General features: G+C 65.8%; 53 protein-coding genes (2 of these 53 cut by a window edge). 29 read left to right on the top strand and 24 right to left on the bottom strand.

The window, feature by feature from the left end:
• On the top strand, positions 1-756 hold the 3' portion of the coding sequence (locus tag SPO_RS10395; protein WP_044028267.1) for a radical SAM protein. The gene continues 198 nt to the left of window position 1, outside the view; the window shows 756 of its 954 coding nt (coding positions 199-954); its start codon lies off the left edge, out of view; its stop codon occupies positions 754-756.
• Positions 757-828: 72 nt separating this feature from the next.
• On the opposite strand, the gene SPO_RS10400 is transcribed toward SPO_RS10395, so the two are convergent.
• Positions 829-1,098: an usg protein gene (locus SPO_RS10400; RefSeq protein WP_011047776.1), complete on the bottom strand. Its 270-nt coding sequence runs from the start codon at positions 1,096-1,098 to the stop codon at positions 829-831.
• 204 nt (positions 1,099-1,302) lie between these two features.
• Here SPO_RS10400 and gyrA point away from each other — a divergent pair, with 204 nt between their 5' ends.
• Positions 1,303-4,041: a DNA gyrase subunit A gene (gene gyrA, locus SPO_RS10405; protein WP_030003216.1), complete on the top strand. Its 2,739-nt coding sequence runs from the start codon at positions 1,303-1,305 to the stop codon at positions 4,039-4,041.
• A 103-nt stretch (positions 4,042-4,144) separates the two neighbouring features.
• Positions 4,145-4,495, top strand: coding sequence for a DUF6614 family protein (locus tag SPO_RS10410; RefSeq protein WP_011047778.1), 351 nt, complete (start codon positions 4,145-4,147; stop codon positions 4,493-4,495).
• Between the two features lie 93 nt (positions 4,496-4,588).
• Here the strand turns inward: SPO_RS10410 and SPO_RS10415 are convergent, their stop codons facing one another.
• The 3 genes from SPO_RS10415 to SPO_RS10425 form a co-directional block, all read right to left on the bottom strand.
• Positions 4,589-6,058: a carboxypeptidase M32 gene (locus SPO_RS10415; RefSeq protein WP_011047779.1), complete on the bottom strand. Its 1,470-nt coding sequence runs from the start codon at positions 6,056-6,058 to the stop codon at positions 4,589-4,591.
• A 6-nt stretch (positions 6,059-6,064) separates the two neighbouring features.
• Complete coding sequence (ctaA, locus tag SPO_RS10420; protein ID WP_030003217.1) at positions 6,065-7,207, bottom strand: heme A synthase; 1,143 nt, start codon at positions 7,205-7,207, stop codon at positions 6,065-6,067.
• 67 nt (positions 7,208-7,274) lie between these two features.
• Positions 7,275-8,021 carry an RNA methyltransferase gene (locus SPO_RS10425; RefSeq protein WP_011047781.1) on the bottom strand — a complete coding sequence of 249 codons (747 nt, stop codon included), beginning with the start codon at positions 8,019-8,021 and terminating at the stop codon, positions 7,275-7,277.
• Between the two features lie 286 nt (positions 8,022-8,307).
• Between SPO_RS10425 and SPO_RS10430 the strand changes: the two genes are divergently transcribed.
• On the top strand, positions 8,308-8,928 hold the full coding sequence (locus tag SPO_RS10430; RefSeq protein ID WP_011047782.1) for a thiamine phosphate synthase: 621 nt from the start codon (positions 8,308-8,310) through the stop codon (positions 8,926-8,928).
• An 8-nt stretch (positions 8,929-8,936) separates the two neighbouring features.
• Here SPO_RS10430 and SPO_RS10435 read toward each other — a convergent pair whose 3' ends face one another.
• Positions 8,937-10,085: a HupE/UreJ family protein gene (locus SPO_RS10435; protein ID WP_193385763.1), complete on the bottom strand. Its 1,149-nt coding sequence runs from the start codon at positions 10,083-10,085 to the stop codon at positions 8,937-8,939.
• Here SPO_RS10435 and SPO_RS10440 point away from each other — a divergent pair.
• From SPO_RS10440 to SPO_RS10465, 6 genes are all read left to right on the top strand, one after another.
• Positions 10,075-10,875 carry a DUF4198 domain-containing protein gene (locus SPO_RS10440; protein ID WP_044028268.1) on the top strand — a complete coding sequence of 267 codons (801 nt, stop codon included), beginning with the start codon at positions 10,075-10,077 and terminating at the stop codon, positions 10,873-10,875. The genes SPO_RS10435 and SPO_RS10440 overlap by 11 nt on opposite strands.
• A gap of 98 nt (positions 10,876-10,973) precedes the next feature.
• Positions 10,974-11,777 carry a glutathione S-transferase family protein gene (locus SPO_RS10445; RefSeq protein WP_044028269.1) on the top strand — a complete coding sequence of 268 codons (804 nt, stop codon included), beginning with the start codon at positions 10,974-10,976 and terminating at the stop codon, positions 11,775-11,777.
• Between the two features lie 54 nt (positions 11,778-11,831).
• Positions 11,832-12,725: a PfkB family carbohydrate kinase gene (locus tag SPO_RS10450; RefSeq protein WP_011047786.1), complete on the top strand. Its 894-nt coding sequence runs from the start codon at positions 11,832-11,834 to the stop codon at positions 12,723-12,725.
• Positions 12,722-13,636: a pseudouridine-5'-phosphate glycosidase gene (locus tag SPO_RS10455; protein WP_011047787.1), complete on the top strand. Its 915-nt coding sequence runs from the start codon at positions 12,722-12,724 to the stop codon at positions 13,634-13,636. Before SPO_RS10450 ends, SPO_RS10455 begins: the two co-directional genes overlap by 4 nt.
• A gap of 77 nt (positions 13,637-13,713) precedes the next feature.
• Positions 13,714-14,388, top strand: a complete 675-nt coding sequence (locus tag SPO_RS10460) for a DUF502 domain-containing protein (RefSeq protein ID WP_011047788.1) — start codon at positions 13,714-13,716, stop codon at positions 14,386-14,388.
• The gene (locus SPO_RS10465; RefSeq protein ID WP_011047789.1) at positions 14,385-14,891 is read left to right on the top strand and encodes a GNAT family N-acetyltransferase; all 507 of its coding nucleotides are present in this window, start codon (positions 14,385-14,387) and stop codon (positions 14,889-14,891) included. The genes SPO_RS10460 and SPO_RS10465 overlap by 4 nt, the downstream gene beginning before the upstream one ends.
• Here the strand turns inward: SPO_RS10465 and SPO_RS10470 are convergent.
• Together SPO_RS10470 and SPO_RS10475 are read right to left on the bottom strand one after the other, a co-directional pair.
• A complete protein-coding gene (locus SPO_RS10470) occupies positions 14,888-15,916 on the bottom strand; it encodes a patatin-like phospholipase family protein (protein ID WP_044029222.1) in 1,029 nt (342 codons plus the stop codon). The genes SPO_RS10465 and SPO_RS10470 overlap by 4 nt on opposite strands.
• Before the next feature lie 95 nt (positions 15,917-16,011).
• A complete protein-coding gene (locus tag SPO_RS10475) occupies positions 16,012-16,785 on the bottom strand; it encodes a 3-hydroxybutyrate dehydrogenase (protein ID WP_011047791.1) in 774 nt (257 codons plus the stop codon).
• A gap of 409 nt (positions 16,786-17,194) precedes the next feature.
• Here SPO_RS10475 and SPO_RS10480 point away from each other — a divergent pair, with 409 nt between their 5' ends.
• Together SPO_RS10480 and SPO_RS10485 are read left to right on the top strand one after the other, a co-directional pair.
• Positions 17,195-19,009 (top strand): extracellular solute-binding protein, encoded by a 1,815-nt coding sequence (locus SPO_RS10480; RefSeq protein WP_011047792.1) that lies wholly within the window; start codon positions 17,195-17,197, stop codon positions 19,007-19,009.
• Positions 19,010-19,157: 148 nt separating this feature from the next.
• Entirely contained in the window at positions 19,158-19,382 is a 225-nt protein-coding gene (locus tag SPO_RS10485) for a hypothetical protein (RefSeq protein ID WP_011047793.1), read from the top strand.
• A gap of 3 nt (positions 19,383-19,385) precedes the next feature.
• Here SPO_RS10485 and SPO_RS10490 read toward each other — a convergent pair whose 3' ends face one another.
• On the bottom strand, positions 19,386-20,009 hold the full coding sequence (locus SPO_RS10490) for a helix-turn-helix domain-containing protein (RefSeq protein ID WP_011047794.1): 624 nt from the start codon (positions 20,007-20,009) through the stop codon (positions 19,386-19,388).
• Positions 20,010-20,073: 64 nt separating this feature from the next.
• Here SPO_RS10490 and SPO_RS10495 point away from each other — a divergent pair, with 64 nt between their 5' ends.
• From SPO_RS10495 to SPO_RS10515, 5 genes are all read left to right on the top strand, one after another.
• Complete coding sequence (locus SPO_RS10495) at positions 20,074-21,591, top strand: class I adenylate-forming enzyme family protein (protein WP_011047795.1); 1,518 nt, start codon at positions 20,074-20,076, stop codon at positions 21,589-21,591.
• A complete protein-coding gene (locus tag SPO_RS10500; protein ID WP_011047796.1) occupies positions 21,588-22,244 on the top strand; it encodes a DsbA family oxidoreductase in 657 nt (218 codons plus the stop codon). Before SPO_RS10495 ends, SPO_RS10500 begins: the two co-directional genes overlap by 4 nt.
• 78 nt (positions 22,245-22,322) lie before the next feature.
• A complete protein-coding gene (locus SPO_RS10505) occupies positions 22,323-23,531 on the top strand; it encodes a multidrug effflux MFS transporter (RefSeq protein ID WP_011047797.1) in 1,209 nt (402 codons plus the stop codon).
• 57 nt (positions 23,532-23,588) lie between these two features.
• Positions 23,589-25,256, top strand: coding sequence for a tetratricopeptide repeat protein (locus SPO_RS10510; protein WP_044028272.1), 1,668 nt, complete (start codon positions 23,589-23,591; stop codon positions 25,254-25,256).
• 2 nt (positions 25,257-25,258) lie between these two features.
• Positions 25,259-25,912 carry an SH3 domain-containing protein gene (locus SPO_RS10515; RefSeq protein WP_044028273.1) on the top strand — a complete coding sequence of 218 codons (654 nt, stop codon included), beginning with the start codon at positions 25,259-25,261 and terminating at the stop codon, positions 25,910-25,912.
• Between the two features lie 69 nt (positions 25,913-25,981).
• Here SPO_RS10515 and mfd read toward each other — a convergent pair whose 3' ends face one another.
• Both mfd and SPO_RS10525 read right to left on the bottom strand, forming a co-directional pair.
• Positions 25,982-29,434 (bottom strand): transcription-repair coupling factor, encoded by a 3,453-nt coding sequence (mfd, locus tag SPO_RS10520; RefSeq protein ID WP_044028276.1) that lies wholly within the window; start codon positions 29,432-29,434, stop codon positions 25,982-25,984.
• A gap of 30 nt (positions 29,435-29,464) precedes the next feature.
• Entirely contained in the window at positions 29,465-29,989 is a 525-nt protein-coding gene (locus tag SPO_RS10525) for a hypothetical protein (protein ID WP_011047801.1), read from the bottom strand.
• A 123-nt stretch (positions 29,990-30,112) separates the two neighbouring features.
• On the opposite strand from SPO_RS10525, the gene hemB reads away from it, so the two are divergent.
• From hemB to SPO_RS10545, 4 genes are all read left to right on the top strand, one after another.
• Positions 30,113-31,111 carry a porphobilinogen synthase gene (gene hemB / locus SPO_RS10530; protein ID WP_011047802.1) on the top strand — a complete coding sequence of 333 codons (999 nt, stop codon included), beginning with the start codon at positions 30,113-30,115 and terminating at the stop codon, positions 31,109-31,111.
• Between the two features lie 141 nt (positions 31,112-31,252).
• Complete coding sequence (locus SPO_RS10535) at positions 31,253-31,825, top strand: YSC84-related protein (protein ID WP_011047803.1); 573 nt, start codon at positions 31,253-31,255, stop codon at positions 31,823-31,825.
• A gap of 144 nt (positions 31,826-31,969) precedes the next feature.
• A complete protein-coding gene (locus SPO_RS10540) occupies positions 31,970-34,438 on the top strand; it encodes a penicillin acylase family protein (protein WP_011047804.1) in 2,469 nt (822 codons plus the stop codon).
• 3 nt (positions 34,439-34,441) lie between these two features.
• Positions 34,442-35,626, top strand: a complete 1,185-nt coding sequence (locus tag SPO_RS10545; RefSeq protein WP_011047805.1) for a cation:proton antiporter — start codon at positions 34,442-34,444, stop codon at positions 35,624-35,626.
• Here the strand turns inward: SPO_RS10545 and hflX are convergent.
• The 4 genes from hflX to trkA form a co-directional block, all read right to left on the bottom strand.
• Complete coding sequence (gene hflX, locus SPO_RS10550) at positions 35,611-36,882, bottom strand: GTPase HflX (RefSeq protein ID WP_044028278.1); 1,272 nt, start codon at positions 36,880-36,882, stop codon at positions 35,611-35,613. The genes SPO_RS10545 and hflX overlap by 16 nt on opposite strands.
• Positions 36,882-37,121 carry an RNA chaperone Hfq gene (gene hfq, locus SPO_RS10555; protein ID WP_011047807.1) on the bottom strand — a complete coding sequence of 80 codons (240 nt, stop codon included), beginning with the start codon at positions 37,119-37,121 and terminating at the stop codon, positions 36,882-36,884. Before hfq ends, hflX begins: the two co-directional genes overlap by 1 nt.
• A gap of 137 nt (positions 37,122-37,258) precedes the next feature.
• Positions 37,259-38,794 (bottom strand): TrkH family potassium uptake protein, encoded by a 1,536-nt coding sequence (locus SPO_RS10560; RefSeq protein WP_011047808.1) that lies wholly within the window; start codon positions 38,792-38,794, stop codon positions 37,259-37,261.
• Positions 38,794-40,170 carry a Trk system potassium transporter TrkA gene (trkA, locus tag SPO_RS10565; RefSeq protein WP_011047809.1) on the bottom strand — a complete coding sequence of 459 codons (1,377 nt, stop codon included), beginning with the start codon at positions 40,168-40,170 and terminating at the stop codon, positions 38,794-38,796. The genes SPO_RS10560 and trkA overlap by 1 nt, the downstream gene beginning before the upstream one ends.
• Positions 40,171-40,268: 98 nt before the next feature.
• Here trkA and SPO_RS10570 point away from each other — a divergent pair, with 98 nt between their 5' ends.
• Positions 40,269-40,748 (top strand): hypothetical protein, encoded by a 480-nt coding sequence (locus tag SPO_RS10570; protein WP_044028281.1) that lies wholly within the window; start codon positions 40,269-40,271, stop codon positions 40,746-40,748.
• 15 nt (positions 40,749-40,763) lie between these two features.
• Here SPO_RS10570 and SPO_RS10575 read toward each other — a convergent pair whose 3' ends face one another.
• From SPO_RS10575 to dusB, 5 genes are all read right to left on the bottom strand, one after another.
• Positions 40,764-42,176 (bottom strand): sigma-54-dependent transcriptional regulator, encoded by a 1,413-nt coding sequence (locus SPO_RS10575; RefSeq protein ID WP_011047811.1) that lies wholly within the window; start codon positions 42,174-42,176, stop codon positions 40,764-40,766.
• Positions 42,173-44,458, bottom strand: a complete 2,286-nt coding sequence (locus SPO_RS10580) for a sensor histidine kinase NtrY-like (protein WP_011047812.1) — start codon at positions 44,456-44,458, stop codon at positions 42,173-42,175. The genes SPO_RS10575 and SPO_RS10580 overlap by 4 nt, the downstream gene beginning before the upstream one ends.
• Positions 44,459-44,557: 99 nt before the next feature.
• A complete protein-coding gene (locus tag SPO_RS10585) occupies positions 44,558-45,931 on the bottom strand; it encodes a sigma-54-dependent transcriptional regulator (RefSeq protein WP_011047813.1) in 1,374 nt (457 codons plus the stop codon).
• Positions 45,931-47,010: a two-component system sensor histidine kinase NtrB gene (locus SPO_RS10590; RefSeq protein WP_011047814.1), complete on the bottom strand. Its 1,080-nt coding sequence runs from the start codon at positions 47,008-47,010 to the stop codon at positions 45,931-45,933. Before SPO_RS10590 ends, SPO_RS10585 begins: the two co-directional genes overlap by 1 nt.
• Positions 47,007-47,990, bottom strand: coding sequence for a tRNA dihydrouridine synthase DusB (gene dusB / locus SPO_RS10595; RefSeq protein WP_011047815.1), 984 nt, complete (start codon positions 47,988-47,990; stop codon positions 47,007-47,009). The genes SPO_RS10590 and dusB overlap by 4 nt, the downstream gene beginning before the upstream one ends.
• A gap of 194 nt (positions 47,991-48,184) precedes the next feature.
• On the opposite strand from dusB, the gene SPO_RS10600 reads away from it, so the two are divergent.
• The 4 genes from SPO_RS10600 (at position 48,185) to SPO_RS10615 (ending at position 51,624) form a co-directional block, all read left to right on the top strand.
• Complete coding sequence (locus SPO_RS10600) at positions 48,185-49,318, top strand: bifunctional 2-C-methyl-D-erythritol 4-phosphate cytidylyltransferase/2-C-methyl-D-erythritol 2,4-cyclodiphosphate synthase (RefSeq protein ID WP_044028284.1); 1,134 nt, start codon at positions 48,185-48,187, stop codon at positions 49,316-49,318.
• Entirely contained in the window at positions 49,315-49,812 is a 498-nt protein-coding gene (locus tag SPO_RS10605) for a phosphatidylglycerophosphatase A family protein (RefSeq protein ID WP_011047817.1), read from the top strand. Before SPO_RS10600 ends, SPO_RS10605 begins: the two co-directional genes overlap by 4 nt.
• A complete protein-coding gene (locus SPO_RS10610; protein WP_011047818.1) occupies positions 49,809-50,288 on the top strand; it encodes a CinA family protein in 480 nt (159 codons plus the stop codon). The genes SPO_RS10605 and SPO_RS10610 overlap by 4 nt, the downstream gene beginning before the upstream one ends.
• A 154-nt stretch (positions 50,289-50,442) precedes the next feature.
• Positions 50,443-51,624: an ammonium transporter gene (locus SPO_RS10615; RefSeq protein ID WP_044028286.1), complete on the top strand. Its 1,182-nt coding sequence runs from the start codon at positions 50,443-50,445 to the stop codon at positions 51,622-51,624.
• A gap of 67 nt (positions 51,625-51,691) precedes the next feature.
• Here the strand turns inward: SPO_RS10615 and SPO_RS10620 are convergent, their stop codons facing one another.
• From SPO_RS10620 to SPO_RS10630, 3 genes are all read right to left on the bottom strand, one after another.
• On the bottom strand, positions 51,692-52,204 hold the full coding sequence (locus tag SPO_RS10620) for a GNAT family N-acetyltransferase (protein ID WP_011047820.1): 513 nt from the start codon (positions 52,202-52,204) through the stop codon (positions 51,692-51,694).
• Positions 52,205-52,299: 95 nt separating this feature from the next.
• Positions 52,300-53,595 (bottom strand): MmgE/PrpD family protein, encoded by a 1,296-nt coding sequence (locus SPO_RS10625; protein ID WP_011047821.1) that lies wholly within the window; start codon positions 53,593-53,595, stop codon positions 52,300-52,302.
• Positions 53,596-53,641: 46 nt separating this feature from the next.
• Positions 53,642-54,088, bottom strand: a complete 447-nt coding sequence (locus tag SPO_RS10630) for a type II toxin-antitoxin system RatA family toxin (protein ID WP_011047822.1) — start codon at positions 54,086-54,088, stop codon at positions 53,642-53,644.
• A gap of 74 nt (positions 54,089-54,162) precedes the next feature.
• Between SPO_RS10630 and hpt the strand changes: the two genes are divergently transcribed.
• Entirely contained in the window at positions 54,163-54,705 is a 543-nt protein-coding gene (hpt, locus tag SPO_RS10635; RefSeq protein WP_011047823.1) for a hypoxanthine phosphoribosyltransferase, read from the top strand.
• Between the two features lie 61 nt (positions 54,706-54,766).
• On the opposite strand, the gene SPO_RS10640 is transcribed toward hpt, so the two are convergent.
• Positions 54,767-55,627, bottom strand: a complete 861-nt coding sequence (locus SPO_RS10640) for a LysR family transcriptional regulator (RefSeq protein WP_084790968.1) — start codon at positions 55,625-55,627, stop codon at positions 54,767-54,769.
• A gap of 100 nt (positions 55,628-55,727) precedes the next feature.
• On the opposite strand from SPO_RS10640, the gene SPO_RS10645 reads away from it, so the two are divergent.
• Positions 55,728-56,204 (top strand): c-type cytochrome, encoded by a 477-nt coding sequence (locus tag SPO_RS10645; RefSeq protein WP_011047825.1) that lies wholly within the window; start codon positions 55,728-55,730, stop codon positions 56,202-56,204.
• 58 nt (positions 56,205-56,262) lie between these two features.
• The gene (locus SPO_RS10650) at positions 56,263-57,147 is read left to right on the top strand and encodes a c-type cytochrome (protein ID WP_011047826.1); all 885 of its coding nucleotides are present in this window, start codon (positions 56,263-56,265) and stop codon (positions 57,145-57,147) included.
• Here SPO_RS10650 and SPO_RS10655 read toward each other — a convergent pair.
• Positions 57,125-57,391: the 3' portion of an amidohydrolase gene (locus tag SPO_RS10655; RefSeq protein WP_011047827.1), read on the bottom strand. 906 nt of this gene lie beyond the right edge of the window; only the last 267 of its 1,173 coding nucleotides appear in the window; its start codon lies off the right edge, out of view — the gene reads right to left on this strand; it ends in the stop codon at positions 57,125-57,127. The genes SPO_RS10650 and SPO_RS10655 overlap by 23 nt on opposite strands.

The following is a 57,391-nucleotide window of genomic DNA, read 5'->3' on the forward strand; positions in this document are numbered from 1 at the left end:
AGCGCCGATGAGGTGAGCGCCTATCTGGACCAGATCGCGGCGCGCGGCTGGCCGGTGCACGAGATCGGGTTCACCGGCGGTGAACCCTTCATGAACCCGCAGATTATCGCCATGTCGCGGACGGCGCTGGAGCGCGGGTTCGAGGTGCTGATCCTGACCAATGCCATGCGCCCGATGATGCGCAAGACGATGCGGCTGGGGGTGGCGGCGCTGGTGCGCGACTTCGGCGACAGGCTCACCCTGCGCGTCTCGGTCGATCACCACAGCGCCGCCTGTCATGACGCCGAGCGCGGCGCCGGCAGCTTTGCGCGCACGCTGGCTGGGATGGTGTGGCTGCGCGATTGCGGCGCGCGGATGACCGTGGCCGGGCGCACCGTCTGGGGCGAAAGCGAGGCTGAGGCGCGCGCGGGCTATGCGGCGCTATATGCCGAATACGGGTTTGCGATCGACGCCTTTGATCCCGGCCAGACCGTGCTGTTCCCCGAGATGGACGAACGGGTCGAAGTGCCCGAGATCACCACCGCCTGCTGGGACATCCTGGGCAAATCCCCCGAAACGGTCATGTGCGCCAGTTCGCGCATGGTGGTGAAGCGCAAGGGCGCGGCGCATCCCGTGGTGCTGGCCTGCACCCTGTTGCCCTATGCGCCCGAATTCGAACTGGGCCAAACGCTGGCCGAGGCGGAACGCCCCGTGCAGCTGAACCACCCCCATTGCGCCAAGTTCTGTGTGCTGGGCGGGGCCAGCTGCTCGGCCTGAGGCCGGGCTCCTCGGTCCCTGCGGGCCCTCCTCGCCGCGAAGACGCCCGCCAGGGCGGAGGAGCGGCCCGGCTCAATGCAGCCGGAACTCTCCCACCACATTGCGCCATTCCCCCGGCGAGATCATCTTGCGGTGGGTGAAACGCACCGAATGCAGCGGCCCGTCGATTTCGCGCTGCCAGAATTCGATGAAGCCGAATAGCCTGGGATGGTCCGGCGCCAGGTCGTACTCCTGCCACACGAAACTGTTCAGAACATGGATATGATCGGGCATGTGATAGAAAAGCTCGGCCGTGGTCAGGCCATAGCCCTTGAGCATCAGTTCGGTTTCACTCCGCTCCATCTTGACCTCCGGTTACAGGATCGGTCTCTTCATCCTAACATGAAAAAGGTTAATCACTCACAAAAACAGAGTGTTACCGAAAGATGACCGTGTTCGGGGCGACACAGCCCGCACAAAGGGACCTGCTTGCTTGCACCTTATGTACGGGGTCTGTTAAGATGCGCCCACAATATATAGAACCTGCACACAGAACGGGCAGCCTAAGTGAGCGATACGCCAGAAACCCCTGAAAACGAAGACGAAATCCCCATCGCGCGCAGCGCCTATGTGGGGCCGACCGTTTCCATCGAATCCGAGATGCGGACCTCCTATCTCGATTATGCGATGTCGGTCATCGTCAGCCGTGCCATCCCCGATCTGCGCGACGGGCTGAAACCGGTGCATCGGCGCATCCTCTATGCCATGCACGAAACCGGCAACGGCCATGACAAGCCCTATCGCAAATCGGCGCGCCCGGTGGGTGATGTCATGGGTAAGTACCACCCCCATGGCGACAGCGCGATCTATGACGCGCTGGTGCGGATGGCGCAGGATTTCTCGATGTCGCTGCCGCTCCTGGACGGTCAGGGCAATTTCGGCTCGATGGACGGCGATAACCCCGCCGCCATGCGCTATACCGAAGTGCGGATGGACAAGCCCGCCGCCTTTCTGCTGAGCGATATCGACAAGGAAACCGTCGACTTCCAGGACAACTACGACGGCAAGGACCGCGAACCCACGGTGCTGCCGGCGCGCTTCCCCAACATGCTGGTCAATGGTGCCGGCGGTATCGCCGTCGGCATGGCCACCAACATCCCGCCCCACAACCTGGGCGAGGTGGTGGATGCCACCCTGGCGCTGATCGACGATCCGGACCTGACCAGCGAACAGCTGATCGACTATGTGCCCGGCCCCGATTTCCCCACCGGCGGTGTGATGCTGGGCCGCTCGGGCGCGCGCAAGGCCTATCTGGAAGGGCGCGGCAGCGTCATCATCCGCGCCAAGACCCGGGTCGAGGAACTGCGCAAGGACCGTTACGCCATCATCGTCGACGAGATCCCCTATCAGGTGAACAAGGCGACGATGATCGAGAAGATCGCCGAGGCGGTGCGCGAGAAACGCATCGAGGGCGTGGCCCATGTGCAGGACGAAAGCGACCGCAACGGCGTGCGCGTGGTGGTCGAGCTGAAACGCGACGCCACCCCCGAGGTGGTGCTGAACCAGCTGTATCGCTTTTCGCCGATGCAGACCTCGTTCGGCTGCAACATGCTGGCGCTCAACGGCGGCCGCCCCGAGCAGCTGACCCTGCGCCGTTTCCTCACCTGTTTCATCGACTTCCGCGAAGAGGTGGTCGCCCGCCGGACCGCGCATGACCTGCGCAAGGCCCGCGAACGCAGCCATGTCCTGTGCGGCCTGGCGGTGGCGGTGTCCAATGTCGACGAGGTGGTCGCCACCATCCGTTCGTCCGCCGATGCGGCGGATGCGCGCGAAAAGCTGATGACGCGGCGCTGGCCCGCCGCCGATATCGCCGCTTACCTGCGGCTGATCGACGATCCGCTGTCCAAGATGAACGAGGACGGCACCTATAACCTGACCGAGGTACAGGCCCGGGCCATCCTGGACCTGCGCCTGCAGCGCCTGACCCAGCTGGGCGTCAAGGAGGTCACCGACGAGCTTGAGGTTCTGGCCGGCAAGATCAAGGAATACCTCGAAATTCTCGGCTCGCGCGAGCGGATCATGGGCATCATCGCGGACGAGCTGCGCGAAGTGCGCGAGCAATTCGCCGTGCCCCGCCGCACCGAGATCGTCGACTGGTCCGGCGACATGGAGGACGAGGACCTGATCGAGCGCGAGGACATGGTGGTGACCGTGACCTCGGGCGGCTATATCAAGCGGACCCCGCTGGCCGATTTCCGCGCCCAGAAGCGCGGCGGCAAGGGTCTGAGCGGCATGCAGACCAAGGAAGAGGATGTGGTCACCACCCTCTTCGTGGCCAATACGCATACGCAGCTTCTGTTCTTCACCACCGATGGCATGGTCTACAAGCTCAAGACCTGGCGCCTGCCGCAATCGGGGCGCACCGGCAAGGGCAAGGCCATCGTCAACATCCTGCCCATCCCCACCGGGGTTTCCATCGCCGCAATCATGCCGGTCGATGTGCCGGACGAGGAATGGGACGCCCTTCAGATCGTCTTTGCCACCAGCGCCGGCGATGTGCGTCGCAACGCGCTGAGCGATTTCACCAATGTGAAGCGCAACGGCAAGATCGCGATGAAACTGCCCGAGGATGTGGAACTGGTGAATGCGCGCATCTGCTCGGAAGAGGATGACGTGATGCTGATCACCAATTCCGGCCGCGCGATCCGCTTCCCCACCACCGATGTGCGCGTCTTCAAGGGGCGCGATTCCACCGGGGTGCGCGGCATTCGCCTGCAAAACGGCGACCGGGTCGTGTCGATGTCGGTGATCCGCCATTTCGAGGCCGAGCCATGGGAACGTGCCGAGTTCATCAAGCGGTTCCGGACCATTCTGGGCGCCGAAATGGAAGACGACGCCGCGGAGACTGACGAGGATGCGGTCGAGGGCGAGGGCGTTCTCACCGACGAGCGTTATCAGGAGATGCAGGATGCGCAGGATCTGATCCTGACCATCACGGTCACCGGTCTGGGCAAGCTGTCGTCGTCGCATGACTATCCGGTGCGCGGGCGCGGTGGCCAGGGGGTCAAGGCGATCTCGGCGGGTCCGCGTGGCGGCACGCTTGCAGCCTCGTTCCCGGTGCTGATGGATGACCAGATCATGCTGGCCACTTCGGGCGGGCAGTCGATTCGGGTGCCGGTCGAGGGTATCTCGTTCCGCTCGCGCAGCGCCGGTGGCGTGCGAGTGTTCAACACCTCGAAAGGCGAAGAGGTCGTCAGCGTTGCCCGCATCGCCGAACAGGGCGATGAAGAAGGCGAAGAGGAATAATTGCGCGACGGGGCGCGGAGATATCCGCGCCCTACGGCGGTCTTAACCGCCCGGCAAGCTTTGCCGCGCATTCTGGGCGCATCCATCAGCGGGATGTTGACCCATGAACCTTTACCACTGCGCAATCGACCTGAAACACGAGGCCAAGGCGCTGGCCTTTGCCGCGGCACTTGACCACTGGATGCAGTATCTCAAGGCGCGCGGCGTGGTGCGCGACTGGCGGCTGTTGCGGCGAAAGCTGAACCTGGCCGCCGACAGCTGCCGCGATTTCCTGCTTGAGATCGAATTCGACGACATGACCCAGCTGGACCGCGCCTTTCGGGTGCTGGGCGAGCATGACGAAGAGGTCGAGCGCCTGTATGGCGCGGTCAGCGCGCTGATTGCCCACTCGGATTTCGGCCTTTACCGCCCCTTCCCCGACCCAGAACGGGCCGAGCGCATGGCCCTGCTTTGAACGCAGACCGGAAATCGTAGATTTCCGGCTCGGAAAACACCCGTTTTCCGGGCCGTTTTCCGCAACGGAAAACGGCGCCGCCCGAACACGGGCTCAGAGATCGTACAACGCCCCGAACTTGGCCTCGAGATAATCAAGCAGCGGTTCGGGCCCCGGCTCGATACCGCTGGCCCGTGCGATCACTTCGCGCGGGGCATAAAGCCCGCCATGGCGCTGCACCTGATCTGCGAGCCATCCGGTCGCCGCCGCCGTGTCACCCTGGGCCAGATCCGCTTCCAGCCCCGGCACCGCCTGACGCAGCGCCTGATAGAGGCAGCCGGCATAGACATTGCCCAACGCATAGGTCGGGAAATAGCCGAACAGCCCCACCGACCAATGCACATCCTGCAGGCACCCGTTCGAAGGCTTGTCCACCTGATAGCCGAAATCGGCGGCAAAGCGGTCATTCCAGGCGGCTTCCAGATCGTCCACCGCCAGATCACCCGCCATCAGTGCCCGCTCCAGATCGAAGCGCAGCATGATATGCAGGTTATACTGCACCTCGTCCGCTTCGGTGCGGATATAGCCGCGGTGCACTGTGTTGACGGTGGCATAGAACGCATCCTCATCCGCGATCCCGAAATCGCCGAATGCAGCGCGCATCTGGCCGAACAGCCAGCCGGTAAAGGCACGGCTGCGGCCCAGCTGGTTCTCGTAAATCCGGCTCTGGCTTTCATGGACCCCCATCGACACGCCGCGCCCCAGCGGGGTCAGCAGATAGGCCCGGTCGATATTCTGCTCATAGGCCGCGTGGCCGACCTCGTGGATGGTCGAGTAGAAACAGTTGAACGGATCGTCGGGATTGGTCCGCGTGGTGATCCGCACATCAAGACCGGAACCGGAACTGAACGGATGCACCGCCTTGTCGACCCGGCCATGCGCCATGTCATAGCCAAAGCTGCGCGCCAGATGCCGGCTAAGCTTCATCTGCGCTGACTCGTCGAACTGCCCCTCCAGCCGTTGCGGAACAGGGCGATCCAGCACCGCCGAGCGCAGCGCCACTAGGCGCGGGCGCATGGTGTCAAAGGTTTCGGCGATCTGGGCCGCACTGGTGGCGGGTTCGTATTCCTCCAGCAGCGCGTCATAGAGATCGCCGCCCTGGGCCAGCGCCTGCCCCTCTTCGCGGCGCAGCGCCACCACCTCTTTCAGGTCGGGCAGAAACGCCGCCACATCCTCGTCGGCGCGCGCCTCGGCCCAGACGCCCTGCGCCCGCGCCGTGGTACGCGCCAGTGCCCGGGCCAGATCGGCGGGCACGCGCGCTGTCCGCTCAAAGCTGCGCCGGATCTCTCGCAGCTGCGCGGCACCCGCCTCGTCCGGCGCCTCGGCCGCCGCCAGCCAGTCGCCCACCTGCGGATCGGTGCGACGAGCATGCAGCACACCGGCGATGGCGGCGCTTTCCTCGGCCCGTTGCGGCGCCGCCCCGCGCGGCATCATTGTTTCCTGATCCCAGCCCAGCCGCCCGGCGATCTGGTCCAGCGCCGCCGTCTCGCGGGCATGCGCCATCAACTGTTCGAATGCGCTCATGATGTCTTATCCCCGGATGGAGGTTGCAATTGGATAGGCGCACAGGAACCGCGCCCGCAGGATCAGCACGAACACCCCGACCGCCAGCAGCTGGTGCAGAATGGCGATCTGCCAGGGCGCGGCATAAAGCACGGTGACGATGCCCAGCACCACCTGCAGGCTCAACGCCGCAAAACCGGCGTTGAAGGCAAACCGGGTTTGCGCATGGGCGCTGCGCCGCCCCCGCAGCCAGACCATCACCCCATAGGCCAGCAGGAGATAGCCGACGATACGGTGGATGAACTGCACCAGACCGGGATTTTCAAAGAAGTTGCGCCAGAGCGGGCTCAACTCCAGCGGGTCGGGCGGGATCACCTGCCCCGCCATGAGCGGCCAGTCGACATAGTTGCGCCCGGCATCGAGGCCCGCCACCAGCGCCCCTATCAGGATTTGCAGAAATGCAAGATGCAGCCAGCCCGTGGCCAGCCCGAACAACCGCGCCTCCTTGGTGCGGCGGGCCTGCATCAGGTCGCGCTCGCTGCGCCCCAGTTGCAGGATGGACCAGGCCAGCAGCCCAAGGATGACAAAGGCCAGGCCCAGATGGGTGGCCAGCCGGTAGGAGGCGACCGAGGTCATGCCCTCGCCCTGGGTGATGCCCGAGGCGACCATCCAAGCGCCAACCGCGCCCTGCACCCCGCCCAGCACGCCGGGCAGGATCAGCCGCCCGGTCCAGCCAGCGGGGATCTTGCGCGCCAGCAGGAAGCCGAAGAACCCCAGCGCCCAGACCAGACCGATCACCCGGCCCAGCTGGCGGTGGCCCCATTCCCACCAGTAGATCGACTTGAAATCCGCCAGTTCCATCCACTGGTTCTGCAAGCGCCACTGGTCGATCTGCTTGTATTTGTCGAATTCGGCCTGCCAGTCGGCCTCGCTCAGCGGCGGAATCGCGCCCGTGACCGGGCGCCATTCGGTGATCGAGAGACCGCTGTCGGTCAGCCGGGTCAGCCCGCCCACCACGATCATCGCCACCACCAGTGCAAAGAGCACCGCCAGCCAGGCCCGGATCGCGCCGCGCGCGCCGCCCCGTCCCCGGTCGATCATACCGGGCTGCGCCGCCGCCGCCCGAGCCCCGTCCGAGACCTCCTCAAAGATGCTGCGCTTGCTGCTCATGCCATCCTCATTCCTGTCGCTTTGACTGCAAGCTAGGCCTCGGGCACGCCAAGGTCCAGCGTCCGGCTCAGCCGCGCTCTTTCCAGCGGACCATCTGCCGCATGATCCCGTGCAGCATCTGCACATCCGCCCGGGTCAGCCGCATCCGGCTCCACAGGTTGCGCAGGTTCTGCTGCATGCCCTCGGCCTTTTCGGGCGGAAAGAAGAACCCTGCCTCGTCCAGCCGCTGCTCGTAATGCTCGGCCAGTTTCTCGATCTCCAGCCCGGTGGCCCATTCGCCCTTGGGGCCGGGCGCGTCGGACAGATGCACCACGTCCCCGGTCTGGCGCATCCACTCATAGGCCACCAGCAACACGCATTGGCCAAGGTTCAACGAGGCGTAATCGGGGTTCACCGGCACGGTGATGATTGCATTGGCGCGCGCGATATCGTCGTTTTCCAGCCCGGCCCGTTCCGGCCCGAACAGCACCGCCACCTTCTCGCCCGCCGCCAGTTTCTCGGCGGCCAGCTGCATGGCGCGTTCCGGGCTGTAGACCGGCTTGGTCATCTCGCGCGGGCGCGCGGTGGTGGCAAAGACATAGGTGCAATCGCCCAGGGCGCCCGGCAGATCGTCATAAAGCTGCGCCTCGTCCAGCAGCCGCCCCGCGCCCGAGGACATCGCCACCGCCCGGCTGTTGGGCCAGCCATCGCGCGGCGCCACGATGCGCATCCGGTCCAGGCCGAAATTCCACATCGCCCGCGCCGCCGCGCCGATATTCTCTCCCATCTGCGGCCGCACAAGCACGATTGCGGGCTGCGCCTTGTCGCTGGGCATGTCTCACCTCCGAATGCTGTGCCCGCTCTAGCGTTCGCAGGCCAGATGGACAAGCCCGCCACGCGTCTTCATTCCGCTACAAGTACTCCGGGGGACAGAACAAAATTCGACGAATTTTGTTCGCCCCGGGGGCGGAGCCCCCGAACCAAAATCTTGGGCGGAGCCCCCGAACCAAAATCTTGGGCAGCGCCCCGGAAAGCAACCCTCGGCCAGAAGCGCCTTCACCATATTCCCATTCGCCGCCCGATCGGCTAAACCGCAGCAAATCCAGACCAGAGGTCCCGCCATGGAAACCCCCGAGCAGCCGCAGCTTTACCTGATCACCCCGCCCAGCATCGACCTCGACCTGTTTCCCGATCAGCTCGCCCGCGTGCTCGACGGGGCCGAGATCGCCTGCATCCGCCTGGCCCTGGCCAGCCGGGACGAGGATCTGCTGTCGCGCGCCGCGGACGCCTGCCGCGAGGTGGCCCATGCCCGTGACGTGGCGCTGGTGATCGCCGATCACGTGCTGCTGGCCCAGCGGCTGGGCCTTGACGGGGTGCATCTGTCGGATGCGGCCCGCTCGGTGCGCGCAGCCCGCAAGGAGCTGGGCGCCGATGCCATCGTCGGCAGTTTCTGTGGCACCTCGCGCCACGACGGGATGAGCGCGGGCGAGGCCGGCGCCGATTACGTGGCTTTCGGCCCGATCGGCGCGCATGGGCTGGACGATGGCAGCGTGGCCGAACGCGACCTGTTCGAATGGTGGTCGGCGGTGATCGAGGTGCCGGTGGTGGCCGAGGGCGCCCTGACCGCCGATCTGGTTCGCAGCTTTGCCCCGATCACCGATTTCTTCGGCGTCGGCGACGAGATCTGGTCGGCCGAGGATCCGCTGGCCGCACTCAAAGGGCTGATTTCGGCGATGACCTGACCGGGCGGTCAGGTCAGCAACGTGCGTTCGACCACCCAATAGGCGCCGATCATCGCGATCAGCATCGAGGCCGGGATCGCGATACGGCCCCGGTACCAGCGCCGGTTGCGAAACCACAGACCGACACTCAGGAACGCGGCGGCGATCACCGCCAGCTGGCCCAGCTCGACCCCGATGTTGAAGCCCAGGAGCGCCGGCAGGAACTGCCCGGCGGGCAGGCCGAATTCCTCGAGCACCCCGGCAAAGCCCAGCCCGTGCAGCAGGCCGAACCCAAAGACCAGCACCGGGCGCCAGGCATGCAGGCGGCGCACCAGGATGTTTTCCAGCGCGACAAAGGTGATCGAGGCCGCGATAAGCGGCTCGACAATCGCCGGATCGACCCGGACGGTCCCCGTCGCACCCAGTGCCAGCGTCAGCGTATGGGCCAGGGTAAAGGCGCTGATCTGCCAGAACAGCGGCCGCAGCCGGGGCGACAGGAAGAACAGGCCCAGCACGAACAGGATATGATCCAGACCCTTGGGCAGGATATGGGTGAAGCCCACTGGAATATAGGCCTGAAAGGTCTCAAGCGGCCCCAACGCCGCACCGCCCGCAAGCGGGATCGGCGGGCTGCTCTCGCCGCCCTGAAGGTAGCCCGTATAGGGATCGTCGACCCCCTGCTGACGCAATACCAGCGCACCGGCGCCGCGCGGGCAGCCGAGTGTCAGGCTGGCCGCGCCGGGGGGCAGATACGCGGTGAGCAAAAGGTGCGAGGCGCGCGGCAGGTCGGGATTGCCGACAACCGGGATGCGCACGCCCTCGTAGGACAGTTCCAGCGCCACGCCCCCGGCGCTGAGGTTCAGCTGTTCCTTCCAGGCGACGGCGAAATCGCGCACCTTCGGCTCCAGCTCGGCCGCGCCCAGGGCGCGCAGCCGGTCATAACTGTCCGACCCGTCGGACTCGTCAGTATCGCCCAGCCCGTCCAGGTCGATCCCGGCCAGGAAAGCTTCGACATTCAGACGCAGATCAAGGATGACGGTTTCGTTCTCGACCCTCAGGTCGGCGACGGTGGGCGTGACCTCATGGGCGCCGGCCACCCCTGTCAGCGGGCTTGACAGCAGCGCCACAAGCGCCAGCCTGAACAGCACCGCCAGAAAGGCCAGACCCATGTTCCGCATCCTTGTCCCGCTCCTCTGCCTCATGTTCTCTGCCGCGCCCGGGCTTTCCCATGAGTTTTGGATCGAACCCAATGAATATCAAGTGGAAACCGGTGCCGAGCTGGTGGCCGATCTGCGCGTGGGCGAGCGGTTCGAAGGCGCCTCGCAGGTGTTCTTTCCCGACCGCGCGCCCCGATCCGAGATCCGGGTCGGCGACGAGATCAGACCCTACACTGGGCGAATGGGCGATATTCCGGCGATCCGGCTGGTGGCCGACACGCCCGGCCTCTGGGTGCTGGTGCACGAGACCAGCCCCAGCACCGTGAAATACAAGGAATGGCAGAAATTCGCGGATTTCGCCGCCCACAAGGACATCCCCGATATCGAGGCCTGGCACATCGCGCGCGGGCTGCCCCGGCAGGATTTCTTCGAAACCTATACCCGCCACGTCAAGGCGCTGGTGGGCGTCGGCGCGGCGGCGGGCGGCGATGGCGAAACCGGGATGGAGACCGAATTCATCGCGCTCACCAACCCCTATACCGACGATCTGTCGGGCGGCATGCGGGTCCGGCTGCTTTATCAGGGCAAGCCACGACCGGATGCACAGGTAGAGATCTTCGACCGTGCCCCGGATGGCACCGTCAGTGTCCACCTTGCCCGAACCGATACCGTGGGCATCGCCTCTGTCCCCGTCGCCCCCGGTCACGACTATCTCTTGGACGCGGTCGTCCTGCGCCCCGCGCCCGAAGCAGAGCGTGCGGTCTGGCAATCTCTCTGGGCCGGGCTCAGCTTTGCGGTCCCCATACGCTGAACTGCCTCCAAGCTTGCACCTCACTGAGCGCTGTGCATGCTTGATATCAGAAGATTTGATTGATCCGATTTCGACAACACGACCCAGGAGCAAAAACCTTGTCTGGCAAGTTCATCATCCACCACATTCCGGTTTGTCCCTTTTCCCAACGGATCGAGATCCTTCTGGCGCTGCGCTCTCTGAGCGATGCGGTCGAATTCCGCGTTGTCGACATCACCCGGCCCCGCGACCCCGAGCTGCTGGCCAAGACCCGCGGTACCACGGCCCTGCCCGTTCTGGAAACGCCGGACGGCAGGATCATCAAGGAAAGCCTCGTCATTCTGCGCTATCTCGACGAGGTTCTGCCGGGCGCGCCCTTGCGGCGCATCGACCCGGCGGAACATGCGATCGAATCCATGCTGATCGCCAAGGAGGGCGCGTTTGTCACCGCGGGATATCTCTACGTGATGAATCAGGACCGATCACAGCGCGAGGCGCATCTGGACAGGTTGCTGGGCCTTTATCGCGGCCTCGATGATTTCCTTGTCGAACACAACCCCAAAGGCACATGGCTGTTTGATGGGTTCGGACTGGCCGAGGCGGTTTACACCCCGCTCTTCAAACGGTTCTGGTTCCTCGACTATTACGAGGATTTCGCGCTGCCCGACGATCCCGCCTATGACCGGGTGCGCGTCTGGCGCGCGGCCTGCATCGCCCATCCCGCCACCGATCAGGTGAGCGAGGAAGAGATCGTGAAGCTTTATTACGATTACGCGCTCGGCGCCGGAAACGGCGCGCTGGTCGACGGGCGCACGGTGTCGAGTTTCGCCTTCGAACCGGACTGGCGGTCGCGGCCATGGCCCCCACGCGACAAATATGACGGCACCGCCTCGGACGCAGCACTTGGCCTTTTATCCGTCTGAACCGGATACGCATGCCCGCTTGCACCCGCCCGCGCCCTGCGGCATGAGGGCAGAATGACCCAAACCTCGGATATCCTCTGTATCGGCTCGGTCCTGTGGGACGTGATCGGGCGTTCGGCCAGCCATATGCGGCAGGGCTCGGACGTGCCGGGCCGGATCACCCGCCTGCCCGGCGGCGTCGCGATGAACATCGCCATGACGCTGGCGCGCTTTGGCATGCGCCCCACGCTGCTCACCGCCATCGGCCGCGATGCCGAGGGGGACGAGCTGATCCGTGCCTGTACCCAGATGGGCATGTGCACCGATCACATCTATCGCTCGGAGGACCTGCCCACCGACCGTTACATGGCGGTCGAGGGCGCCAACGGGCTGATCGCCGCCATCGCCGATGCCCATTCGCTCGAGGCGGCGGGTGCCAAGATCCTGCGCCCGATGCTGGACGGGCCCCTGGGCAGTGCCGCCGCACCCCATGCCGGGCCGGTGGCGCTGGACGGCAACCTGACCCTGTCGCTGCTCGAAGAGATCGCCCACAGCCCCGCCTTTGCCCTGGCCGACCTGCGCGTGGCCCCGGCCTCGCCCGGCAAGGCCGAGCGGCTGTTGCCCTTTGTGCGTCAGGGCCGCGCCACGCTCTATGTCAACCTCGAGGAAGCGGGCCTGCTGTGTCAGACCGAGTTCACCGATTCCGCCAGCGCCGCCCAAGCCCTGCTCAAGCGCGGTGCCCAGCGGGTGCTGGTCACCGATGGCGGACGCTCGGCCAGCGAGGGCGACGCCGACCGCCTGATCACCCAGACCCCGCCCGCCGTTCTGGTCACCCGCGTGACCGGCGCGGGCGACACGTTCATGGCGGCCCATATCGCCGCCGAGGCGCAGGGCGCCGACCGCGACCAAGCCCTGTCGCGCGCGCTGCATGCCGCCGCAACCTATGTATCCGGAGAGACCCCCCTGTGATCGACCTGCACCTGTCCGCCGAGGTTCACGCCGCCCGTGTCGCGGGCACCCCCATCGTGGCGCTGGAAAGCACCATCATCACCCATGGCATGCCCTATCCGCAGAATGTCGAGACCGCCCGCGCGGTGGAACAGGACATCCGCGACGCCGGCGCCGTGCCCGCCACCATCGCGGTGATCGAGGGGCGGCTGCATGTGGGGCTGGACCCCGATCAGCTGGACGCGCTGGGCCAGGCGCAGGGGGTGGCGAAGCTCTCGCGCGCCGACATGGCCGCCTGCATCGCCACCGGCGGCACCGGTGCTACCACCGTGGCCGCCACCATGATCGCCGCCCGGTTTGCCGGGATCGAGGTGTTTGCCACCGGTGGCATCGGCGGCGTGCACAAGGGGGCCGAGCAGAGCTTTGACATCTCGGCCGATCTGCACGAACTGGCCGAGACCCCGGTCACCGTGGTTGCCGCCGGGGCCAAGGCCATTCTCGATCTGCCCAAGACGCTTGAGGTGCTGGAAACCCTCGGCGTGCCGGTCATCGCCTATGGGCAGGACAGCTTTCCCGCCTTCTGGTCGGCGACCTCGGATCTGCCCGCACCGCTCCGGATGGATGACAGCGCCAGCATCGCCCGCGCCCATGCCGCCCGACGCGCGCTGGGCCTGCCGGGCGGCCAGCTGGTCGCCAACCCGATCCCGGCAGACGCGCAGATCGCCGCCGAGGATCTGGCCCCGGTCATCGCCCAGGCGCAGGCCCAGGCCGATGCGCAGGGTATCGCGGGCAAGGCAGTCACGCCCTTCCTGCTACAGGCGATTTTCGAGGCGACCGGGGGCCGCTCGCTGACCGCCAATATCGCGCTGGTGCGGAACAATGCGCGCCTGGCCGCGAAAATCGCCCGGGATCTGATCGCCTTGGGGGGCTGAGGGCGGTTTCCCAAGCCCCCCATTGCGGGCGCGCGGCGGAATGACTACGTTCCCCTTCAAACGCGCGGACGGACCCGATGAACACACCCTTTGACGAAGAGCCCCCCCACGTGAAGCCCCGCCGGTTCGCCGGACTGCGCGCCTCGTTCCTGACCGGCATCGTGGTGATCGCCCCTGTCGGGCTGACCATCTGGTTGTTCTGGTCCGTGGTCGGCTGGGTCGACAGTTTCGTGCTGCCACTGGTGCCGCATCAGTTCCGCCCGGAACAGTATATCGGCATCAACCTGCGTGGTGTCGGCGTCATCTTTCTGCTGGTCTTCACCATCGTGGTGGGCTGGATTGCCAAGGGCATCATCGGCCGCTCGCTGATCCAGTATGCCGAGGGTGTGGTCGACCGGATGCCGGTGGTGCGTTCGGTCTATTCCGGGATCAAGCAGATCTCGGAAACCGTATTTGCCCAGACCGAACGCAGTTTCGAACAGGCCTGCCTGATCCAGTATCCGCGCCGGGGCATCTGGGCCATCGGGTTTGTCTCGACCACCGCCAAGGGCGAAGTTGCCGACAAGGCCGAGACCGGCGGCCGGTTGATGAGCGTGTTTGTCCCAACCACGCCCAACCCGACCTCGGGCTTTCTGCTCTATTTCCCCGAAGAAGACGTGATCATCCTCGACATGACGGTCGAAGACGCCGCCAAGCTGGTGATCTCGGCGGGCCTTGTCTATCCCAACGACAAGCAGAAGGGCGACGAGTGAGCACCATCCGCCGCGCCTGCCCCGCCGACGCGGCGCCGCTGGCGGCGCTGTCGATCGAGATCTGGCTGGCCACCTATGTCAAACACGGTGTGCGGGCGGATTACGCCGACTATGTCCTGACCACCTTTACCCCCACCGCCATGGAGGCCCTGATCGCCGCGCCCGCCAGCACGGTGCTGGTGGCCGATTGTGCCGAGGGGATCGGCGGGTACCTGCATCTCAGGCATGACAGCCCGGCCCCGGCGGGCAATGCCCAGGTCGAGATCGACAAGCTTTATGTGCAGCCGCGCCATCAGGCCGCCGGACTGGGCCGTGCGCTGTTGCAGGCGGGGCTGGCGGGGCTGCCGCCCGGCACGCCCGCATGGCTGATGGTCAGTTCCGAAAACGACCGCGCGTTGCGGTTCTACCGGGGGCGCGGCTTTGCCCATGTAGGCGACACTCATTTCCGGCTGAACGAGAACGCCTATCTGAACCACGTGTTCCAGATCAAGGCCGGGGCCTAGCCGAACATCGCCTCCATATCGACGGTCGAGCGTTGGCCAAGGTCAGTCTTGTGCGCGTCCAGAAACGAGTCCGCCGCCGCCCGGCCCGCCTGTTTCAGCCGGTCCAGGATCTGGGGCAGCGGCACCACCTTGGTTGCCACCGACAGGCTGTTCATCAGCGCGTCATCGGCGATCATGTGAACCAGAACCCGGCTCATCCGGCCCCGCTCCAGCGTGCCATCTTCCAGCAGGCGCTGCACGAAGCGGATCGCCCGCAACTCGCGCAGCAGGGATGAGTTGAAGCTGATCTCGTTGATCCGGTTCTGGATCTGCTGCGGCGTCACCGGCAGCGCGTCACGCTCCAGCGGGTTGATGTTGACGATCACCACATCGTCCGGCAGGTCGCGGTTGAACAGCGGAAACAGCGCCGGATTGCCGGTATAGCCGCCATCCCAATAGGCCTCGCGCCGGCCGGTCTCGGGATCGTCGATCTCGATCGCCTGGAACATGGTCGGCAGACAGGCCGAGGCAAGAATGGCATCGGTGGTGATCTCCTCTTCGGCAAAGACGCGGATCTTGCCGGTGCGCACCCGGGTGGCGCAGATGAACAGCTTTGGCCCCTGATGGGCGCAGACATTGGCGAAATCCAACGCCTCGACCACCGGTCGCAGCGGGTTGCCGTAGAACGGCCCATAGGCATAGGGCGAGACCAGCCGTGACCAGGTTTCGGCCAGGGCAAAGGGGGCGGAATATTCCAGCATCCGGGCCAGATGCGCAGGATCCCCGGCCCCCAGCCAGCCACTGATGCGGTCGTCGGTGACCGCGCCCATGCGCCGCCAGACCCGGTCAAGCGCGGCGCGCGCACCGGCGCGCCCACCGGCCACCATGCCGGCCTTGAAGGCGGCGCCGTTCAGCGCCCCGGCCGAGGTGCCGGTGATTGCGGCCACCTCGACATCCGGCTCGTCCAGCAAGCGGTCGAGCACACCCCAGGTAAAGGCGCCATGCGCGCCGCCTCCCTGCAAGGCCAGATTGATCCGCCGCACCACCATCACCTCTTCATTTCGCTACAAATACTCCGAGGGGAGGCGACAAAATTCTGCGAATTTTGTGCCGGGGGGCAGAGCCCCCCTTTCCCTTCGGATCAAAGGGCCGTCCAGCCGCCATCGACGCTGATCGTGGTGCCGGTGATCTGGGCCGCCGCATCGGAACACAGAAACACGGCGGTGCCGCCCAGCTGTTCGACAGTGGCGAATTCCTTGGAAGGCTGACGTTCGAGCATGACCTTCTTGATCACGTCCTCGCGGCTCATCCCGTATTTCTCCATCGTATCGGGGATCTGCGCCTCGACCAACGGGGTCAGCACATAGCCCGGGCAGATGGCGTTGCAGGTGATCGGGTCCTGCGCGGTTTCCAGCGCCACGGTCTTGGTCATCCCGACCACCCCATGTTTGGCCGCCACATAGGCCGCCTTGAAGGGCGAGGCGGTCAGGCCATGGGCCGAGGCGATATTGACGATCCGGCCCCAACCCGCCGCGCGCATCATCGGCAGGGCCGCTGCCATGGTGTGAAAGGCCGAGTTCATGTTGATGGCGATGATCGCATCCCACTTCTCCTGCGGGAACGTGTCGATCGGCGCCACATGCTGGATACCGGCGTTGTTGATCAGGATATCGCAGCGCCCGGCCTGCGCGATCAGCGCCCGGCACTCCGCGCCCTGGGACATGTCGGCCTTGATATAGCGGGCGCTCACCCCGAACTCGGCGGCCAGCGCGGCGGCCAGCGCATGATCCTCGTCCCGGTCGGTGAAAGAGTTCAGCACCACATCGGCCCCCGCCCGCGCCAGTTCGCGCGCGATGCCCAGGCCAATGCCCGAATTCGATCCGGTGACGATTGCGGTCTTGCCGTTCAGCGACATGTCTTTCCCTCTCTGCAGCAGGCTCTGTCGCGGGTCACCCTGCCATGCTGCACCTGCAAAGAAAACGGGGAATCTCGGAACCGGCGGTCCCGGAACGGGGGGCGCAGCCCCCCCGGGACAAAATTCGCAGAATTTTGTCGTCTCCCCAAGACTGTGGGCCGCGAATTGAAAGGGCCGCCCGGCGGCGCCTTCCCGCGTATCCGCAAATGGAAGCGCACAGAAAAAAACGCCCGCGCAAGGCGGGCGTTAAGTTATTGAGGCAGGTTTCATACAGGCAAGAAACCTATCGAGCAGTGACCCCTTTATAAGCAATTCTGTGCCCGCATCCAAGCTAAAAGTTTGAAAAGACGTGAAACCATCGTTAGGGTGAGGGCCAAGAAAATAAGGCCCGAGCAGGATTGTTGCGCAAGTGCGACCAGATTATTTCCGACCCTTCCGCCCGCTGACGGCGGGAATCGCCCTTCTATTGGGCGCCAGTTTCGCCGATGCAGAATCACGCCATGCCATAGCTATGTATGGCGCACCTGCCTTGCCACCGGATTTTGTGTCCCTGCCCTATGCCAACCCGGACGCGCCCAAAGGCGGGCGCGTGGTGTTCGGCAACACCGGCGGCTTTGACAGCCTCAATCCCTTTGCCCAGAAAGGCACCTTTCCCTGGCAGATGCCCTTCTGGTCTTACGAAAGCCTGATGGGCCGATCCTGGGACGAACCCTTCACGCTTTACGGTCTTTTGGCCGAATCGGTCGAGGTGCCGCCGGACCGCGCATGGGTCGAATTCACCCTGCGCGAGGAGGCCCGATTCTCGGATGGCAGCCCGGTCACGGTCGAGGATGTGATCTGGTCCTACCAGACCCTGGGCACCGAGGGGCATCTGCGCTATCGCGGATTCTGGTCGCGCATTGCGTCGATCGAGGCAACCGGGCCGCGCAGCCTGCGCATCACATTCGCCGACGAGGATCGCGAACTGGCGATGCTGGCGGGCCTGCGCCCGATCCTGCAAAAGGCCCAGTGGGAGGGGCGCAGCCTGTCCGAGGGCAATATTCACGACATTCCTATCGGCACCGGCCCCTATGTGGTCTCGGCTTATGAGCCGGGGCGCTACGTGACCTTTGCCCGCAACCCCGACTATTGGGGCGCCGATCTGGGCTTTCGCCGCGGCACGATGAATTTCGACGAGATGCGGATCGACTTTTTCGGCGACGGCACGGTGTTGATGGAAGCGTTCAAGGCCGGTGAGCTGAGTGCCATTCGCGAGTTCAACGCCCAGAAATGGGACAGCGCCTATGACTTCCCCGCCGCCCAGCGTGGCGATGTGATCAAGACCGAAATCGCCCATGGCAAGCCCTCGGGCATGACCGGTTTCGTGATCAATACCCGGCGCGCGCCTTTCGATGACTGGCGCCTGCGCGAGGCGCTGCTGTTGGCCTTCAACTTCGAATTCATCAACGACACGGTGACCGGCGGGGTGATGCCGCGCATCACCTCGTATTTCTCGGGCACCGATCTGGCCTATCGGCCCGGCACCGCCAGCGGGCGCGAGGCCGAATTGCTGGCCCCCTTTGCCGCCGATCTGCCGCCCGGCACACTCGAAGGCTATGCCTTGCCCCAGGGCGATGGCACCGCACGCAACCGCACCAATCTGCGCCGTGCCGCGCAATTTCTGGAACAGGCCGGGTTCCGCATCGAGCAGGGTCAGTTGCTGGGGCCGGACGGTGCGCCGCTGGCGCTGCGGTTTCTGCTGCGGCAGGGCGACAGCGACATGCAGACGGTGCTCGAGATCTATACCCGCGCGCTGGAGCGGCTGGGTATCGCGGCCCAGATCGAAAAGGTGGACAACGCGCAATATACCGCCCGCGTCGCCGAGCTCGATTTCGACCTGACTCCGTTCCGGCGTGACCTTTCGTTGTCGCCGGGCAATGAACAGCGGCTTTACTGGGGTTCGCACAGCGCGGGCCAGCCGGGCACCCGCAACCTGATGGGCGCGGCCTCGCCCGCCATTGACGCGATGATCGACAGGATGCTGGCGGCCACCACCGAGGACGAGCTGACCGCCGCCACCCGTGCACTGGACCGGGTGCTGACCGCCGGGCGCTATGTGATCCCGATCTGGCGCTTCGATGTGGGGCGCATCGCCCATATCCGGCAACTGCGCTTCCCGCCAAACCCGCCGATCTATGGCGACGGGCCGCAATACATGCCGGATGTCTGGTGGTACCAGGACTGATCTGAAAACACGCTATCGGCGAGTTGAGAGCGGATATTCCCGCCTCAATCGTGCGGCACTTTGCCCGGTGCTTGCAAAGCCGTTACATTTCTACGCTGGTGGCCGGGAGGAGCGTTTCCGTTAACCACTCACCAAGGAATGCTCAGCGATGTTGACCTGGACCGACCTGACACAGGATTGGGCAAGCGCCTTTGCCCGGGCAAAGCGCCGGTTTCCCAATCTGGATGACGGCGACATGCCGTTCCTGAAGCTCGACCGCGACCGGTTCGAGGCCTATCTGGCCGCACGGCACAACCTGACCCTGGATGAGGCACGCGAGGAGTTGCGCGACTATCTCTATGTCGAGGCGCTCAACCGAGAGCTTGAGAGCTGACGCTCAGACCAGCGAGGTCACCCAGAGGATGGTGGCATCCTCGTCACTGACCGACACTACGTTATGGCCCATCGAGGCATCGTAATAGGCGCTGTCGCCCCGGCGCATCTCGATCGGCTCATAGAATTCGGTATAAAGCCGGATCACCCCGGTCAGCACATACAGGAATTCTTCGCCGTCATGGCGAACCCAGCCGTCGAACTCCTCCATCGCGCGGGCGCGAACGCGAGCGCGATAGGGCAGCATCTGTTTCTTGGTCAGGCTGTCGGCGAGCAGTTCGTGTTCATAGGTGGCGGTCGCATGGCCCGAGCCAGAGCCCGATTTGGTCACCGTCATGCGCCCGTTCACCTGCCCCTTTTGCGGCGGGGTGAACAGCTGGGGCACCGAGATTTGCAGCCCCACCGCTAGCTTCTTGAGCGCGTCATAGGTGGGCGACATCTGGCCGTTCTCGATCTTGCTCAGCGTCGAGCGGGCCAGACCAGCCTGGCTGGCCGCCTGTTCCAGGGTCCAGTCGCGCGCCTTGCGCAGCTCGCGCACGCGCGCGCCCAGATCCAGCGGTTCGGCCTCGGCCTCGGCGCCATTTTCACGGGCGATACGGATCAGGGTTGACGGGTCGCGCTTGGTCATGACCGGTCTATAGGCGCAGCCGCGCCCGCTTGCAACGGGCGCGGTGTCGGGCTAGCCAAGGGCCATGCTGTCGATCTTTGACCAAGGGCCGCCGCCGCCCTGTCCCGCCCCGTTCAACCTGGCCGCCCATGTGATGCGCCACGCCCGCCGCCAGCCCGACAAGGTGGCGCTGTCGGTGCTGCGTCCCGATGGCGCCGAGGAGTGGAGCTATGCCCGTCTGGAGCAGGCCATTCTGGGCACCGCAACGGGGCTGTTGCAGGCCGGGCTCGTGCCCGGTGACATTGTGCTGATGCGGCTGGGCAATACGGTCGAGTTTCCGATCGCCTATCTGGGCGCCATCGCGGCGGGGATCGTGCCGGTGCCGACCTCGTCGCAACTGACCGAGCCCGAGACCGCGCGCATGATCGCCGATCTTTCGCCCGCCGCCATCCTGCGCGCGCCCGATGTGGCCTGCGCCCCGCATCCCAGACAGATCGGCATCGAGGCGCTGAACGCCATGCATGCCCTGCCGCCCGCCGACTATGCCCTGGGCGACCCCGAGCGGCTGGCCTATGCGGTCTATACCTCTGGCACCTCGGGCAAGCCGCGCGCCGTGGCCCATGCCCATCGCGCCATCTGGGCGCGGCAAATGATGGTCGAGGGCTGGTACGGGCTGACACCCGAGGACCGGCTGTGCCATGCGGGCGCGTTCAACTGGACCTATACGCTGGGCACCGGGCTGATGGACCCCTGGGCCATCGGCGCGACCGCGCTGATCCCCGAACCCGGCACCGATATCGCCGCCCTGCCCGGCCTGCTGGCCGCCCATGACGCCACGCTGTTTGCCGCCGCGCCCGGTGTGTTTCGCAAAATGCTGCAGGGGGCGGGCAAGCTCGACCTGCCCGCTTTGCGCCATGCCCTGTGCGCGGGCGAAAAACTGCCCCGCGCCTTGCACGAAAGCTGGACCCGCGCCACCGGGACCGAGCTGTACGAGGCGTTCGGCATGTCCGAATGCTCCACCTTCATCTCCTCCAGCCCCGCCCATCCGGCGCGCGGCGAGGCGCTGGGACAGCCGCAGGTGGGCCGCCGCATCGCCATCCTCGGCCTCGACGGACCGGTGCCGCAGGGCCAGCCCGGCACCATCGCTGTGCATCGCGGCGACCCCGGCCTGATGCTGGGCTATCTGAACGCGCCTGACGAGGCCGCCGCCCGGATGCAGGGCGACTGGTTCCTAACCGGCGATCAGGGCGCCATGGCCATCGACGGGCAGATCACCTATCTGGGCCGCGATGACGACATGATGAACGCGGGCGGCTATCGCGTCTCGCCGGTCGAGGTCGAGGCCGCGCTGATCCGCTTTCCCGGCATCGAGCAGGTCGGCGCCGCCGCCGTCGAGGTGAAACCCGACACCTATATCATCGCCGCCTTCTATACCGGCCCCGCCGAACTGGACGCGGCCGCGCTGAGCACCTATGTCGAGGCCAATCTGGCCCGCTACAAGCAGCCGCGCGCCTTTGTGCATCTTCCGGCGCTGCCCACGGGCGGCAATGGCAAACTCCTGCGCCGGGCGCTCCCGGCCTATTTCAAGGCCCCGCAACCATGACCCAGACCGTCAAGCTCGATATCCTGTCCGATCCGATATGTCCCTGGTGCTATATCGGCAAGACCCAGCTGGACAAGGCGCTGGCGGCGATCCCGGACCATCCTTTCGTGATCGAATGGCACCCGTTCCAGCTGAACCCCGACATGGCCCCCGAGGGCATGGACCGGCGCGAGTATCTGGAGCGCAAGTTCGGCGGCAAGGAGGGCGCGGTACGCGCCTATGCGCCGGTGGTGGAACATGCCGAAAAGGCCGGGCTGGCAATTGATTTCGAGGCGATGCAGCGCACCCCGAACACGCTGGACGCCCATCGCCTGATCCACTGGGCCGGGGTCGAGGGCAAACAGACCGAGGCCGTCGATGCCCTGTTTGCCGCCTATTTCACCGAGGGCCGCGATATCGGCGATGCCGAGGTGCTGGCCGATATCGCCGACAGTATCGGCATGGATGCCGCCGTGGTCCTGAAACTGCTGAAATCGGATGCCGACCGCGACGACATCGCCAAGCGCGACAGCCATTCGCGCGAGATGGGGGTCAGCTCGGTCCCGACCTTCATCGTTGCCAACCAGCATGCGGTTCCGGGCGCGCAGCCGCCGGAACTGTGGGAACAGGTGATCCGCGAAATCATGTCTCAGATCGAGACCACCTCCGCATGAACGCACAGATATCTGTGCGGTTCTGAACTGGCCCCCTCTGGCCGGCCATGTTAGCGCCAGACCAGAGGAGACCCCCAGATGGCAGACCGGATGTCCAAGGCCGAATTCATCGCGCTGATCGCGATGATGTTCGCAACTATCGCCTTTTCCATCGACTCGATGCTGCCCGCCCTGCCCGAGATCGGGCAGGAGCTGAGCCCCGAGGCGGTGAACCGGGCGCAGCTGATCCTGACCTCTTTTGTGCTGGGCATGGGCGTGGGCACGTTCTTTACCGGCCCGCTGTCGGATGCCTTCGGCCGCAAGCCGGTGATCTATGGCGGTGCGGCGCTCTATATCCTGGCCAGCGCGGTGGCCCTGTTCAGCTCGTCCCTGGAACTGGTCCTGGCCGCCCGTGTCGCCCAGGGCCTGGGCGCCGCCGGGCCGCGCGTGGTGGCAATGGCCGTGGTGCGCGACCTTTATGCCGGGCGGCAGATGGCGCGGATCGTGTCGATTGCGATGCTGATCTTTACCCTGGTGCCCGCGGTGGCACCGCTCTTGGGCGCGGGTGTGATCGCGCTGGTCGGCTGGCGCGGCATCTTCGTTTCCTTCATCCTGTTCGCGGGCATCGTGGTTCTGTGGCTGGGTCTGCGCCTGCCGGAATCGCTGCCGGTCGAGAACCGCCGGCCGTTTCGCGGCCCGCTGTTGGCCGATGCGGTGTGCCAGATGTTTGCCCATCCCACGGTGCGCCTGTCGATCCTGGTTCAGACCTTCTGCATGGGTACGCTCTTTACCATGCTGACCATGGTGCAACCGGTCTATGACGTGATCCATGGCCGCGCCGAGAGCTTTCCGTTCTGGTTCGCGCTGGTGGCGCTGATCTCGGGCTCGGCCAGTCTGCTCAACGCGGCGCTGGTGGTGCGGCTGGGCATGCGCCGGATGGTGACCTGGTCGCTGGGCGCGCAGATCGTGATCACCACCGGCATGATCGCCAGTGGCTGGGTCGAGCTTTCGCCCGACGTCCAATTCGGCCTGTTCGTGGCCTGGCAAACGTCGGTGTTCTTCATGGCCGGCACCACACTGGGCAATCTGAACGCCATCGCGATGGAGCCGATGGGCCATATCGCGGGCATGGCGGCCTCGGTCATCGGAGCGGTTTCGACGGTGCTGGCCGCCGCCATCGCCGCCCCTATCGGCCTGCTGTTTGATGGCTCGATGGCGCCGCTGACCACCGGCATCCTGATCATGTGCACGCTGGGCTTTGCCCTGATGCTGCATATGGGTCGGATCGAGGAGCGGGTGATCGCCTGACCTTTTCCTGTCGTGTCACCTGCTCTAGTCTCGGGCTGAAAGCACAGGGAGGTGACGATGACCGACTACGGCTATGACCTGGGTCAATACAGCTGCCCGGTGACCACCGCCGCGCCCGAGGCGCAGCTGTGGTTCGACCGGGGCCTGATCTGGACCTATGGCTATAACCATGCCGAGGCCGCTGCCTGTTTCCGCCGCGCGCTGGAGCATGACCCGGACTGCGCCATGGCCCATTGGGGCCTCGCCTATGCCAGCGGCCCAAATTACAACATGCCCTGGGAACGCTGGGACAGCGCCACCCGGGCCGAGGCGCTGGCCACGTCCTATGATGCGAGCCAGGCCGCGCTGGCGCGGGTCGCGGGCGGCACCCCGGTCGAACAGGCGCTGATCCGCGCCCTGCCCGCGCGCTATCCGCAGCGAGAGCTGGACGCGGACATGCACCGCTGGGATCATGATTTCGCAGATGCCATGCGCGCCGCCTTTGCCGCGCATCCGGGTCACCTCGACCTGCGCGCGATCTATGCCGAAAGCCTGCTGAACCTGACCCCGTGGCAGATGTGGGATCTGGCCACCGGCCAGCCCGCCGCCGGAGCCGCCACCCGCGAGGCGCAAGAGGTACTGGAAACCGCCCTGAGCGAGGCCCCGGGCGCGATGCACCATCCGGGGCTGCTGCATCTTTATGTCCACCTGATGGAAATGTCGCCCACCCCCGAAAAGGCGCTGAAGGCGGCGGATGTGCTGCGCACGCTGGTGCCCGATGCCGGCCACCTGGTGCATATGCCCACCCATATCGACGTGCTTTGCGGCCAGTATCACGATGTGGTGCACTGGAACCGCCGCGCCACGCTGGCCGACCGCAAGTATCTCGACCGCGAGGGCGCGTTCAACATCTATACCGGTTATCGCATCCACAATTGCCATTTCGCCATCTATGGCGCCCTGTTCCTGGGCCAGATGCAACCCGCGCTGGAGGCCAATCGCGACCTCTGGGACTCGGTCCCCGAAGAGATGCTGCGCATGGAAAGCCCGCCGATGGCGGATTACTTCGAAAGCTACATGGCGATGGGGCCGCATATCCTGATCCGGTTCGGCCGCTGGGACGAGGCCATCGCGCTGGAACCGCCCGCTGATCCCGACTTGTACCGCACACTGACCGCAACGGTGCATTATGCGCGCGCGGTCGCCTTTGCCGCTACCGGCCGCGTGGCCGAGGCAGAGGCCGAGGAACAGGTGTTTCTGGCCGCCGCCGCCCGGGTGCCCGAAAGCCGGCTCCTGCATAACAACCGCGTCGTCGATCTTCTTGAGATCGCAAAGGAAATGCTGCGCGGAGAGATCGAGTACCGCAAGGGGAGTTACGATCTGGCCTATGCCCATCTGCGCCGCTCGATCGAGCTGGACGACACTCTGCCCTATGACGAGCCCTGGGGCTGGATGCAGCCCACCCGCCATGCGCTGGGCGCGCTGCTGTTCGAACAGGGCCATGTGGACGAGGCCGAGACAGTCTATCGCGCCGATCTGGGGCTGGGCGGACAGCTCAGCCGCGCCGCGGTTCATCCCGACAATGTGTGGAGTCTCAAAGGCTTGCATGACTGTCTGAAAGCGCGTGCAGAGACGGTTGAGATCATCCAGATCCGCCAGCGTCTGGATCTGGCGCTGGCACGGGCCGACCGGGCGGTCGGCGCCTCGTGCTTCTGTGCCCAAGCAGCGATGCGGGCGGCAGGGTGAACATGCGCGCGATCCTCCTACCCCTTCTGCTGTGCCTTGCCCAGCCGGTGCTGGCCGAACGTCAGAGCTTCCCCCCTCGGGACGAGGCTGCGGACAACCCGGCGGTCCTTGCCGCGCGCGACGCGCTGCGCGCGGCGGTGGCCGCACGCGATCTGGGTCGCCTCAGTGCCGCCGCCTGCGCCGATCTGAGCCTCAGCGATGACGGCCCGGGCGGGCCGGAAGAGCTGCGTCAGATGCTGACCGTTTCGGACACGAACTCCGAAACCACGGTCGAAACCCGCTGGCAGATGCTGGCCAAGGCGCTGGCGGCACCGGGGTATTTCGATGCCGAGGGCGAGTTCTGGATGCCCCATCACTGGCGCATCCAGCTGCCCGCGCGAATCGACCCGGCGCAGGCCCATTTCGTCACCGGCGCAAACGTGAACCTGCGCAAGACACCGGAGCGGACCGGGGAGATCCTGACCCAGGTCAGCTTCGAAGTGGTTCTGACCGCCGGGTTCGATCCCGGGGCCGAATACCGGGCGATAATCCTGTCGGATGGCACCCGCGGGTATCTGCATCGCGACTATCTGACCCCGATGTCGGGCCCGCGCGCGGCACTGGCACAATCGCCCGAGGGCATCTGGCAACTCTGCACCTTTACCTCAGGGCGCTGAGCGCGCGACCGGGCGACAAAATCTTCATCGAAGATTTTGCAAGCAGATTTTCACTTGAAAATCTGCCCTCTACGCCTTGCTCTTCTTTTCCGCCGCAACCTTGTCGGCCAGATCCCGGGCCACCGCAAAGGCGCCCTTGATCTTGTCCGCCTCCGACCTCCAGTCGCGACGCACCACGATCTTGTTGTCCTTGATCTTGGCCAGGCCCTTTTGCGCCTGAATGAACTCCACCAACCCCGCCGGCGAGGCGAACTTGTCGTTGTGGAACTGGATCGTGGCCCCCTTTGGCCCGCCGTCCAGCTTGGCAATGCCTGCGCGCTTGCACATGGCCTTGATCCGCACCACCAGAAGCAGCGTGTTCACCTCCTTCGGCAGCTTGCCAAACCGGTCGATCAGTTCGGCGGCAAAGCCCTCCAGCTCGACCTTGGTCGTAAGCGACGAAAGCCGCCGGTAGAGACCGAGGCGCACGTCCAGATCGGGTACATACTCCTCGGGGATCAGCACCGGCACGCCCAGATTGATCTGGGGCGCCCATTGGTCGTCGGCCTCGCTCAGCCCCTCCATCTGGCCGCTGCGGATCTTGGCGATCGCCTCCTCCAGCATCGACTGGTAAAGCTCATAGCCCACATCCGGCATCTGGCCGGACTGTTCCTCGCCCAACAGGTTGCCTGCGCCGCGAATGTCCAGATCCTGGCTGGCCAGCGAGAACCCCGCCCCCAAGGTGTCGAGCGAGGCCAGCACCCGCAGCCGCTTTTCGGCGGCGGGTGTAAGCCGCGCCCTGGGTTTGGTGGTCAGATAGGCATAGGCGCGCGCCTTGGACCGGCCCACCCGGCCCCGGATCTGATAGAGCTGCGCTAGTCCGAACATATCGGCCCGATGCACCACCATCGTGTTGGCGGTGGGGATGTCCAGCCCGCTTTCGACGATGGTCGTGGCCAGCAGCACATCGTATTTGCCGTCGTAGAAAGCGTTCATTCGGTCGTCGAGCTCACCCGCCGCCATCTGGCCATGCGCCACCACATAGGTCAGTTCCGGCAGCTGTTCCTTCAGGAACGCCTCGATATCCGGCAGATCGGTGATGCGGGGCACCACATAGAAACTCTGCCCGCCCCGGTAATGCTCGCGCAACAGCGCCTCGCGGACAGTGACCGCGTCGAACTCGCTGACATAGGTGCGGATCGCCAACCGGTCGATCGGCGGCGTGCCGATGATCGAGAGATCCCGCACGCCGGTCAGGCTCAGCTGCAGGGTGCGCGGGATCGGGGTGGCCGTCAGCGTCAGTACATGCACGTCCGAGCGCAGCTGTTTCAGCCGCTCCTTGTGACCGACGCCGAAATGCTGTTCCTCGTCGATGATGAGCAGGCCGAGGTTCTGGAACCGGATGCCCTTGGCCAAGAGCGCATGGGTGCCGATCACGATATCCACCGTGCCGCGCGCCAGCCCCTCGCGGGTCTGCTGCGCCTCCTTGGCCGAGATGAAACGGCTGAGCTGACGCACCTCCAGCGGAAAGCCCCGGAAGCGGTCGCGGAAACTGGCGGCATGCTGGCGCGCAAGCAGCGTGGTGGGCGCGATCACTGCCACCTGCAGCCCCGACATGGCCGCGACAAAGGCCGCGCGCATCGCCACCTCGGTCTTGCCAAAGCCCACATCGCCGCAGATCAGCCGGTCCATCGGCATGCCCGAATGCAGATCGTCCATCACGTCACCAATGGCGCGCAACTGATCGTCGGTCTCCTGATAGGGAAAGCGGGCGCTGAAATCCTCCCAGGCATGCGGCGGCGGGTCCATCACCGGCGCCTTGCGCAAGGCGCGCTCGGCGGCCACCCGGATCAGCCGGTCGGCCATCTCGCGAATACGTTCCTTCAGCTTGGCCTTCTTGGCCTGCCAGGCGCCACCGCCAAGCCGGTCGAGCAGCCCCTCTTCATGGCCGTATTTCGACAAGAGCTCGATATTCTCGACCGGCAGGTACAGCCGCGCCTCCTCGGCATAGTCGAGCGCGATACACTCATGGGCCGCACCGGCGGCGGTGATCACCTCGAGCCCGCGATAGCGCCCGATGCCGTGATCCACATGCACCACCAGATCGCCGGGGGTCAGCGACTGGGTCTCGGTCAGGAAATTCTCGGCCTTGCGACGCTTCTTGGGCTGGCGGATCAGCCTGTCGCCCAGCACGTCCTGTTCCGAGATCACCGTCAAGCCGGGCGCCTCGAACCCGTGTTCCAGCGCCCAGACGGCCAGATGCAGGCCGCGCTTGCCGATGCGCGTGCCGTTGGTCACCGGGATCGCCTCGGCCAGGCCCTCGTCCTCGATCAGCCCGGTCAGACGTTCGCGCGCGCCTTCGGAATACGAGGCGATCAACACCGGACCATCCGCCATTCTGACCTTAAGATGATCGACCAAGGCCCCGAACAGGCTGACGTTTTCCAGAGCGCGCTCGGGCGAGAAATTGCGCCCGATCCGCCCGCCCGCGTCGATCACGCCTGGGCCGCTGGCCTGCGGCAGCGGGTTGAACTGCATCACCCGCCGATCGGCCAGTTGCGCCGACCAATCGCCATCATCAAGATACAGCAGCCCCGGCGGCAGCGGTTTATAGACGCTGTCCGTCCGAGAGCGGTCGGTCATGGCCAGACGGCGGGTCTCGTACTGGTCCTGAATACTGTCCCAGCGCGCCAGCCGGGTCGGTGTCACCTGATCGTCCAGCGTCACCGTTGCGGCGGGCAAATAGTCGAACAGGGTTTCAAGCCGTTCATGAAAGAAGGGCAGCCAATGTTCGACGCCCTGATGCTTGCGCCCGGCACTCACCGCCTCGTAAAGCGGATCGTCGCTGCCGGCGGCGCCGAACTCGATGCGATAGTTCTGGCGGAACCGGGTGATGGCCGCCTCGTCCAGAATGACCTCGCTGACCGGGGCCAGTTCGATCAGGTCCAGTTTCTCGGTGGTGCGCTGGGTGGCGGGATCGAACCGGCGCGCGCCGTCCAGCACGTCGCCGAAGAAATCGAGCCGCACCGGCCCGCTGTCTCCGGGCGGATAGATGTCGATGATGCCGCCCCGGATCGCGTAATCGCCGGGTTCCATCACCGTGGGACTCTGGCTGAAGCCCATGCGGACAAGAAATTGTCTGAGCGCCTGTTCATCCACGCGCCGCCCCACCTGGGCGCTAAAGGCCGCCTCGCGCAGCAGGTCGCGCGCGGGCACCCGCTGGGTCGCAGCGTTGAGCGTGGTCAGCAGCACGAAACGGTCGGGCATCTGGTGCACCAGCGCCGCCAGCGTCGCCATCCGCGCCGCCGAGACATCGGCGTTGGGCGAGACCCGGTCGTAAGGCAGGCAATCCCAGCTGGGAAACACGAAAACCGGCAGGTCGGGCGCGAAGAAGGCCAACGCCGCCCGCATCGCCTCCAGCCGCTTGTCATCGCGGGCCACATGCAGCACCGGTGCGCCCGCGCGGGCGACCTCGTTCAGGATCAGCCGCGCGTCAAAGCCTTCGGGCGCGCCGCCCACCAGCACATGGTTCGGTGCCTTCATCGTGACTTGTCCCTGTCCGTTTCCGTCCGTCTAGCCCAGAACCCCGATCGACAGGTTCTGATACATGCCCCAGAGCGAGGTGAAGAAGATCGACACCATGCCGATGATCTGGGTATAAATCCGGCAGCGCCCGATGGCCCGTGCCAGATCCTCGCCCATCAATTCCTGCGCCCGCACCCGCCGCGCGGTCGCGAGATTTAGCAGCGCCACCAGCGACATCGGAAAGGCCAGCATGAACACCGCCTGGGCAAACTCCATTCCATAATAGAACCCCAGCATCGCCAGCACCGACAGCATGAAGCAGCTGAAGGAAAACAGCAGCAATCCGGCAGTGTCCACGATATAAAGCATGCGGTTCACATTGATCCGGACGATATCGTTCAGATCCTGCGCGGCCTGACCGCCGACCCGGCGGGCACGGGTCACCATGTCATAAGGTACGCCCAGAACCCAATGGCTGGCCGAGGACCAGACCACCGCCAACGCGATCCAGAACCACAGGTTCGAAAAGCTGCGCATGTCGATAAGTTCGAAGATCGAGGAATACCAATCCAAACCTGCTGCCCTTCCCGCTGGCCGTCATCGCGGCCTTCTATCCCGCCTGCGCGGCCATTGGTACCCTTGTGACCGGATCAATTCCATGCCACCCAATACACAAATGTGCAAGGAGAGCCATGCATGACCCCGACCGTCGCCGCCTTTCCCGCCGCCCGTTTCCGGCGCGCGCGCAAATCGCCCGCGCTGCGTGCGCTGGTGCGCGAGAATTCCCTGGGCGTCGATGATCTGATCTGGCCGGTCTTCGTGCGCGATGGCGAGGGGATAGAAGAACCGGTGCCCTCGATGCCCGGGGTGATGCGCCGTTCTGTCGACAGGATCGCCCAGGCCGCGGTCGAGGCGCAGGCGCTGGGCATTCCTGCGATCTGCCTGTTTCCCTATACCGATGCCGCGCTGAAAACCGAGGATTGCGCCGAGGCCTGGAGCCCCGACAACCTGTCCAACCGCGCCATCCGTGCGATCAAGGCCGCCGCCCCCGACATCGCGGTGATGACCGATGTGGCGCTCGATCCCTATAACATCAACGGCCATGACGGCTATGTGGTGGACGGCGAGATCGTCAATGACGAAACCGTCGAGGCGCTGGTCAAGATGACGCTGGCGCAGGCCGAAGCGGGCGCCGATATCATCGGCCCCTCCGACATGATGGACGGGCGCATCGGCGCCATGCGCCAGGCGCTCGAGGCGGCCGGGCATCGCAACGTGCTGATCCTCAGCTATGCGGCCAAATATGCCAGCGCCTTTTACGGGCCGTTCCGCGACGCGGTCGGTGCCTCGGGCGCGCTGACCGGCGACAAGAAGACCTATCAGATGGACCCGGGCAACAGCGACGAGGCGCTGCGCCTGATCCAACGCGACCTGTCCGAGGGCGCCGACATGGTGATGATCAAACCGGGGCTGGCCTATCTGGACATCTGCCACCGGGTCAAACAGAGCTTTGGCGCGCCCACCTATGCCTATCAGGTCTCGGGCGAATACGCGATGATCAAGGCGGCGGCGCAGAATGGCTGGATCGACGGCGACAAGGTGATGCTGGAAAGCCTGCTGGCCTTCAAGCGCGCCGGTTGCGACGGCATCCTGACCTATTTCGCCCCCGACGTGGCCCGCATCCTGCAAGGGTAGGTTCACGCAAACCGGCGCGGCGGGCGATATCCCGCCCAATTGCGGCAGTTGCATGATGACAGGGCGGCCGGTTCGGCGTATTGTCGCCATCAAGACCGGGAGAACCCGGCTTGTCAGGCAACATTACAGAGATCGAGAGATATGAGCAGTATCCACACTCCCCGACTGAGCCGTCGCGGCTTTGCCCTTGGCATGGCAGGTTTGACGCTCACCGCCGCCTGCGGCAATGGCGTCGGCAATTCCAACGCTTCGCAGATCGACGCCCGCGTCAACGCCACCCTGACCGAGATGTACGCCCAGTTCCCCAACACGGTCGAAATCTCGCACAAGGCGGCCGGCATGCTGGTGATGCCGCTGCTGACCGAGGCCGGTTTCGTCTTTGGCGGCGGTTATGGGCGCGGCGCCCTGCGTGTCGACGGGGTGACGGTGGATTACTACTCGGCCGTCAAGGGCAGCGCCGGGTTGCAGATCGGCGCCCAGCAATATGCCCATGTGCTGTTCTTCATGACCCAGGGCGCGCTCAGCGAATTCCGCCGCTCCAGCGGCTGGTCCGCCGGGGCCGATCTGGAATATGTGGTCAGCGATCAGGGCGACTCTCTGGCCGCCGATACCAACACGCTGCGCTCGCCGATCCTGGCCGCCGTGTTCGGGCGCGCCGGTCTGCGCGTCGGTGCGACGCTGGAAGGCACCAAATACACCCGCATCATCCCCTGATGCACGGGGCCGCGTGGGCCGCGCAACCGGCGCGGGCCTGTCACTTGGTTTGTAAGGGCGGCGGTGGCGCCGCCCTTTCGTTTTCTCCGCCAATCCCCTAATGTCACTCGGGAAATTCGAATTCAGCTCAATCACGGGTCGCTCATGGGTCTGCTCTTTCGCTGGCTACTTCGCCTTGCCGCCGGTCTGATCGCACTTGCCGTCGCGGCGGTGGCGCTGGTCTACTATCTCGCCAGCCAGTCGCTGCCCGATTACGACCAGACCCAAGAGGTGGCCGGGCTGACCGCGCCGGTCGAGATCGTACGCGACACCCATAACGTGCCGCATATCTTCGGCGCTTCGGATCCGGACGTGTTCTTTGGCCTCGGCTATGCCCATGCGCAGGACCGGCTGTGGCAGATGACCATGCTGCGCCGCACCGTTCAGGGCCGCCTGTCCGAGGTGTTCGGCCCCCGTACCGTTGCCATCGACCGGCTGTTGCGCCGGCTCGACCTGGCGCGGCTGGCGCAACAATCGGTCAGCGCCCAGGACGCCTATACCACCGCCGCGCTCAAGGCCTATGCGGCGGGCGTCAACGCCCGCCTGGCCGAGATCAACGACGAGGCGCTGGGCCGCGGCGCGCCCGAGATGTTCCTGTTCAACGCCCCCGTTGCGCCGTGGCAACCCGCCGACAGCCTGGCCATCATCAAGCTGATGGGCCTGCAACTCTCGGGCCATCTGGAGGAGGAGGTACTGCGCGCCCGAACCTCGCTGATGCTGGGCGATCCCGCGCGGCTGGTTGATATCCTGCCCGATGCCCCGGGCACCGGCACCGCCGCGCTACCGGAGTATGCCCAGCTGTTTCCGGGTCTTCCCCGCTATGCCGCTGGGCGCGATACGCCGCATGACCCGCTGATGCCGCTGCCGCGCCGGGGCCTGGCCGGGGCGTCGAACGCCTGGGCGGCGGCGCCGTCGCGCTCGGCCAGTGGCGGCACCCTGCTGGCCAATGACCCGCATCTGGGCTTTGCCGCGCCCTCGACCTGGTATCTGGCGCGGCTGGAGCTGGCCAATGGCGGCGTGATCGGCGGCACCATTCCCGGCATGCCGGCGGTTCTGCTGGGGCGCAGCGAGCGGCTGGGCTGGGGCCTGACCTCGTCCTACATGGACGATCAGGACCTGTTCGTCGAAAGGCTGAACCCCGACAATCCCGAGGAATACCTGACCCCGGACGGCTACAAGACCTTTGAAAGCCGCCCCTCGATCATCGAGATCAAGGGCGCCGCCCCGATCACCCTGACCCTGCGCTGGACCGAAAACGGTCCGGTCCTGCCCGGCAGCGTCTATGACCTGGAAACCATCACCCCGCCCGGCCATGTGATGTCGCTGGGCTGGACCATGCTTGATGCGCGCGACACCTCGATGTCGGCGGCGCTGGCGCTGATCAATGCTGGAACCGTGCAAGAAGCGATCCGCGCAAGCGAAGCCTATGTCGGCCCCTCGCAGAACCTGACGCTGGCCGACCGCGAGACGGTCGCGCTCAAGATGGTGGGCGCGGTGCCCCGGCGCGATCCCCGCCATCAGAGCCAGGGCCGCCTGCCCGCGCAGGGCTGGCGCGCCGAGAACCGCTGGCAGGGTCGGATGCCCTATGCCTCGAACCCGGAATTCGTCTCGCCGGTGGGCGGGATCCTGGGCAATACCAACAACAAGCTGCTGGAACGGCCCTTTCCCAACCATGTCTCGTTTGTCTGGGGCGACACTCAGCGGGTGACCCGCTGGCAGAAGCTGATGCAATCACGCGAGGTGCATACCCGCGACGGGTTCATCGAGGCGCAGCTGGACCCGGTCAGCCCGGCGGCGCGCACCCTGTTGCCCTTGATCGGCGCCGACCTGTGGTTCACCGGCGAGGCCGCGCCCGAGGGCACGCCCGAGCGCCAGCGCCAGATTGCGCTCTCGCTTCTGGCCGAATGGAACGGCGAGATGAGCGAGCATCTGCCCGAGCCGCTGATCTATGCCGCCTGGGTGCGGGCACTGCAAAAGCGGCTGATCACCGACGAGCTGGGGCCACTGGCCGATGAATACAAACAAGTCGAGCCGCTGTTCATCGAGCGGGTGTTCCGCGATATCGACGGCGCCTCGGTCTGGTGCGACATCCGCCAGAGCGCGCCCCGCGAAACCTGCACCGAGATCGCCCGGCTGGCGCTGGACGATGCGCTGGTCTGGATCGGCGACCGCTATGGCAGCGCGCTGGAAAGCCTGCGCTGGGGTGATGCGCATCAGGCCACCCATGACCATCCGGTGCTGGGCGAGGTGCCGGTGCTGCGCTATTTCGTGAACATCCGGCAATCGACCAGCGGCGGCGACCACACGCTGCAACGCGGGCGCACCTCGGGCGAGGACCCGGATCCGTTCCGCAACGTGCATGGCGCGGGATATCGCGGGGTCTATGATTTCGCCGATCCCGACAGTTCGGTCTTTGTCATCTCGACCGGGCAATCGGGGCATTTCCTGTCACGCTATTACGACGATCAGGCACAGCTGTGGCGGCGCGGCGAATATATCCCGATGTCACTGGATGCGGATCTGGCGCGCGCGGCGGCGGTGGGGGTGACCCGGCTGTTGCCCGCGCCCGAATAAGCGATGCAAAGCTATGCCGCCGACCTGATCGCGTTGGGGCTGTTGTTCCTGACGGGTCTGGCCGCCGATCAGCTGGGCGCGCGCAGCCGGCTGCCCCGGGTGACGCTGCTGTTGATCTGCGGCCTGCTGGCCGGCTCGGCCGGGTTCGACCTGATCCCCGAGAGCCTCGCCGCCCTCTACCCGATCATCTCGGTCATCGCGCTCAGCATGGTGGCGTTCCTGTTGGGAGGCGAGCTGTCGCTGCGCACCCTCAGCGGCCATGGCCGCGCGATCGTGGTGATCTCGGTGATGGTGGTGCTGGTGACGCAGCTGACCGTTTCGGCCGGGCTTGCGATGATCGGCATGCCGCTGGCGGCGGCGTTGATGGTGGGGGCGCTGGCCACCGCCACCGATCCGGCGGCGACGCTGGACGTGATCCGGCAGGGCCGCGCCAGCGGTGACTTTCCGCGCAGGCTCAAGGGGATCGTGGCCATCGACGATGCCTGGGGCGTGCTGCTGTTCGGGCTTGTCGCGGTGCTGGCCGGCGCGGTCGAGGGCAACGGCTCGGCCCACGGCCTGCTGGGCGGCGCGCTGGTCGAGATTGCGGGATCGGTTGCCCTGGGCCTGGCCGTCGGCCTGCCCGGCGCCTCTCTGACCGGGCGCTTGTCAGGGGGCGAGCCGCTCAGGATCGAGGCGCTGGGGCTGGTGTTCCTGACCGCGGGCCTGTCGCTGTGGCTGGATCTTTCCTATCTGATCGCGGGGATGACGGCGGGGGCGGTGATCGTCAACCTCGCCCATCACCACAAACGGGCCTTTCGCGAGATCGAACATATCGAATGGCCCTTCATGATCGTGTTCTTCATCCTGGCCGGGGCCTCGCTGGACCTCTCGGCGCTTTGGGCGGTGGGGCCGCTGCTGATGGGCTATGTGGCGTTGCGGGTGCTGGGCCGGGTGCTGGGCGGCTGGGCCGGGGCGGCATTGGCCGCAACCGCGCGGGGCGAACGCCCGTGGTACGGCCCGGCCCTGCTGCCCCAGGCCGGTGTCGCCATCGGCATGGCGCTGATCGCGGGTGATCTGTTTCCCCAATATGCCGACATGATCACCGCGCTGGCCATCGGTGCCACCGTTGTGTTCGAACTGGCCGGACCGCTGGCCGCCGCCTATGCGCTGCGCCGCGTCCGCGACAGCCGGGATCAGAGCGCCGCGTAACGCGCCGCCTGCCGAGGTGTCCACAGCACGGTCAGTCGGAACCCGTCATCACTTTGTTCCTCGGCCTGGACCACATCCTGCGCAAACAGCCAGGCGCGTCGCTTGCCATCGGCAAAGCCCAGCGTCAGCACCGCCTCGCTGCGGGTCTCGGCCAGCGCCTCGGCAATGGCTGTCAACAGCGACTCCAGCCCCTCGCCCGTCACGGCCGAGACCGCAAATAGCGAAGGATCGCGCGCGGTCCGCTCGCGCAGGGCCGCGCGCTTGTCGGGGTCGAGCAGGTCGACCTTGTTCCAGACCTCGAATTTCGGCCGTCCCTCGTCCACCCCCAGCGAGGCCAGGATGGTCTCGACATCGCGGGCCTGCTCCTCGGTCGCGGCATGGTGGATATCGCGCACATGCACGATCAGATCGGCGGCCAGCACCTCTTCGAGCGTGGCGCGGAAGGCGGCCACCAGCTCGGTAGGCAGATCCGAGATGAAGCCCACCGTATCGCTCAGGATCACCTCGGGCCCGTCGGGCAGCACCACCCGCCGCATGGTCGGGTCGAGCGTGGCGAACAGCATGTCCTTGGCCATCACCTCGGCGCCGGTCAGCCGGTTGAACAGGGTCGATTTGCCCGCGTTGGTATAACCCACCAGCGCCACGATCGGATAGGGCACCTTGGCGCGTGCCTTGCGGTGCAGCTCGCGGGTCTTGACCACCTTGTCGAGCTGGCGCTTGAGCCGCACCAGTTGTTCGTCGATGGCGCGCCGGTCGGCCTCGATCTGGGTTTCCCCCGGACCGCCCACAAAGCCCAGACCGCCCCGCTGACGCTCCAGGTGGGTCCAGGCGCGCACCAGCCGCGTCCGCTGATAGCTGAGCGCGGCCATCTCGACCTGCAACACGCCTTCGCGGGTGCGGGCGCGGTCGCTGAAGATTTCCAGGATCAGGCCGGTCCGGTCGAGTATCTTGACCTTCCACGCCTTTTCCAGATTGCGCTGCTGCACCGGGGACAGCGGCCCGTCGATCAGGACCAGCTCGACCTCGTTGTCGTGAAACAGGGTGGCCAGTTCCTCGACCTTGCCCGAGCCGAACAGATGGCCGGGATGCGGTTTGGGCAGGCGCACGATGCCCGACCCGACCACGTCAAGATCCGGCAGGGCCGCGGCCAGTGCCACGGCCTCTTCCAGCGCCGGAACCGGGTCGCGGCGATCAAGGTCGGATTTGAGTTCGGGGTGCAGCACCCAGGCCCGGGTGCGCGCCCGATCATGTTCCATCAATTGGCGTCTTCGCCCTCATACAGGCTGATCGGCTGGGCAGGCATGATGGTCGAGATCGCGTGTTTATAGACCAGCTGCGACTGTCCGTCGCGGCGCAGCAGCACACAGAAGTTGTCGAACCAGGTGATCACACCCTGCAATTTCACACCGTTGATCAGGAAAATCGTGACCGGAACCTTGGTCTTTCTGACGTGATTCAGGAATGCGTCCTGCAGATTTTGTCTGTCCGAAGCCATTTTTGTTCAATCTCGCCTTTGTTCTTGCAACGCACCGCGGACCAGCGCGCTCCCTCAGGCGGAGTATGTCGCGCGAATTTGGGATATGCCAGTCGAAAAAATACGTAACCCCTGAAAGCCGCTATCGGGCGTCAGGCTCAATTCCGCCACAGCGCGGGGGTGATCAGCGCGATAAAGGCCAGCGTTTCCAGCCGCCCGATGATCATGGCACCGCTGAGGATCAGCTTGGCCGCCGCAGGCATCTCGATCAGGCGGATCGGCTCCTGGGCGCCGATCTCGATCAGCGGGCCGGTGGTGCTGAGCGTGGCGATGCTGAGAACCATGGCGGTTTCGAAATCCGACCCCGCCGCCGCCAGCGCCAGCGCGATCGCCGCCAGCGAAATGGCGAACAGCATGAAGAACACCCAGGCGATGAACGCCCCTCCGCGTTGGATGCGGCGATTGCGCCCGGTGGCGGAACTGACCGACGAGGGGTGCACCAGCCGCTGCAACTCGCGCGTGCCATTCAGGTAGAGCGCATAGACCCGCAACAGCTTGACCCCGCCGGCGGTGGTGGCAACGCCGCCGCCGATCACCGACAGGCCCAGCAGGATCATGCCCGGTGTGCCCAATCCGGACCATTGCCGCGCCTCGGCCCAGTCGGTCGATTCAAACCCGGTGGTGCTCAGAAACGACATCACCGTGAACAGGCTGCCCCACAGTGCCCTGAGCGCCAGCGTCAGGTTCTCGCCCGAGGCGATGTCGATCGCGCCCGACCAGTGGCGCAGGAACAACAGCGCCGGAACCCCCAGCAGGATCAGCAGGCCGATGCGAAACTCGGGGTCCTGATCCAGCCGGGCATGACCGCGCATGGCGGTATCGGACGAGAAGGTAAGCCGAGACAGCGCGAAGAACATGAACAGGAACAGGATCGCCTCGCCGGTCAGGCCCGAGGCGCCGCCCGACAGCCCGCCCACCGGCGAAATGCCCGAGGTCGCCATGACCGACATCGCATGGCAGATCGCCACCAGCCCGGAATCGCCCGCCGCCAGCAGCAGGATCGCCACCACCAGCGTCAGCCCGGCATAGACCGGTGCCAGCGTTGCCGCGACGCGCAGCAGCCGGCCGCGGGGATCGACGCTTTCGCCCTGCCCCACCAGCACCCGGCCCGGCTGTCCCTGGGCCGTCACCTCGAACCCGCCCAGCGACAAGGGGGCCAGGATGGCCGAGGCCGCGATCCACATCACCAGCCCGCCCAGCCAGCCCACCTGCGCCCGCCACAGATGCAGCGGCGCGCTCAGCCGTCCGGGATCGGGGAACATCTCGGCCCCGGTGGTGGTGATGGCACTGACCATCTCGAAATAGGCGTTGAGGAAACTGGTGGTCTTGAGCGCATCGTGAAACGGCACCGCCAGAAACAGCGGCAGCACCGCGAAGGTCGACAACAAAACCGCCAACTGCCCCAGCAACCCATGACGCGAGGGTCGACCGGCGCGCGCCAGCGAGATTGTGGTGACCACCACCAGCCCCAGAATACCGGCATAGAAGAACGAACGCGACGTAGGATGATCGTTCAATGTCAGCGCATAGACCGCCGGCACCCACATCATCAGCGAGAACAGGCCCCAGATCAGCAGCGCCAGCGGCAGTTGCCGCAACAGGCCGGTTTCAGATGTCTGCCTGCGCCGCACCATCAGAAGAAGTCGATCGAGACCTGCATCAGCCTTTCGACCTCGGGCACGTCGTCGGCCATTGCAAATATGGCGATCACATCGCCCTCTTCGATGCGCAGCTCTCCGGTCGGGCGCAGCACCTTGTCGCCCTTGCGCACCGCGCCGACCAGCACCCCCTCGGGAAAGTCGATGTCGCGCAGGCGCTGGCCTGCCATGGGCGAGGTCGACAGCACCTCGGCCTCGATCACCTCGGCTTCGGCATCGCCGATGGAATAGACCTGGCGCACCCGCCCGTGCCGGATATGGCGCAGGATCGAGCTGACGGTGGTGGCGCGCGGGTTGATATAGGCGTCGATCCCCAACGGCGGCATCAGCGCCACCAGCGTCGGGTCGTTGATCAGGGCGATGGCCAGCCGACAGCCCTCGGCCTTGGCGCGCACGGCGGCCAGCATATTGGTTCGATCATCATCGGTCACCGCCAGCATCGCATCGGCGCGCGCGATCCCGGCCTCGGCCAGCAGGCCCGCATCCATACCGTCGCCATGCAGCACGATGGTGCGTTCCAGCGCCTCGGCGGCGCGTTCGGCATTGCCCCGGTCCCGTTCGATCACCTTGGCATGAATGCGGGTCTTGTGCTCTTCCAGCGCGCGAGCCACCTCCAGGCCGACGTTGCCGCCGCCTACGATCACCACACGATCCTGTTTTTTATGTGTTTTGCCAAACACTTCCATCGTTCTGCTCACGTCATCGACATGGCAGAAGACATAGCATTCATCGCCTGCAAAGATCTGGTCGCCCGGTTCCGGGGCAAACAGCGTCCCCTCGCGCCGGATCCCGACAACGATGGCGCGCAGGGTGGAAAACAGGTCGGTCAGCTGGCGCAGCGGCGTATTGATGACCGGGCTTGCCTCGTCCACCGACAGGCCCACCAGCTGCGCCTGCCCATCCATGAAGGTTTCGGTGTCAAAGGCCGAGGGCGCCGACAGCCGGCGCATGGCGGCGGCGGCCACTTCGCGCTCGGGGCTGATCACCACGTCGATGGGCAGATGCTCGCGCCGGTACAGGTCGGAATAGATGGCATTGAGATAGGATTTCGAGCGCAGCCGCGCGATCTTGCGCTGGATACCGAAGACCGAATGGGCCACCTGACAGGTGACCATATTGACCTCGTCCGAATATGTGGCGGCGATGATCATGTCCGCATCGCGCGCACCTGCCTTCTCCAGAACGTCAGGGTAAGAGGCGAAGCCGGCAATGCCCTGCACGTCCAGCGTCTCGGTGGCGCGGCGCACCAGATCGGGATTGTTGTCCACCACGGTCACGTCGTTCAACTCGCCCGACAGATGCCGCGCGATCTGCCAACCGACCTGCCCGGCCCCACAGATGATGACCTTCATTCCCTGGCCCCTTTTGCCTGAGGGTTTTTGAATGACAGAAGGCCGGGACAGGGTCAATTCAATTGTCAGGCCCCGGTTTCGGTGGCACTCTTGGCGCTATGAGAGTGCTGATCCCGACCCTTGCCGCCACAGTGATTCTAACGGGTTGCGGCCCGCTGTCGATCTATTACCGCGAGGGCGTCAGCGTCACGCGGCAGCAATCGGATACGCTCGATTGCGAGGTCAAGGCGCTGCGCGATGCGCCGGTGGCCAACAAGGTGCAGCAAAGCCCGCCGATCTTCTATCCCGGGCGCACCGTCTGCAACGCCGCCGGGCAGTGTTATACCACGCCGGGCAGCTGGGCGCCCGGCAGTGTCTATACCGTCGACGTCAATTCCGGCCTGCGCGCCCGGGTCGAGCAGCAATGCATGGCGGCCAAGGGCTATGCCCCGGTCGAGCTGCCCCGTTGCCGCGAGGCGGTGGCCGCCCAGGTACAGCCGGTGCGCGGTGCCAAACTGCCAGCGCTGGGGCCGACCTCTTGTGTGGTGACCTATCAGGATGGCTCGTTCCAGGTGGTCACGCCCCGGCCCGCAGGCTAGGGGCGCAACGCCTTCTTACTCGACCGTCTCGATCTCTTCGTCCATATGCGCCACCCGGGCACCTGACTTGCTCGAGGTGACCACGCCCAGCGATTTCAGCTTGCGGTGCAGCGCGCTGCGCTCCATCCCGACAAAGCTGGCGGTGCGGCTGATATTGCCGCCGAACCGGTTGATCTGGGTCAGCAGGTATTCGCGTTCGAACGCCTCGCGCGCCTCGCGCAGCGGCAGGGTCGCCAGCGCACCCGACAGCACCACCCGTCCCTCTTCGGCGGCCTTGTCCTCGTCGCTGGGCAATTCACGCGCCTCGATGTCGCCGGTGCCTTCGCCCAGGATCAGCACCCGCTCGATCAGGTTCTTGAGCTGGCGCACATTGCCGGGCCAGGACATGGTCTGCATCAGCGCCACCGCCTCTTCGCTCAGGGCACGCAGCGGCAGGCCCTGACCCTGATGGCACTGGTCGATGAAATGGGCGGCCAGAACCGGGATATCCTCGCGCCGATCCTCGAGCGAGGGCACCGCGATCGGCACCACGTTGAGCCGGTGATAGAGCTCCTGGCGAAAGCGTTCGGCCTGGATCTCGACCTCGAGATCGCGGTTGGTGGACGAGATCACCCGCAGGTCGACCCGCACCTTGTCAGCGCCGCCCACGCGCTGGAATTGCTGATCCACCAGCACCCGCAGGATTTTCGACTGGGTGCCCAGCGGCATGTCTGCCACCTCGTCAAAGAAGACCACGCCGCCATGGGCCTGTTCCAGCAGGCCCGGTTCGACGCCGCGCTCCTGGCTTTCGCGGCCGAACAGCATCTCTTCCATCCGCTCCGGCTCGACCCCGGCGCAGTTGACGGTGACAAAGGGCGCGTTGGCGCGGTTGGAATGGGCGTGGATATAGCGCGCGGCGATCTCCTTGCCCGCGCCCGCCGGCCCGCGCAGCATCACCCGGCCGTTGGATTTGGTCACCTTGTCAAGCTGGCCGATCATGGCGCGGAACGCCGCCGACTGGCCGATCATGTCGGCGCAGGTCACTTCGCGGCGTTTGAGCTGCGCATTCTCGCGGCGCAGGCGCGAGGTTTCCATCGCGCGCCGGATCACCACCATCAGCTGGTCGATGTTGAACGGCTTCTCGATGAAGTCATAGGCGCCCTGCTTGATCGCGGCCACCGCGATCTCGATATTGCCATGGCCCGAGATGATCACCACCGGCACATCCGGGTTGTCGCGCTTCACCGCCTTCAGGATGTCGATCCCGTCCATCCGGCTGTCCTTGAGCCAGATATCGAGGATCAACAGCCCCGGTGGTTCGGCGTTGATTTCGGCCATGCATTCGTCGGACGTGCCCGCCAGCCGGGTGGTATAGCCCTCGTCCTCGAGAATATCCGAGACCAGTTCCCGAATATCGCGCTCGTCGTCAACGATCAGAATATCACTCATGTCGGTCCTGCTTTCGCCTTGTTTCTGGCCGCCTGTCTTTGCATGGCGGTTCTGGAGGCCGGGTCGTAGCCCGGCAGACGGATGACGGCCATGGCGCCGAAATGGTCCTGGCCGTCAAAGACGGGCGCATCCTCCAGATGCAGCGTCCCGCCATGTTCCTCGATGATCTTCTTGACGATGGGCAGGCCCAGGCCTGTGCCCTCGTCGCGGGTGGTGACATAGGGTTCGAACAGGCGTGCCCGATCCTCGGGCAGGCCGATCCCGTTGTCCGCAATGGTGATCTGGCTGCCTTCGGCATCGCCGGTCAGGGTGACCCTGATTTCCGGCGCCAGCCCTTCGGGGGCACCCTTTTTCACCAATGTCTCAATCGCTTCGCCCGCGTTCTTGATCAGGTTCGTCAGCGCCTGGCTAAGCATGGTGGCATCCACATTGCCCATCAGCGGCGCTTCGGGCAGATCGGCCCTGACCCGCACATCGGGCTGGCCGGTCTGTTGCAGCAGTACCGCATCGCGCACCAGCCGGGTCAGATCCTCCTCATGCCGGTCGGGTTCGGGCATGCGGGCGAATTTCGAGAACTCATCAACGATGCGGCGCAAATCGTTGGTCTGGCGCACGATCACATCGGTCATCGATTCCAGGCTGTCGCAATCCTCTTCGTCCAGCTTGCGCGAGAACTTGCGCTTGATGCGCTCGGCGCTCAGCTGGATCGGTGTCAGCGGGTTCTTGATCTCATGCGCGATGCGCCGGGCCACGTCGCCCCAGGCCGCCATCCGCTGGGCGCTGACCAGATCGGTGACATCGTCAAAGGCGATCACATAACCTTCGAGCGTGTCATCCTCGCCGCGCCGGGTGGACATGCGCACCAGCAGGTTTTCCAGCTGCCCCTTGCGGGTCACCTTGATCTCGGCCTGCACGGTTTCCTGCCCTGCCGCGACCAGGCTTTCAAACAGCGACACGAACTCGGGCACCGCAACCGCCAGATCCAGGCTTTGTTCATCGCCCGACCAGTCCAGCAGCCGTTCGGCCGAGCGGTTGACGAAGGTTACCTTCCCCTGCGAATCCAGCCCCACCACACCCGAGGTGACCGAACTGAGCACCGAATCGAACAGCCGCCGCCGGCGTTCGATCTGGTGGGTATTCTCCAGCAGCGTGTCGCGCTGGCCCTTCAGCTGGCGGGTCATCTGGTTGAAATAGCGCCCCAGCATGGCGATCTCGTCATCGCCCGGCTCCTCGGGCACCTGCACCCCCAAATCGCCTCCGCCGACCCGCTGCGCCGCCGTCGTCAGCCGCCCCACCGGGCGCGACAGCCGTTCGGCGAACCACAGGCCCAGCCAGACCGCGGCCAGAATAAGAATCACCGCAAAGCCCAGGTACAGCAGACCGAATTCGAACAGCACCCGGCCGCGCTCGTTCTCGAGCTGCTGGTACAGGTGCACCGTCTCCTTGGTGTCGTCGAGCAGGTTCAGGATCTCGCCATCCACCACGCGGCTGACATAGAGATAGCGGTCGGGATAGGCCTGCAGCATCACCAGGGCGCGGAACTCGTTATTGTCCCAATCCTGGATGATCACATGACCGTTGGTCTGGGCGGCGCGGAACTGTTCCGGCTCGGGCTGCTCATAGTCGAACTGGTATGACCGGTCGCCACGGGCCCGAATCTCGCCGATACCGTCCACCACATAGGCCTCGCGCAGCCCGCGCTGGATCTGCCCCTGGCCCTGCGCCAGCACACCGCGCAGCTCGGCATCAGAGATGAAGAAGTTGAGCGTGCGCGCCTGATCCAGATAGCGGGCCAAGGCGCGGGCATCCTGGGTCAGCCCCTCGCGATGCTCCTGCTCATAGGCCTCGGCCGCCGCAAGCGAGCTGCCCACCACATTGCGCACCCGGTCCGAGAACCAGCCTTCGAGCCCGATGTTGAGCGTGAGCCCGGCAAAGATCGCCACCGTGATCGTCGGGATCAGCGCCAGCAGGGTGAACACCCCGATCAGGCGCAGGTGCAGGCGGGATCCCGCCGATTTCTCGCGTCGGGCGGCCACCAGACGGCCCACCTGCGACAGCACCAGCGCTGCCAGGGCCAGAATATAGACCAGATCCGCCAGAAGGATGAGTCGCAGCGTGGTCGAGCCCGCGCCCAGATCGAAGGGACCGGTCACCAGATAGGTGGCAACGGTCAGGGCCGGCCCCAGAACAACCAGGCCCAAAGTCCCGATATTGCGGGCTTTTCGCGTCTTGCGCCATTCGCTGAGCGAAAGGAACGGCCCGTTCTGTGACCGGGTTGCCACCTGCTGCCCTCATCCTGATGTGCCGCTAACGCGGCTTACCGCCATATCTCGTGGTCGTTGCCGGGTTGCGACCCGGATGCCACGCATTGTGTGGCGATATTACATCAGTTTGCGCCGCCGTGTCACCTCTATATCGAGATCGGTGATTTTCTTGCGCAACGTATTCCGGTTGATCCCCAGAAGATCGGCGCATTTCGCCTGATTGCCGCCCGACGCCTCGAGCGCGATTTCGATCAGCGGCGCCTCGACCTCGCGCAGGATACGCTGATAGAGACCCGGCGGCGGCAGCACATTGCCATGAAGGTCAAAGTATCGCTGCAGATGCCGCGCCACCGAGGCCGACAGCTTTTCGCTGTCGCCGCGCCCGCCAAGCGCGGGTTCCAGCTCGGGCTGGTTGCCCAGCACCTGCTCGACCTCGGTACGCGAGATTTCCTCGGCCCGGCTGATCAGCGACAGGCGGCGCACGGCGTTTTCAAGCTGCCGCACATTGCCCGGCCAGGAATAGATACGGAACAGCTCGGCCGCGCCGGCGCCCAGCCAGCGCTTGGGCGCGCCATCCCGTTCGGCCTTGGCCAGGAAATACTCGGTCAGCAGCGGGATATCGTCGACCCGTTCGCGCAGGGCGGGCACATGGATGGGCGCCCCGCACAGCCGGTAATAAAGGTCGCGGCGCAGCTTGCCCGCCTCCATCGCGCGGGCCGGATCGCCCTGACTGGTGGCCATGAAGCGGGGCACGTAATCGCCGGGCGCATCCATCATCCGCACGATGCGGCCCTGCAACTCGTCTCCGATATCGGCGATCTCGTCGATCAGCAGGGTGCCGCCCTTGACCCGGGCCAGCACGCGCGCCGGCCCTTCGAGGTCCATAAGATCGGAGGCGGTGACCGAGATGAAGGGCAAGGTGCGCCGGTCCGAGAAATCATGGATGGTGCGGGCGATCAGCGATTTGCCGGTGCCGCTTTCGCCCGAGATCATCACCGGCAGATCGGTGTTCATCACCTTGGCCACCAGCCGATAGAGCGCCTGCATCGCCGGGGTGCGCCCCACCAGCGGCAGCTCATCGGGACGCTCCGCGCCCTCTTCGCGCGGCTCGGAGGACACGGTGCGGCGTTTCTGTTCCAGCGCGCGCGCGGTGCGCTTCATCAGGTCGGGCAGGTCAAAGGGTTTGGGCAGGTAGTCATAGGCCTCGGCCTCGGCGGCCTGGATCGCGGTCATGATGGTGTTCTGGGCCGAGATCACGATCACCGGCAGGCCGGGCCGGTCCTGAGCGATCTTGGGCAGCATCTCCAGCCCGTTGCCATCGGGCATGACCACGTCCGAGATCACAACATCGCCCTTGCCCTCGGCCACCCAGCGCATCAGCGTGGTCAGGCTTGATGTCGCATGCACCTTGCAGCCCGCCCGCGTCAGCGCCTGGGTCAACACCGTGCGGATCGTGCGGTCATCATCGGCTACCAGAACCGTTCCATCCATCAGTTGCTCTCCTTTTCGCCGCGATCCTTCGGTACCCGGGGCAGCGACAGGCGGAACACCGTGCGGCCCGGGACCGAGTCGACGGCGATCCAGCCGTCATGGTCGGAAATGATCTTGCTCACCAGCGCCAGGCCCAGCCCGGTGCCATTCTCGCGTCCCGAGACAAAGGGGTCGAAGATATCGGCGCGAATCTCTTCGGGCAGGCCGGGGCCGTCATCGATCACCTCGACCTGAAGCGGCAGCGACTGGCCCGACCCGTCATTGCGGCGCAGGCGGAAGGAATGTTCGAAATAGGTCCTGAGGCGAATGGTGCCGCCGCCCGGCGCCGCCTCGGAAGCGTTCTTGAGCAGGTTCAGCACCACCTGCAACAGCTGGTCAGGATCGCCATAGGCCAGCGGCAGCGAGGGGTCGTAATCCTCGATGATCTTCATATGCGCGCCAAATCCGAGAAGGGCCGAGCGGCGCGCCCGGTCCAGCACATCGTGGATGTTGACCGGCTTGAAATCGGGCACGCTGAGATTGCCGAACTGTTCGACCTGTTCCAGCAGCTTCACGATCCGGCGGCTTTCCGCGACAATAAGGTCTGTCAATTCAAGGTCTTCTGGTGCGAGGTTCATGCTCAGAAGCTGGGCGGCGCCAGTGATGCCCGCCAGCGGGTTCTTGATCTCGTGTGCCAGCATCTCGGCCATGCCGATGGCCGATTGCGCCGCCGATTTCACCGAATGGCTTTGCGTCATCCGCCCGGCCAGCTCGCGCGGGCTGACCAGCATCATCATCACTCCGGGACTGCCGACAAGCGGGGCGATCTGGATGGCGCATTGCAGCGGCGCCCGATTGCCCGAACCAACGTCGATATCGTTCACGAACAGCGGCGTGCCCTGGCCGCGGGCGCGTTCGAACGCGGGTTCGATCGGCGCGTCGATCGCCAGCTGGTCCCAGATCGGATGGCCCAGCACCGCCTTGCGCGACAGGTTCAGGAACCCCTCGGCGGCAGAGTTCACATCGACGATCCGGTCATCCGCGTCGATCAGGAAGGCCGGGACCGGCAGCGAGGCCCAGAGGGCGCTTTCGGCACTCATGCGGCCTCCTCCGCGTTGCCGCACAGCGCCTCAGGCAGCAGGTGCAGCACCGTTTCCGGGTCGCGCGCGGTCAGCACCAGCTTGCGCAGCGGTGCTGGGGTGGCGGCCTCGTCCATGTACCAGCCCAGATGCTTGCGCGCGACGCGCAGGCCCAGTTCGCGCCCGTAGAAATCAAGCATGGCCTGATAGTGGCGCGCCACCATGTCGGCCAGCTCGGCGCCTTGCGGCACCTCGGGCGCGGGCGTGCCATAAAGCGCATGGGCAATCTGCGCCAGCAGCCAGGGCCGCCCCTGCGCGCCGCGCCCCACCATCACCCCATCGGCGCCGGACCGGTCCAGCGCCTGCCGGGCGGTGTGGGCGCAGGTGATGTCGCCATTGGCAATCAGCGGCACATCGACCGCTTCTCGCACCGCCGCAATCGCCGCCCAATCGGCACGGCCCTTGTAGAACTGACAGCGGGTGCGGCCATGGATTGTCACCATCCGCACGCCGGCCTCGGCTGCGCGCCGCGCCACATCGGGCGCGTTCATCAGCGTATCGTCCCAACCCAACCGGGTCTTGAGCGTCACCGGCACATCAACCGCCGCAACCACCGCCTCGATCAGGCGCAGCGCGTGATCGGGGGTCTTGAGCAGCGCCGAGCCGGAATAGCCGTTGGTCACCTTCTTGGCCGGGCAACCCATGTTGATGTCGATCACGCGCGCGCCCCGGTCGGCGACCTGACGGGCGGCCTCGGCGATCCAGTGGGTATCGCGCCCGGCCAGCTGCACGGCGGTATTTTCAACATCCGCTGACAGTTCCGCCCGCTCGCGCACACCCGGTTTGGCCTGCACCATCTCCTGGCTGGCGACCATCTCGCTCACCACCATGCCGGCGCCGAACTCCATCACCAGATCGCGAAAGGGGCGGTCGGTGATTCCGGCCATCGGCGCCAGGATCACCGGCGGGGCCAGGGTTTTGTCTCCAAGATGCAGGGTCACCTGTGCCTAATCCTTGTGCAACTGAGGTCTTGGTAATGAAGCAACGGCCATCGCACAATGAATCCCCCCGGATCAAGGGCCAGGAATTACGCATCTGCCTAATTTTTAATCGCTTCACCACGGGTCATTGCCAGCGAAGGCGTCACCCCATAAAGATCGGGCATCACCCGCCTGCCCCGCGCCCGAGGACCGCCATGACCACAGCCGCCATCATCGTTGCCGCCGGGCGTGGCACCCGCGCGGGCGGGGGCGTGCCCAAACAATGGCGCCCGCTGGCCGGGCGCCGGGTGGCCGACTGGACGCTGGACCGCTTTGCGCTCCGGCAGATCACCCATGTCGTTCTGGTGCTGCATCCCGAGGACCACGACGCCTGGGACGAGTTTGCCACGACCCCGCTGATCCTGGCGCCGGGCGGTTCTGATCGCGCGGGCTCGGTCCGAAATGGGCTGGCGGCGCTGGACGGTCTGGGCATCACCAAGGTGCTGATCCATGACGTCGCTCGTCCCTGTGTCTCGGCCGCTACGATCGGTGCCGTACTGGACGCGCTCGACGCCCATCCCGGCGCGGCGCCCGGGCTGGCGGTGACCGATGCGCTCTGGACCGGGGCCGAGGGTCTGGTGACCGGTACCCGCGAGCGCGACGGGCTGTTTGCCGCGCAGACACCGCAGGGCTTTCGCTATGACGCCATCGTCGCGGCCCACGCCGCCCACCCCGGCGGGGCGGCAGATGATGTCGAGGTGGCGCGCGCCGCCGAGTTGACCGTGGCCATCGTGCCGGGCGACCCCGACAACCTGAAAATCACGCGGGCCGAGGATTTCGCCCGCGCCGAACGGATATTGAGGCAGGACATGGATGTAAGGCTTGGCAATGGATATGACGTGCACCGGTTCGGACCGGGCGATCACGTGATCCTTTGCGGCATCAAGGTGCCGCATGACCGGGGTCTGCAAGGCCATTCCGATGCCGATGTGGGCATGCATGCGGTCACCGACGCGCTCTATGGCGCGCTGGTCGAGGGCGATATCGGCCGCCATTTCCCGCCCTCGGACCCGCAATGGAAGGGCGCGGCGAGCGAGATCTTCCTGCGCCATGCGGTCGATCTGGTGCGCGCGCGCGGTTTCGCTGTGTCCAACATCGACTGCACGCTGGTGTGCGAATACCCCAAGATCGGCCCGCATGCCCTTGAGATGCAGGCGGAAATGGCCCGGATCATGGGGCTGGAGGCAAGCCGGGTATCGGTCAAGGCCACGACCTCCGAACGGCTGGGGTTCACCGGCCGGAGCGAAGGCATCGCCGCGCTGGCCACCGCCTGTCTGGTGAAACCATGAGCATTGCATCGCTGATCGGCACTGTTGGCGGGGTCGGCTATCTGCGGCCCGCACCGGGCACCTGGGGTTCGCTTGCGGCGCTGCCGCTGGCCTGGGTCCTGCATCAGTTGGGCGGCTTTCCCCTGCTGGCTCTGGCGACACTGGGCGCTTTCGTTGCCGGGCTCTGGGCGACGCGCGTGATGACAGCGGGCCAGACCGATCACGACCCTTCGGAAATCGTCATCGACGAGGTGGCGGGCCAGTTCCTGGCGCTCTGGGCGCTGTCCTTGCCCGCCTGGTCACACGGGATCGAGATCTCGGCGCTCTGGCCCGGCTGGATCGCGGCCTTTGTCCTGTTTCGCCTGTTCGACATCACCAAACCCGGCCCGGTCGGCTGGGCCGACCGCAGGGGCGACCCGATGGGGGTGATGCTGGACGATATCATTGCCGGTCTTTTCGCCGCCATCGGCACTGCCCTGCTGGCGGCGCTTTCACATGGAGTACTGGGCCTATGAACGTTGCCGACCTGCTGGAGCGTGCCAAGGCGCGCGGGACCAAGATCGCCACCGCCGAAAGCTGCACGGGCGGCATGGTGATCGCCGCCCTGACCGACATCCCCGGAAGCTCTGCCGTGGTCGAGCGCGGGTTCGTCACCTATACCAACAGCGCCAAGCAAGAGATGCTGGGCGTGCGCAAGGCCTCGCTTGACGCTTATGGCGCGGTGTCCGAACAGGTCGCGCGCGAAATGGCCGAGGGCGCGCTGGATCATTCCCGCGCCACGCTGGCGGTGGCGATCACCGGCATCGCCGGCCCCGGCGGGTCCGAGTTCAAGCCCGAGGGCCGGGTCTGTTTCGCGCTGGCCGGCGATGGCATCGCCACCAGCAGCGAAACGGTGGACTTCGGCGCCCCGGGCCGCGCTCAGGTGCGCGCGGCCGCGCGCGACCATGCGCTGGCGCTGCTGGATCGCGGCCTTTCCCTGATCGCCCCCTGAACCGGCAAACACCGCACCAGAGCGCCGCTTTTTTCATCACTTGAAAAAAAGCGGCAAAAACAGGCATGTTTCCGGCAGGCCGCCTCTTTTTCCCGCGACTGAAATCCGCTCAACCGCTCCCGACACTCGCAATCGCAGTAAAGGAGAGCGGCCCATGAACGGAGCCGATACAGCCTGGATCATCGTGGCCACAGCCCTGGTCCTGTTCATGACATTGCCGGGGCTGGCCCTGTTCTATGGCGGCCTCGTTCGGGCCCGCAACGTGCTGAGCGTGTTCATGCACTGTTTCGCCATCGCCTGCCTGATGAGCATTCTGTGGCTGGTGGCGGGCTATTCCATCGCCTTTGGCGGCGGCACCTCGGGGTTTTGGGGTGGGCTGGACAAGGTGATGCTGATCGGCGTGACCGCCGACAGCCTCAGCGGTACATTGCCCGAGATCCTGTTCTTTGCCTTCCAGATGACCTTTGCCATCATCACCCCGGCGCTGATCGTCGGCGCCTATGTCGAGCGGGTGGGCTTCGGCTTTGTGCTCACCTTTTCGGGCCTCTGGATGCTGCTCTGCTATGCGCCGGTGGTGCACTGGATCTGGGGCGGCGGCATGATGTCCGATGGCGGAATCTTTGGCGAGACCGGTGTGCGCGATTTCGCTGGCGGCATCGTCGTACACGAAACCGCCGGTCTGGCGGCGCTGATCATCGCCGTGATGCTGGGGCCGCGCCGCAACCGCACCACCCCGCCGCATAACCCCGGTTTCGTGATGATCGGCGCGGCGATGCTGTGGGTGGGCTGGTTCGGCTTCAACGGCGGCTCGCAGCTGGCCGCTGATGGCGGTGCCGCCATGGCGCTGACCGTCACCCATATCTCGGCCGCCACCGCCTCGCTCAGCTGGGCGCTGTGGGAGCGGATCAAATATGGCAAGGCGTCGCTGGTGGGTCTGGTCACCGGCACCATCGCCGGGCTGGCCTCGATCACGCCCGCCAGCGGTTTTGTCGGCCCCGCCGCCGCGCTGCTGATCGGCGCGGTCGCCGGTATCCTGTGTCAGGAGGCGGTCAATCTGGTGCGCAACTGGCTCAGGATCGACGACACCCTCGACGTGTTCGCCGTGCACGGGGTCGGCGGCATCTTTGGCACCCTCATGATCGCCGTCCTCGGCGCCGGCAGCTGGGTCGCACAGCTGGGCGGGCTGGTGTTCGTGGGTCTCTTCACGACGGGTGTCACCATCGTGTTGGTCAAGGTGGTTGCACTTGTCACCCCGCTCAGGGTAGATGCCGAGACCGAAACAAACGGGCTCGACCTCTCCGTGCATGGTGAGCGGGCCTATGACATGAGCAGCTGAGCCCACCTCGGCTGTTCCGATGCCCCTCAAAGGGCTCAGGCGGACCTCTTTCCAGAGGTCCGCTTTTTCATGCGCCGTCCCGCGGGCTCAGGTCCAACCGATAGAACAGATCGACCCGCGCGCCACCGTCGATGCGCACGCAATCGGGCAAGCGCGCCAGCAGCCGGAACCCGTGCCGCTGGTAAAAGGCAATGGCGCGGTGGTTCTCCGCATCCACATAAAGCTCGACCAGGCTGCGCCCCTCGCTGCGCGCCTCGGCGATCGCCCCTGCCATCATCCGGTCCGCCACCCCGGTGCCCTGCGCCTTGCGGGTCACGTAAAAGGGTCCCAGTTCGACCCGATGCGCCATGCGCGCAAACATCTGCGGGCGATAGCCGCAGAGCCCCAGCAACGCGTCCTGCCGGAACACGCCGCGCAGCGCGCCATATCCCAGTATCTCGCGGCACCGTTCGCCAGACAGCGCCTGCACCTCCGCAGCGCTTTGCAGGAACCCCAGCGGGAAATCGCGCGTGCCCTCCAGCATCAGCGCCCGCCATGCCGCGACATCCTGCGTTCCAAGCCTGCGATAGTTCAAATCCATTGCCTGCCCCTCTGGCCCGGTGCTGGACATCGCGCCTTCCTCTTGCATCAAACATCCCCGGCCGCAGGCATCACGCGGCAGGCACGATACCCGCCTCAGCTCGCACTCAGGCGCAGGGCCAGATCGGCCGCCCCGCCGCCGGTGCGCAGCAAGGCCCAGATCTCGTCGGCAAGGCTGCCGCCGATCAGCTTGGCCGCCTTGGCGCGTACCCGTTCCTCGCGCTCGGCAAGCGTCAATGGCGCCATCAGGTCGTGGCTCACCTCCTGCCGTTGACCGTCGCGGCGCAGCAGCGACAGATGCGCCTGGGTCTCGCTCAGACTGTCATCGCCGATCACCTCGACCCGGTCGCGCAGTTCGATCAGACGGGGATCGGCGCAAAGAGCGTCCGAATAGCTGTCAAGCCGCGCGGTATCATGCCCCAGCGCCCGCATCGCCAGCACCGTGCCATAGGAGAACTTGGCCCCCAGCCCGGTGCTGGGCGCCTGCTGGTTGCACACGCTCAGCCAGCGCGGATGGGTGCGCACGCTCAGCTGCGCCACCTCGGGCGCGGCGATATCCAGACTGCGCGCCGCCTCCAGCGCCGCATGCAGCCCGTGGCAGCAGGCATGGAACTTGTGGCTGACCTGGTCGAACAGCCAGCTCTCGCCCAGACCCTCCAGCGCCGACATCTCATCCGCGCCGTGATGGGTGGCGCCAAAGCCGTATTCGCCCTCCATCGCCAGCGGATTGGCGTCAAAACCACGTCGCACCAGTTCCACCGCCTCGATCCCGGCGGCGGCGGCAAGGCCCGCGTTATAGGGTTTGCCCATGGTGCCGAACTGCGCCTTCAGCCCGGCGGCACGGGTGGCGGTCAACCCCAGCGCCTGCGCCATCCGCTGCGGCGTCAATCCGGCCAGCCGCCCGGCGGCGGCGGCGGCGCCAAAGGCGCCAGCGGTGGCGGTCTGGTGAAACCCCGCCTGATAATGCCCGCGCCCCAGCCAGAGACCGACGCGCACCGACAGTTCCATCCCCACCAGCGCGGCCTCCAGCAGTTCGACAATGGCGGCATCGCGCGACTCGGCCATGGCCAGGACGGCGGGGAACACCGCCACCGACGGGTGGCCGATATGGGCGAAATGGGTGTCGTCGTAATCCAGCGCATGGGACACGGTCCCGTTGACCAGCGCCGCCCCGCGCAGGGGTGCCGCGCCGCCACCGAACAGATGCGCGCGCGCAGTCCCGCCCTCCTCCAGCACCATCTCGCGCAGGATGCGCGAGACCGGTTCTTCGACCCCGGCCCGACCGACCGCGATCCAGTCAAGCGCGGACAGCGACGTGACCAGTCTGGCGGCGGGCGTCGTGGTGATGGAACCGGTGGCGAATTCGGCAAGGGTGCGGGTCAACTCTGGCATGAGGCGCAGTCTAGCGCCGGACGGACCCGCGTAAAGAGGGCATCGCTCAGCCGTAAAGCGCCCTTGCCCGTTCCTCGAAGGCGCGCACGATCCGGTGCATCGCCTCGTTGAACACAAGGCCGATCACCCCTTGCAGGATGGCGTTCCTGAATTCGAAATCCACGTGAAAGGAGACGTCGCAGCCCCCCTCGGGCGCATCGGCAAAGGCCCAGTCGGACTTCAGGTATTTGAACGGACCGTCCAGATATTCGGTGTCGATCCGCATCTCGCCCGGAAACAGGGTAACCCGGCTGCCGAACCGTTCGCGAAACACCTTGAACGAGATCACCAGATCGGCCTCCATCACCTGCGCCGCGCCCTGGGGCGTGATGCTGCGGATGCGGGCGGCCGCGCACCAGGGCAGGAATTGCGGATATTTCGCCACATCGGCAACCAGATCGTACATCTGCTGGGCACTGTAAGGCAGGCGTCGGGTTTCCGAATGTGTGGGCATCTGTCCTTGGGCATTTGTTGATGACAATGGCGCGTCATGTCGTATGTTGCGCGCCAAAGATCAAGGGGGCTGCGATGACTGACCGCGCTTATGTTATTGACGAGATGATCTCGGCCAAGGCCATCGCGGCGCGGATTGAGGCGCTGTGCCGCGAGATCCAGACCGAGTTCGCCGATACCGACAAGCTGGTGGTGGTGGGCCTGTTGCGCGGCAGCTTCGTGTTCATCGCCGATCTGGTGCGCGAGCTTAATCTGCCGATCGAGGTCGATTTCCTAGAAGCCTCCTCTTATGGCGACGCGATGGAATCCAGCCGCGAGGTGCGTATCCTCAAGGACCTGCGCAGCCCGATCGAGGGGCGCGATGTGCTGGTGGTCGAGGATATCGTCGATACCGGTCACACGCTGAACCATGTCACCCATCTGCTGCTCAGCCGGATGCCGAAGCGGTTGAAATCCATTGCGCTGCTGGACAAGCCGAGCCGGCGCGAAGTGGATTTCCGCGCCGACTGGATAGGGTTCGAGATCCCCGATGAATTCGTGGTGGGCTATGGGATCGACTTTGCCCAACGCAACCGCAACCTGCCCTTCATCGGCAAGGTCCGCTTTACCGAAGCCTGAGGCGGCACAATACCGGCGCGGCGCAATCCAAGAAAATTCGTCGAATTTTCTTGGCCCCGGCTCACGGGCCGAACCGCGCCGCCCGCGCGCGCAGCGCCTGGCAGAGAAGGCCGCGCACCCGGATCAGACGCGGCACATCGGCCAGCTCCTCGTGACAGGCGACCCAGATCGGGGTTGCGGTCTCGGGTGGCAGGCCGACCTCAAGCCGCACCAGACGGGGATCGTCACGCGCGATGAAGCAGGGCAGCAAGGCCCGCCCCAGCCCCTGCGCCACCATCTCGCGCAGTACCAGGAAACTGTCGGCCGACCCGATCGCGGCACCACGCTCCAGCTGCGGTTCCAACCAGGCCCAGGGGCGCGACCGCCGCATCGCCCCGTCAAAGCCCAGCCAGCCCGCGTTTTCGCAGCCCGGCGCCGCATAGGCGGCAAAGGCCATGCTGATCGGGCTCTCGCCCACCAGCCCTTCGGGCAGGACCGGGGCCGGGCGCAGGGTCAGCTCGGCCTCGAGCCGCGACAGGTTCAGGTGGCTGTTGGTCGAGATCAGCGACAGCCGCAATTCGCCCGCGCTCTGGCGCAGATCGGCGAGGATCTCGGGCAGCAGGCATTGGCATAGCGTATCGGTCGAGGTCACCCGCACATGCCCGGCCAAAGGCGCATCCAGCCCCTGCGCCAGCTGGTGCACCGACTGCACCGCCTGCCCCACCTCGCGGGCCGCCGCGATCAGCCGCAACCGGTCGGGACGCAGCACATAACCGCGCGGGGTGCGGTCGAACACCTGGGTGCCGACGCTCTCCTCAAAGGCGGCGATGCGGCGCAGAACGGTGGCGTGATTGACCCCCATCTGCCGCGATGCCCCCGCGACGCTGCCCGCTTCGACCACGGACAGCACGAATTGCAGATCGTCCCAGTTCAACCTGTGCAAGATTAGAGACCCTTTAACCAGAAATGCAGACTATCCGCTAAGATTAACACAAGTACACTTGGGGATGTTGTCATTATCTTTCCTGCAACGGAGACGGGACATGTTTGCAAAGACCAAGACCGCCATCGCCGCCGCCACGCTGTGTGCCGTGGGGGGGCTGGCCCTGGCCGGTAGCCATGCACAGGGCGAATTCGCCCGTGAAATCAAGGCCCGCCAGGCGCAGATGACGCTGTACGCCTTCAACCTCGGTATCCTGGGCGCCATGGCCAAGGGCGAGGCCGAGTATGATGCCGAGGCCGCCGCGCTGGCCGCCAACAACCTGGCCGCCGCCAAGTCGATCTGGATGCCCACCGCCTGGCCCGCCGGGTCCGACAATGCCTCGGTCGAGGGGACCCGCGCTCTGCCCGCGATCTGGGCCGCCGATTCGGATATCGGCGCCAAGTCGCAGGCGATGGGTGAGGCGGTCGCGGCCCTGCAGGCCGCCGCCGGGACCGATCTTGAAGCGCTGCGCGGGGCCATCGGCCCGGTTGGCGCCTCTTGCGGCGGGTGTCACAAGCCCTTCCGCGCCGAAGAGTGACGCGCGCGCCGGTCCCGGCTAGACTGGGACCGGTTTCTTGTTTCTGACGGAGGCGCGGATGAAGCTCTTGCGCATCGGTGCGGTGCTGGCGCTTGCCGGTCTTGTGGTGTTCTGGCTGATCACCCGGCCCGAACGCTTGGCTCAGGGCGCTTTGGACGGTGTCGAGGGCGATGCCGCGCGGGGCGCGCTGGTCTTTGCCGCCGCCGGTTGCGCCTCGTGCCATGCGGCGCCGGGCGCCGAGGGCGAGGCCAAGCTGGTTCTGGCCGGGGGCGAGGGCTTTGCCAGCCCGTTCGGCACCTTCTATGCGCCCAATATCTCGCCCTCGCCCGACCACGGGATCGGTGGCTGGAGCCAGCTGGACCTGGCCAATGCCATGATGCACGGCACCTCACCCGAGGGGCAGCATTATTACCCCGCCTTTCCTTTCGTCTCTTATGCCAATACCGAGTTGGGCGATATCGCCGATCTCTATGCCTATCTGATCACCCTGCCCGTTTCGGACACGCCAAGCCGGCCCCATGACGTGGGATTTCCTTTCAACATCCGGCGCGGGCTGGGGATGTGGAAGCTGCTCAACACGGGCAAGGGCTGGGTGATGACCGACCCCGCCGACGCGCAGGTCACGCGCGGGCGCTATCTGGTCGAGGCGCTGGGCCATTGTGGCGAATGCCACACGCCGCGCGATGCGCTGGGCGGATTGCAGCGCGACAAATGGCTGTCCGGCGGTCCGATTCCCGGCAGCAAGGGGCGCTTTCCCGATCTGACGCCCAAGGCCCTGACGTGGAGCGCCGAGGACATCGCCTATTATCTGGAAACCGGGTTCACCCCCGATTACGACAGCGCCGGCGGCGCCATGGCGGATGTGATCCAGAACACCGCACAACTGCCGCCCGAGGATCGCGCCGCCATTGCCGCCTATCTCAAGGCGCTGCCTGTGAATTGACCGGGCCGGTCCCCAGCACCGAACGCAGGGCGCGCTCAAAGATACCGGCACCCACCGGAATCAGCGCATCGGGAAAGTCGTAGTCGGGGTTGTGCAACTGCGGATGGCCAACCCCGGCCCCCAGCCACAGCATCGCGGCCTCGGCCCCCTTGCCGAACTGCCCGAAATCCTCGGAGAACTTTTGCGGCTGCTCCGTCAGAACCAGGGGCACGTCCCCCGCGCGGCAGGCCCCGGCCAGCAGATC

It is taken from the genome of Ruegeria pomeroyi DSS-3 (genome assembly GCF_000011965.2).
Taxonomy (GTDB): Bacteria; Pseudomonadota; Alphaproteobacteria; order Rhodobacterales; family Rhodobacteraceae; genus Ruegeria_B; species Ruegeria_B pomeroyi.

Coding starts and splice junctions, on each gene's coding strand:
- ctaA (WP_030003217.1), bottom strand. CDS start 7,207: ATGAGCAGCAAGCGCAGCATCTTTGAGGAGGTCTCGGACGGGGCTCGG.
- SPO_RS10460 (WP_011047788.1), top strand. CDS start 13,714: ATGAACACACCCTTTGACGAAGAGCCCCCCCACGTGAAGCCCCGCCGG.
- SPO_RS10575 (WP_011047811.1), bottom strand. CDS start 42,176: ATGAGTGATATTCTGATCGTTGACGACGAGCGCGATATTCGGGAACTG.
- SPO_RS10610 (WP_011047818.1), top strand. CDS start 49,809: ATGAACGTTGCCGACCTGCTGGAGCGTGCCAAGGCGCGCGGGACCAAG.
- hflX (WP_044028278.1), bottom strand. CDS start 36,882: ATGGAACATGATCGGGCGCGCACCCGGGCCTGGGTGCTGCACCCCGAA.
- hfq (WP_011047807.1), bottom strand. CDS start 37,121: ATGGCTTCGGACAGACAAAATCTGCAGGACGCATTCCTGAATCACGTC.
- SPO_RS10495 (WP_011047795.1), top strand. CDS start 20,074: ATGCTGTCGATCTTTGACCAAGGGCCGCCGCCGCCCTGTCCCGCCCCG.
- SPO_RS10510 (WP_044028272.1), top strand. CDS start 23,589: ATGACCGACTACGGCTATGACCTGGGTCAATACAGCTGCCCGGTGACC.
- SPO_RS10545 (WP_011047805.1), top strand. CDS start 34,442: ATGCAAAGCTATGCCGCCGACCTGATCGCGTTGGGGCTGTTGTTCCTG.
- SPO_RS10490 (WP_011047794.1), bottom strand. CDS start 20,009: ATGACCAAGCGCGACCCGTCAACCCTGATCCGTATCGCCCGTGAAAAT.
- SPO_RS10590 (WP_011047814.1), bottom strand. CDS start 47,010: ATGAGTGCCGAAAGCGCCCTCTGGGCCTCGCTGCCGGTCCCGGCCTTC.
- SPO_RS10630 (WP_011047822.1), bottom strand. CDS start 54,088: ATGCCCACACATTCGGAAACCCGACGCCTGCCTTACAGTGCCCAGCAG.
- SPO_RS10450 (WP_011047786.1), top strand. CDS start 11,832: ATGACCCAAACCTCGGATATCCTCTGTATCGGCTCGGTCCTGTGGGAC.
- SPO_RS10560 (WP_011047808.1), bottom strand. CDS start 38,794: ATGGTGCGGCGCAGGCAGACATCTGAAACCGGCCTGTTGCGGCAACTG.
- SPO_RS10430 (WP_011047782.1), top strand. CDS start 8,308: ATGGAAACCCCCGAGCAGCCGCAGCTTTACCTGATCACCCCGCCCAGC.
- SPO_RS10475 (WP_011047791.1), bottom strand. CDS start 16,785: ATGTCGCTGAACGGCAAGACCGCAATCGTCACCGGATCGAATTCGGGC.
- SPO_RS10625 (WP_011047821.1), bottom strand. CDS start 53,595: ATGCCAGAGTTGACCCGCACCCTTGCCGAATTCGCCACCGGTTCCATC.
- hemB (WP_011047802.1), top strand. CDS start 30,113: ATGACCCCGACCGTCGCCGCCTTTCCCGCCGCCCGTTTCCGGCGCGCG.
- SPO_RS10400 (WP_011047776.1), bottom strand. CDS start 1,098: ATGGAGCGGAGTGAAACCGAACTGATGCTCAAGGGCTATGGCCTGACC.
- SPO_RS10540 (WP_011047804.1), top strand. CDS start 31,970: ATGGGTCTGCTCTTTCGCTGGCTACTTCGCCTTGCCGCCGGTCTGATC.
- SPO_RS10440 (WP_044028268.1), top strand. CDS start 10,075: ATGTTCCGCATCCTTGTCCCGCTCCTCTGCCTCATGTTCTCTGCCGCG.
- SPO_RS10645 (WP_011047825.1), top strand. CDS start 55,728: ATGTTTGCAAAGACCAAGACCGCCATCGCCGCCGCCACGCTGTGTGCC.
- hpt (WP_011047823.1), top strand. CDS start 54,163: ATGACTGACCGCGCTTATGTTATTGACGAGATGATCTCGGCCAAGGCC.
- SPO_RS10435 (WP_193385763.1), bottom strand. CDS start 10,085: ATGCGGAACATGGGTCTGGCCTTTCTGGCGGTGCTGTTCAGGCTGGCG.
- SPO_RS10535 (WP_011047803.1), top strand. CDS start 31,253: ATGAGCAGTATCCACACTCCCCGACTGAGCCGTCGCGGCTTTGCCCTT.
- SPO_RS10605 (WP_011047817.1), top strand. CDS start 49,315: ATGAGCATTGCATCGCTGATCGGCACTGTTGGCGGGGTCGGCTATCTG.
- SPO_RS10600 (WP_044028284.1), top strand. CDS start 48,185: ATGACCACAGCCGCCATCATCGTTGCCGCCGGGCGTGGCACCCGCGCG.
- SPO_RS10410 (WP_011047778.1), top strand. CDS start 4,145: ATGAACCTTTACCACTGCGCAATCGACCTGAAACACGAGGCCAAGGCG.
- SPO_RS10505 (WP_011047797.1), top strand. CDS start 22,323: ATGGCAGACCGGATGTCCAAGGCCGAATTCATCGCGCTGATCGCGATG.
- mfd (WP_044028276.1), bottom strand. CDS start 29,434: ATGAAGGCACCGAACCATGTGCTGGTGGGCGGCGCGCCCGAAGGCTTT.
- SPO_RS10620 (WP_011047820.1), bottom strand. CDS start 52,204: ATGGATTTGAACTATCGCAGGCTTGGAACGCAGGATGTCGCGGCATGG.
- SPO_RS10570 (WP_044028281.1), top strand. CDS start 40,269: ATGAGAGTGCTGATCCCGACCCTTGCCGCCACAGTGATTCTAACGGGT.
- SPO_RS10415 (WP_011047779.1), bottom strand. CDS start 6,058: ATGAGCGCATTCGAACAGTTGATGGCGCATGCCCGCGAGACGGCGGCG.
- SPO_RS10425 (WP_011047781.1), bottom strand. CDS start 8,021: ATGCCCAGCGACAAGGCGCAGCCCGCAATCGTGCTTGTGCGGCCGCAG.
- SPO_RS10650 (WP_011047826.1), top strand. CDS start 56,263: ATGAAGCTCTTGCGCATCGGTGCGGTGCTGGCGCTTGCCGGTCTTGTG.
- SPO_RS10585 (WP_011047813.1), bottom strand. CDS start 45,931: ATGGATGGAACGGTTCTGGTAGCCGATGATGACCGCACGATCCGCACG.
- SPO_RS10485 (WP_011047793.1), top strand. CDS start 19,158: ATGTTGACCTGGACCGACCTGACACAGGATTGGGCAAGCGCCTTTGCC.
- trkA (WP_011047809.1), bottom strand. CDS start 40,170: ATGAAGGTCATCATCTGTGGGGCCGGGCAGGTCGGTTGGCAGATCGCG.
- SPO_RS10500 (WP_011047796.1), top strand. CDS start 21,588: ATGACCCAGACCGTCAAGCTCGATATCCTGTCCGATCCGATATGTCCC.
- SPO_RS10515 (WP_044028273.1), top strand. CDS start 25,259: ATGCGCGCGATCCTCCTACCCCTTCTGCTGTGCCTTGCCCAGCCGGTG.
- SPO_RS10615 (WP_044028286.1), top strand. CDS start 50,443: ATGAACGGAGCCGATACAGCCTGGATCATCGTGGCCACAGCCCTGGTC.